This is a genomic window from Flavobacterium sp. (assembly GCF_004211145.1).
Lineage (GTDB): Bacteria > Bacteroidota > Bacteroidia > Flavobacteriales > Flavobacteriaceae > Flavobacterium.
Genome location: NZ_SEBS01000025.1, coordinates 1 through 52739, shown reverse-complemented (window position 1 = coordinate 52739; position 52739 = coordinate 1). Strand labels below are relative to the sequence as shown.

Here is a 52739-nt window from a genome sequence, read left to right as displayed (position 1 = left end):
AAAAAATGGCAAGCGACCTGCGTCGCACCGCTACAACCATATACCTTTGCTATGTTCCCATCCTGGAGGATTCTACAGGAGCTGGTCGCGCAGGACTTGCCGTTGCAAATATACAATCTTTTCGTATTTTCGCAAGGCGCAGGTCGAGAAATGACAGTGTTTGCGCACAAATCAAAAAATGTTTTCATTCATGAAATATAACTTGTTAGCCGCCACGTTTTTAGCGTTGGCGATAAATAGCTGCGGAGGCGATTCGGACGGCAAAAATCTTTTCACTTTCAACGATTCGAACTTCAAGACGCTGTATAAAAACGGCGATTCGGTAGCGCTTGAGGTGCTGAATCCTGAAAAAAAAGCAATCGACAGCATCGCGTATTTCGCAAACGACAAGCGCATAACGTCAGTAAAAGGCGGCGGCAAAACCGACTTCGTGATCAAAGATGCGAAATTCGGATACCAAAACTTAAAAGCAGTCGTGTATTTCGACGGAGAGACAAACGGCCAGGAAATCACGGGCCGCGTTGAAGTCGTTTCGAGTGTCGAGCCCAAAGTCTTCAGCTACAAATTACTCAACACGTTTCCTCACGACACGACAACGTTTACTGAAGGTTTGGAATTCTATCGCGACACCTTGCTCGAGAGTTCGGGCCAGAACGGGAATTCGTACATCCGAAAAATCGACTATAAGACCGGGAAAGTCTACAAACAAACCGATTTGGAACAACAGTATTTCGGAGAAGGAATCACCGTGTTGAACAACAAGATTTATTTCCTGACCTATCAATCCAACGTCGGCTTCATCTACAACGCCGATACGTTCAAACGCGAAAAGACGTTCAGCTACGACAAGAAGATCGAAGGTTGGGGCATGACGAACGACGGCACGAACATCTTTCAAAGCGACGGAACCGAAAAGATCTGGACGATGGACGCCGCGACCCAAAAAATGAAGGATTTCGTAAATGTCTATTCGAACACGAGCAAGATCAAGAGCGTGAACGAACTCGAATACATCGACGGAAAAATCTACGGCAACATCTGGCAAAAAGACGCGATCGCGATTGTCGACCCGAAAACCGGAGCCGTCGAAGGCATCGTGAACCTGGTCGAGTTGAGAAAAGAACTCAAGAATCCGGCGTCGGAAGTACTTAACGGAATCGCCTACAACCCAAAGACAAAAACGCTTTTCGTCACGGGAAAAAACTGGGACAAATTATTCGAGATCAGGATTTCCCAATAAAAAATAAGAATAGAAATAGTAATAAAAGCAGGTTAACGTCCTGCTTTTTTTATACGCAAAACCGTAACTTTTCGTTATAACCTGAACTATGAAAAACTACATCTCCATAATTTTGTTCGCGCTTTTGTTCGCGACGAGCTGCAATTCGACCGACGACAACCAAAACGATGTCGAAAACCTGCCCGCGTCCGATTTACTGAACGTTTCGTACGGCACCGACTCCCAACAAAAAATGGACGTCTATTTGCCCGCGAACCGAACGTCCCAAACCAAAGTATTCATCCTGATCCACGGCGGCGGCTGGAGCGGCGGATCGCGCGCCGACATGACGTCGACCGTTCCCGTACTCAAATCGCAATTCCCGAACCACGCGATCGTGAATATCGATTACAGGCTCGCAACGCAACAGAGTCCAGGATTTCCGAAACAAATCGAAGACATCGAGAAAGTCATCGATTACCTCAAGTCGGCCGACTACCAGATCGACAACAAATACGGCCTTATCGGAGCGAGCGCGGGCGCACATTTGTCCATGCTTTACGGTTATAAATACGATCCGGATCATGAAGTCGAGGCGATTTGCAGTCTCGTCGGTCCGACTGATTTCACCGATCCGTCGTACACGGAAAATCCAATTTTCATGAATATGCTGGGAAGTTTGGTCGGAAATGAGAATTACGAGGACAATCCCGAAATCTTTGCCGAAGTCAGCCCGCGAACCCATGTTTCAGCAACTTCTCCGGCGACAATCCAGTTCGCCGGCGGGCAAGATCCGTTGATTCCCGTTAGCCAGGGCACGCGACTCAAACAACGACTCGATGAAAACGGCGTTTACAACGAATATTACCTGTATCCGAACGGCGGCCACGGTGATTGGGATGCCGCAACGTGGATCGATTTCCAGATTAAGATGGTCGCGTTCTTCCAATCGAGATTTTAATTCGGACAGCTTCCAACCTTTTCACGTAGCCTCGCATCTTAATGAAAAAGGCTTGCATGAAAAGTTCACCTTATATTTCTATTCCGAAACCTTGTCATGAAGACTGGAACGCGATGACGGCGGTCGATAAAGGCCGTTTCTGCTCATCGTGCCAAAAGAAAGTCCATGACTTCACACAAGCGCCCGACACGGCAATTCTTGAGATAATCCGCAAGTCTCAGGATGTCTGCGGGCGCTTTCATATTTCACAGCTCGACCGAAAATTAGTCGAGCCATCCCAAAAATCGTCGGTTTGGACGGCGGCGGCTTCGGGCGTTTTGGGCTTGCTTTCGATGGCATCGGCAGAAGCGCAACATAGCGAAAAACAGGGCACCATTGTCGTTCTTGGCGAATACGTCAAATCGGATAATCCCGAAAAATTCATTCAGGGCGATACGATCGTCACCACAAAAAATAAATGGATTGAAGGAACGGTCTCAGACAATGCCGGACCGTTGCCGGGCGCAACCATTAGCACTACTTCCCGGCCGGACGTCATGACCGACATCGACGGAAAGTTTCGTATCAAAGCGACTGTCGGCGACACGCTCAAAGTCGAATTTCCGGGATTTCACACCTTGGCGATCCAAGTTACCGAAGATGTCAATTACAAGATTATAATGCCATTTCCGAATAATATAAGTGATGAAATTGTCGTCACTGGAAGGTTGGTGCGCCCAAATTTTTTTAAACGTCTGTATTATCGTGTAAAAAACTGGTTCCGATGAAAATGCAAATCAACATTCCGACGCCTTGCCACGAAGACTGGCAGCAAATGACGCACGTCGAAAAAGGCAGGTTTTGCGGCTCGTGCCAAAAGACGGTTTATGATTTCACGCATTCGTCCGATGCCGAAATCATCGCGAAGCTAAAGACTTCGACCGACGCTTGTGGACGTTTCCAACATAGCCAACTCCAACGCGAATTATACGTTCCTGAAAAGAAGTCGCCGTTGTGGCTCGCGGCGGCAAGCGGAGTTCTCGGTTTCATGATAATTGGCGGGAACGAATCATATTCGCAAGTAAAACAAGGAGAAGTCATCCAAACTGATATACAACCCCAAATAGACATAAGAGGTAAAATTGCGATAACACAAACTCCAGTCGTTTCGGGGAAGGTCGTCGACAGTTCCGGAGTTGCACTTCCGGGCGTGAATATCTATTTAAAGGACGACATCCAGCGGCAAACAACGTCTGACTTGAATGGAAATTTCATTATTGATGCACAATTTTCAGAATTACTGCGTTTTAGCTTCATCGGGTTTGATGAAAAGGAATTGTCGGCTTCGGACGTCATCAGCCAAAAAACGATCACGCTTACCGAGCGCTATTACACGGTTGGCATCATAGTAAGCGCAAAAAAACCGAATATTTTCAAACGCGCGTACTACAAAGTGCGCAATTGGTTTCGCTAAACACAACAGATATGAAATACTTTTTGACATTTTTAATTGCGACATTTGCGGGATATGAATCGATCGCCCAGCAGGATCTGAACATCGAATACAAATTACGCGGCCATGTTTACGCGGCGTCATCGGTTAAGGATACGACCGCACTCGGCGGATTTGGTGGATCCGACAATTTCCCGAAGCCGACGCTGCAGAAATTTTCAGACAACGGATTTTTCCTGAAGATCGACACGACGCAAACCGTGTCACTGTCCAAAAAGTTCAATGGGTACAAATTGTACATCGTCAATGCGTCGGATAAGATTGTTGAACTTGAAGCCTCGGACAGCCGACTTCCCGCAGTCGCGCAGGTTTTCCTGAACAACAAATGGCAGGACATCGAATATTTGCCGAGCAGCTGGTGCGGAAACAGCTACCACAAAGTCTTCATCGAGCCGAATCAATATTGGGAATTCGAAGTGCCGAAGTTCAGCGGCAAACTGCAAACGAAATTGCGGTACAAACTCGAAATAAGCGAAGGCAAATTCATCTATTCGAATGAGATCAAGGCGTCTGTGAACAAGAAACAACTCACGGCAAAAGAAGGACACGAACCTCAGGGTTTGATGGACCCGTACAACGATTAACTAGCTCGATTGCCGGAATTCACGGTCTTTATGGTCGTGAATTCCTTTTAAAAAATTAGCCGCAAATTATCCGAATTTCACTATTTGGTTTCATTAGTGATATTCAAATGACTCGCGGCTTTTCTTATTTAAATGCGCTTTGCACTTTGCACTTCACACTACTTCTTCGCCACAAACTTCTTCTTAGCCGCATCGTAAACCAACTTCGTCTGCGTCGATTTATTTTTTAGGACGACGCTTCCGTCGGCCGCGACTGAGCATTCCATGCCTTCTCTCCTCACCTTTTCCTGGGTTTCGGACACGTATTTGTCGGCGCTCAAATATACCTTCTCGGTAATATGGTTCGCACTTTCTATGTTTTCAAGCACTTTCGCTTTGGTCGCCACGTCGACGATCATCGTGTGTTTTTGCGTGATGTCTTCGAGTTTGGTCTTCGCATCGCCTGACTTTTTCTTCTCAGTCCACGTCACGTGATACAGCGTGTTGCCGCTGCACGTTATGGGTTTGATCGTGACTTCGGTCGGTTCGCTAAGCCCGTTCCTGCGCAGGCTGACCGTATCTTTTACGGCGCCGTTTATCGTGAGGAACAATTCGTTTTTTGCGTAGTCGACTGAGAGATTGTCGGATTTCGCGAGCGACTTCGGACCGGCGACGGCCGTGGTTTTTGCCTTTGTCGACTTTTTCTTTTTTGACGTTTGCGCGTGTCCGCCGATGCAGATTAACAACATGGACAGAAGTAGGAGCGATTTTTTCATAGATTTCGGATTGGATACAATTTATGGGAAACAAGATACAAAACGCGTTCCTTCCCAAAATAGTATTTTTTGCCAAAAGTCAAAGTTTAACGATTGTCCATAAAAAAACCGGACTGTTTCCAATCCGGTTTCCAGTATCAATTGTCAATTGTCAATTGTCCATTGTCAATTATCCATTGTCAATTATTTCACTTCTTCATAATCCACATCCTGAACATTATCGCCTTGGTTTTCACCTTGTGGCGCGTCCTGTTGTGGTTGGCCTTGAGCCGCTTCACCTTGCTTGTACATTTCCTCGGAAGCGTTTTTCCACACTTCGTTGATCTTGTCGAGAGCCGGTTGGATCACGTCTACGTCTTTAGTTTCGTAAGCCGCTTTCAATTCGGTCAAAGCGCTTTCGAGAGCGGTTTTGTTACCTTCTGAAAGTTTATCCCCGAGTTCCTTCAACTGAGATTCCGTTTGGAAGATCATGCTGTCAGCCTCGTTGACTTTCTCGGCTTTTTCACGAGCTTTCTTGTCAGCATCGGCGTTGGCTTCGGCGTCTTTACGCATTGCTTCGATTTCCTCGGCAGTCAAACCTGAAGACGCTTCGATACGGATATCGTGCGATTTCCCTGAACCTTTATCGGTTGCTGAAACCTTGATGATACCATTGGCATCGATGTCAAACGTAACTTCTACTTGAGGAACGCCACGCGGAGCCGGCGGAATGCCGTCAAGGTGGAAACGTCCGATCGTCTTGTTGTCAGCAGCCATCGCTCTTTCTCCTTGCAACACGTGGATTTCAACACTTGGTTGATTGTCGGCCGCGGTAGAGAAAACCTGCGATTTTTTAGTTGGGATCGTCGTGTTCGATTCGATAAGTTTCGTCAAGACGCCGCCCATTGTTTCGATACCCAAAGAAAGCGGGGTAACGTCCAAAAGCAACACGTCTTTCACGTCTCCGCTCAAAACTCCACCTTGGATCGCAGCACCGATCGCTACGACTTCGTCAGGATTCACACCTTTCGATGGTTTTTTCCCGAAGAATTTCTCAACTTCTTCCTGGATTTTCGGGATTCTTGTAGAACCTCCAACCAAGATCACTTCATCAATGTCCGATTTTGACAAACCTGCATCTTTCAACGCTTTTGCAACCGGTTCCATTGAACGACGTACCAAACTGTCGGCCAATTGCTCGAATTTCGCGCGAGTCAAGGTTTTCACCAAGTGCTTCGGTCCTGAAGCCGTTGCCGTAACGTATGGCAAGTTGATTTCGGTTTGGGCCGATGACGACAATTCGATTTTCGCTTTTTCAGCCGCTTCTTTCAAACGTTGCAATGACATCGGATCCTGGCGCAAGTCAACGCCTTCTTCTGATTTGAATTCGTCGGCCAACCAATCGATGATTACCTGGTCGAAATCGTCACCACCTAAGTGCGTATCTCCATTCGTAGACAATACTTCGAAAACGCCGTCGCCCAATTCAAGGATAGAGATATCGAAAGTACCACCACCCAAATCATAGACCGCGATTTTCTGGTCGATCGATTTTTTGTCAAGTCCGTATGCCAAAGCGGCTGCAGTCGGCTCGTTGATGATACGCATAACTTTCAAACCTGCGATCTCGCCCGCTTCTTTCGTAGCCTGGCGTTGCGCATCGTTGAAGTAAGCCGGAACGGTGATGACCGCCTCGGTGACCGTTTGCCCAAGATAATCTTCGGCTGTCTTTTTCATTTTTTGAAGCGTCATCGCGCTCAATTCCTGTGGCGTGTACATTCTGCCATCGATGTCGACACGAGCCGTGTCATTGTCACCTTTTACAACACTGTAAGGAACGCGTTCAGCCTCGTTTTTCGACTCTGAATATTTGTTCCCCATAAATCTTTTTACCGACGCAACCGTCTTTGTAGGATTGGTTACAGCCTGGCGTTTCGCAGGATCGCCGACTTTGATTTCGCCGCCTTCAACGAAAGCGATTACTGATGGTGTCGTGCGTTTTCCTTCTGAATTCGGGATTACCACTGGCTCGCTACCTTCCATTACGGCAACGCAGGAGTTAGTCGTACCCAAGTCAATTCCGATTATTTTTCCCATGATTTTGTGTATTATATTTTTTGTGTGAAATTAATTACTCGACGCCCATTAGTCAATTGTTGTGCCAGTAGCGCCAATGACGGGAAATGTCAGTATTTTTGAATTGACATGGTGACAATTTGACATCAAAAGAAAATTCGCAGTTTAGTTCTGTCTCGAAAATAATTGACTATCATTACATTATCGAAAAACAAAGTATATGAAGCGCAAAATAAAAATCCTGATTCTATCTGTTCTTAAATATGGATTTTTAAAAGGTTGCGGAATAAGTCTAAAATTTTGGCTCGGCACTACCAAATCGATTTCGATACCGGGTATAAAACATCCGTTCGAATTGCGCAATCATCTTTCAGACGTCCCTACGTTCGTCCAGGTATTTCTCGAAAATTCGTATGAAATGCCCATTCCAAAGGCAACGCGGACGATCATCGACGCAGGCGCAAACGTCGGTTTGTTCGCAATTCGGATGGCAAACCAATTTCCCGACGCGACGATAATCTGTATCGAACCCGATCCTGAAAATTTCGAACTGCTCAAGAAAAACCTGTCGCCGTATCCGAATGTCCATTTTGAAAACGCGGGTCTTTGGGATAAGGATACGAAACTGCGTGTCTATGACAAATACGATTCGGGGAAATGGGGAATGGTCGTCGAGGAATCGTTGGAGATCGGGACCATTGCGGCTATTTCGGTCCCGACACTCATCGAGAAATATAATCGTGCAACCATCGACCTGTTCAAGATTGACATCGAAACCAGCGAAAAGCAACTTTTTTCCGATAATTACCAATCGTGGATGCGAAAAATCAAAATGATTACCATCGAATTGCACGACTGGATGGAAGACGGCTGCGCCCAACCATTTTTCCATGCGGTTCATGAAAGCTACGCGAAATATAAGTTTTTGATTCAGATGGAAAACGTCGTAGTTTACAATCAAGTCACGCCGGATAATTGATTCGCCAGAAATCAGAAAATCCTGCCCTAGGAAGTTTATGACATCCGGTTGAAATCGAACGACAATCTATTTTCGTCTAAACATCGCCACAACGGCGCAATAATTTCCATGTCGACGACCTGACTTTTGCGCAATCCCCAAAATTGACTTTTTATTTACCGCCAATTCGCAAAAACGAAATCGTTTTAGTTTGTTTCGTTATTATATTTGCACAAATTACCTACTAATGGAAGAATGCATCTCTGTTTTCGACATGCTCAAGATCGGCGTCGGACCGTCGAGTTCGCACACACTCGGGCCTTGGCGCGCGGCTGAGCGTTTCCTTGCCGAACTTCGGTCTGAAAATCTACTCCACAAAACCGAACGCGTCAAAGTCGATCTCTACGGATCACTTTCCCTGACCGGCAAAGGCCACGCGACCGATCTCGCCGTCATGCTTGGACTGTCGGGCCAGGATCCTGAATATATTCCCGTCGAAAATATCTCGGGCATCATAAAAAAGATTGAAGAAACGCGCGAAATCAAGCTCGGAAACGAAATCGTAATTCCATTTTCATTTTTCGCCGACATCGTCTTCCACAAGGATTTCCTGCCATTCCACGCAAATGGATTGAAATTCACGGCGTATTTCGAGAACCACGAATATGAATCGACGTTCTATTCCATCGGCGGCGGATTCGTCGTCAAGGAAGACCGACCGAACGCCAAGATGAAAGAGCAGATAAAATGCGCTTTCCCCTATCCGATCCAAAAAGCCAACGAGCTTCTCGTTTATTGCACCGACCTCGATAAAAGCATTTCTGAAATCGTGTACGAAAACGAGAAATCGATGCGCGCCGAACAGGACATCCACGACGAATTGATGCGCATTTGGAACACCATGCTCGAATGCATGTACATCGGTTGTCACTCTGAAGGCATTCTTCCGGGCGGATTGAACGTGAGGCGTCGCGCGTTCGACATGCACCAAAACCTGATCGGACTCGCGAACTATAGCAATCCTCAGGAATGGCTCGAATCGATCCGAAAAACCGAAGTCAAGTTCCGACAGATATTGAAATGGGTAAGCTGTTTCGCGCTTGCCGTGAACGAAGTCAATGCGTCGCTAGGCCGCGTCGTCACTGCGCCGACAAATGGTAGTGCCGGCGTAATTCCCGCCGTTTTGATGTATTACATGGTCATCGAAAACCACACGGCTACCAATGAGCACGTCAAGAAATTCCTGATGGTCGCCGGTGAAATCGGGAGTATTTTCAAGAAAGGTTCGACGATATCAGCTGCAATGGGCGGATGTCAGGCTGAAATCGGAGTTTCGTCGGCGATGGCAGCCGCGGCGCTTACGGAACTGCTCGGTGGAACGCCCGACCAAGTCTTGATGGCGGCCGAAATCGCGATGGAACATCACCTTGGACTGACGTGTGACCCGATTGGCGGATTGGTTCAGATTCCGTGCATCGAACGCAATACGATGGGCGCGATCAAAGCCATAAACGCAGCCGAACTCGCACTCGAAACCGATGCCAAAAACGCGAAAGTGCCACTCGACAAAGTCGTCGACACGATGTGGAAAACGGCCCAGGACATGAATGCGAAATACAAGGAAACGTCTGAAGGCGGGCTCGCAATCGCAGTCAATATGGCCGACTGTTAATTGGCAATCCGACGAAGATAACCGACAACCTAATTTCGTAACTTAACGGTATGATTTTGCGCTCCTTTCGCAAAATCGTTTTTCTGAAATCAACCAAAAACCACCGTATCATGTTCAGTATAGTCGTTGTCATCCTGCTATTGCCTGTCGCAAGCCAACTCATTTTAGGAAGTTTCAGCATCGCCGGTCGCGTCAAAACACCATATGCCGCAATCACCAGAGTTAATGCGATTTTCGAGATTGCGTTGCTCGTCGCGGCGCCGAAAATGCTCGACGTCGAAGCCAAGATCGAACACGTGCGAAGCCTAATGCCGCACACCACTTTTTTCACGCTTGCCATTTTCCTGTTCCTCACGTTTTTGGGAATCGTCGCGTGCCAATTGGTTTGGAAAAAGGGTGAAAAACGCCGATTGAAAAAGCAGCGTCAATCAAATTAAAGATTTGGAATGCTCATATTCCAACCAGGATTTGATTCTCCCGGTATACATTTTCAAGTAGTTTTCAGAAAGGAAAATATTCGACCAATCGAATCGGCTCGCCTGCATTCCCAGGTAATAGATGAAAATCGCGGCGCCTGATTCGGGGATTTTCGACAATTCCTGTTGCGATAATCTCCGATGTTTTTCATAACCGACTAAAAAACTCTTCACCTTGCGTTCGTACACTTCTTTATCGGTTTCAATGTGAAACAACTGCTTGCAAAAGTACGCGACATCAAGCATCAATGCTCCGTTTCCGCAATTGTCGAAATCAAAAATCGTAATGTCATTTTGACTTTTGACATTCATGTTGTCGTACCAAATGTCGAGATGAACGATTCCATTGGGAAGATTTGAAAATTTGTCCGACACTAAAACATCGGAAATTTCCATCACCTTTTCTTTCACGTAATTCATCTCGGGCAATTCCCCAGGAAATATCGTTTTGATTTTTTCATAAGCCGAAAGCAAAAGCGCATTTTCGTCAAAATCGATTCGCTTCACTTTCTCGCCGATCGTAACATTGTGCATTTTCGCCATCGTTGAACCGATCGTCGTGCAAGTCGCATCATCCAAAAACCGGATCTTTTCGCCTTCTCCGAATGTAAAAAGCACCGCGAATCGAAGTCCTTCGGGCGCATTTATCGCTTGGATAAAATTTCCGAAAGTATCCGAAACAGGAATCGAAACGCCGATTCCATGCGCATCGAGCATCCGCAACAAATCCAGTTCCTCCGAAATCTCCAACTCTGATTTCCAATCCAGAAAATAAACGCGCAATACGTATTTTACCGAATCATTCGAAAGCATATACGTGTGGTTGATTCCCGTTCGGAACAATTTGCATTTCGTGTTTTTATCAAGGTTATATTTTCCGATGGCAAATGCTTCGAGTTCGGTTTCGGATAAAGTTGAAGTCGTTGCGGAAATCGTCGGGAATTGATTTTTCATGTGCGGGAATTGGCTGCGAAGATAAGTTTTTGTCAGAATCAAATGTTTGCGAAAAATGACAACCAAATTATCTGTTGCACATTTTGATAAAAAAATAAAATGCAACAGATTTGTGACAAAAAAATCGAAAAAATAAAAATGTTACGAAATCCGTTGCAAAAAAAAATAAGATGAAAAACTGAAACAATCTATTTGGACTGTCAACCAAACGCCGTTAACCATTTAATAACTTTCCCATCACGCCCAAAAAAACACATCGCCTTACCTTTCCAAAAAAAAGCGATGACACTTTTGCTTCGATTCTTACCGCCATTCCTGCGCAACTGGCTTGTCCGCAAAGCCATGCAATCTTCATTCATGCATTGATCGGTCGATGCGATTGAACCGATCAGACTTTGGTGAAAATTTCCATTGGGGAGTTTCCACGGCCGCATTCCAAATCGAGGGCGCCCACGACGCCGACGGCAAAGGCAGCTCCATTTGGGACGAATTCACGACCTCGAACAAAAACATAAAAGACGCCCATTTTTCAAGGACGGCCTGCGATTTCTATTCGAATCCGAACCGCGACATCGACCTGATAAACCAGATGAATATCCCGAACTATCGGTTTTCATTGAGTTGGCCGCGAATCTATCCGAGCGGCACGCGTCCCGTGAATCCAAAGGGAATCGCGTTCTACGACAGGCTTATCGATTCGCTGCTCGAGAAGAACATCGATCCGTGGGTTACGCTGTATCATTGGGATTTGCCTCTTGAACTCGAGATGAAAGGCGGCTGGACGAACCGCGACATCGTAAATTGGTTTTCCGATTACGCGGCTATTTGCGCACGGCATTTCGGCGACCGCGTGAAAAATTGGATGGTGATGAACGAACCGTCGGTGTTTACGGGCGGAGGCTATTTCCTGGGAATCCACGCTCCAGGAAAACGCGGCCTGACGAACTTTTTGAAAGCGATGCATCACGCGACGTTGGCAACGGCATCGGCGGGAACCGTATTTCGAAAAGAATTGCCCGGCGCCAACATAGGAACCACGTTTTCGTGTACGCATATCGAACCGAATTCTCAAATCCGGAGAGACATACTTGCCGCCGAACGCGTCGATACGTTACTCAATCGCGCCTTCATCGAACCGTTGTTGGGTCTGGGTTATCCGACGGATGACTTGCCGATCCTCAACAAGATCAACGCCTTCGCACATCCCGACGACGCAAAAAACATGGCGTTCGATTTCGACTTCATCGGACTACAATGTTACACGCGCGAAATCGTAAAACACTCGCTGTTCACGCCATATATGAAGGCAAAATTGATTCCCGCCGCCAAACGCAATGTGTCGTTTACCGAAATGGGCTGGGAAGTCTTTCCCGATTCGATGTATCGTCTGCTCAAGAAATTCTCATCGTACGAAAACATTCCGCGAATTATCGTTACTGAAAACGGCGCGGCATTCCAGGACGTGATCGTCAACGGAAAGATTTACGATTTCGACCGGGAGCGTTACATCAAGGATCACATCGAACAATTGCATCGCGCGAAAACCGAAGGCGTCGACGTGAACGGTTACTTCGTTTGGACATTGACCGACAATTTCGAATGGGCCGAAGGTTGCCGACCGAAGTTCGGGCTCGTCCATGTCGATTTCGAAACCCAGCGTCGCATCGTCAAGAATTCAGGCCATTGGTACGCCGACTTCCTGTCGCGATAACGCACAAAAAAACGGAACTCTTTTCAGAATCCCGTTTTTCCATCTATTTGCAATCAGGTTATTTCTTCTTTCTGTCGTCGATTACGGCTCCTGTCCCGGCACCGACCGCGGCACCACCAAGTGTCCCGACGATTATGCCCTCAGGCCCTTTCTTGTCGACTAGCGCTCCCGTAATCGCTCCGGCTCCCGCTCCGATCAAGGCTCCTTTTGCGGCTCCGCTCATCCCCTTTTTCTTTTGTTCGGCGGCTGCGGCAGGTGACGCGGCTGCGGCGTTGTTGTTTGCGGCCACACGTCTGGCTTCGGCTTCACGGGCTGCGGCGATCGCGTTCATCGAATCAATTGTCCGTTGTTGCTGCGCCTGCTGTTCCATCACCAATTTCAACGAATCGAGTTCTTGTTGCTGATCCATTCTCGCTTGCTCAGCGGCTGTGTCCTTACACGAAACGAATGATATGGCGGCTATCAAAATTATGGCTATCCTTTTCATCTTATATGCTTTTTATGGTTATGAAGCAAAGTTATGGGATGCGGAAAGCGCGGTTGTTATATAATTTCGGTTAAGTTTTGTAAACGAGTTTTTGCTTTATGCTTTAGGCTGTAAGCTTTAGGCTTGGTTTGAGGTCGGTTGGACGAATCGTTTTTTGATGACATTATGTGTGCTTGCTTGAGCGAAGGATTTTGTTGGCGACGTGACGTCCGCTTTGGAGTGCGGCTTCGACGGTCGCGTTATCGCCTTTCGGTTCGAGCGCCTCTCCCGCAAAATAGATCGTGGAGTCGATGCCGCGGTTGAGTTTGGCGACTGCCGATCTGCTCTTGGTCGTGAACCACGAATAGCCGCCTTTCGTTGGGGATTTCTTTGTGAACCGAAATACTTTCCCCACGCGAAAAGAATCCCGGGCGATGTTTCCGAACGTCTTTTCCAATTCCGAAACCGATCGTTCGATCATTTCCTCGTCGGCAATCGAGTCGTAACTTGAAGCGTCGGCGTTTCCGATCCATGCGATGAGCAACGGTTTATGCTGCGACAATTGCGTCCAGAACGTGAATCCCGCTTCGGTAAACAAAAATCCCAGATCGGCGTATTTCTCCTCCCAGAACATCGTGTCGAACTCGAGCGCGATCTTGATGACTTCCCCGAACCCGATGTCGTCGAAAAGTTTCAATTGCGGTATTTCCGGAGAGAATTCCATCTCGTTATTATGGTAGACTGAAATCGGAACGGTAACGACAATCGCGTCGGCAATGAAAACGTCTGTCGCCGTGATCGCTTTCACGAATCCTCGCTGCCATTCGATTCGCGACACCTTCTCGTTGAAGTGAAGTTGGCGTTTCCCGAGATCCGAATCGTTGCTGATGAATTCCAAAAGCGGCGCGTAACCTGAAACCGGACGATATTGCATTTCTTGGGACGTCCATTCTTCTCGCACATTGAAAAGCGACAACTTCCCGGGCTCGCCCAAATCGAGTCCTTGCGCCATGTCGATCGCCTCGTTGCGCAACGTCGCATATTTTTTCGCCGAAAATCTAAGGTCGAGCAATTCCTGAAGCGAACAATCTCTTTTCAAATCAAAAAGCGCTTCGTAAAATTCGCTCCACGCTTTCGAATTCCCGAAGTTCGAATCTATTTTATCGTTTTTCGATCGGTACATTTTTCCGGTTGCGGGAACGACTTCGAGTTTCGCCTTCTTCATCAGTTGCAACGTGAGCGGCAATTTCCCGTGGATGAATTCGGCGGCGGCCTCGACGTGGTTCGAAAATCCCGGAGGCGTCAACGTATGGATTCGTCCGCCGATACGATCGCCGGCCTCGAGCAAAACGACATCGCAGCCTTTTTTGGACAATATGTTTGCCGACATCAAACCTGCGGCTCCCGCGCCGACGACGATTACTCTCATGGAAATGCTTTCCCCGAAGTTACGATTTTGTGACAAATACGCACACCAATCAACGAATTCGAATCACTCAAAAACGTATCTTAGTGATTGTCAATTTCGTCCGATGAAACAAAGCGCAGGAATTCTATTGTACCAAAAATCACCGTTGCGGTTCTTCCTCGTACATCCCGGCGGACCGTTTTGGAAAAACAAGGATTTGGGCGCGTGGTCGATCCCGAAAGGAGAATTCACGAGCGACGAAGATCCGTTGCTCGCCGCTATCCGGGAATTCTTCGAGGAAACGGGACACAAACTCGACCCTGACGACGCGTTTTTCGAACTTCGAGCCGTGACCTTAAAATCGGGCAAGAAAGTTTGGGCTTGGGCGCTGGAAAAATTCGTCGACAGCGAAAACATAACGAGCAACGAATTCGAAATCGAATGGCCGCCAAGAACCGGCAGGAAACTCATGATTCCCGAAGTCGACAAGGCGGCGTGGCTCGAAACAGGACCGGCGCTCGAAAAAATAAACGAAGCCCAACGCGACTTCATCGAACAGATAAGACAATCGTTATGAAGCATCGTCGCCTTTCATTTTACACGCCGGGTTTGATCAGCCTTGTCCTGCTGCCTTTATTGGCAATTTTATTCATGTACCAGCGAAAGGCGTTCGTGAATTACAATTCGATGGATTTAAGTCTCATCGGCGACACCGAATTTGACAACCAGATACGCAAGGATTGGGAAACGCGTACGAAAAGCATAACCTTCACGCACATTTATCTCACGGGAAACGACGCCGCCGATTCGCTTGAATGCCGAAAAGCTCACATAACCGTGCGCAACTTCAAAGCGTCAAAAGATATGTCGAGCGGCTTGAAATTCCATTTTTCGGACAAGGCAAAATATTGGACGTTCATACGAGTGCTCGATATTTTCGCGATAGAGGACATTCCCATTTATCTCGTGGACGGCAGCGAGATCACCGTCGTCAACCCCAGGCCGCGCCCCCAAGTGAAACACGAATATGTCCGAACGCTTGGTTGTGGCGGTTTTTCATTCGGGAATGATGTGGTCGAAATACAACCTTCGCAGGATTGGGCGTCGGAGATCAAAAATTTCATTTCCATTTATTTTCCCGTGGTCATCGCGTATTTGCTGTTGCTTTTTTTTGCGATCCGACAGATCAGGAAGGATGCAATTCGAAACCGAGTTTTTTTTGTAGAGTGAACGCTTTTCGTCTAAGCATCAAATCGTTTCAAGCTAAAATAGAAACTGCTTCCCATGCCAAGCTGGCTTTCCACGCCTACCGATCCGCCTTGCGCCTCAATGAATTCCTTGCTTATCGCCAAACCCAATCCAGTACCCGTTTTATGGCTTCCCGGAACTTGGAAATATTTGTCAAAAATCTTCGGGACGTAGCGCTTATCGATGCCTTTGCCCGAATCGATGACCTCGAATCTTACGTCGTCGTCCACCTGATTTACCGAAATCTTTATTTCGCTTCCATCCAGTGAATAACGAATGGCGTTCGTAAGGAAATTGATCAAAACCCATGATGTTTTTTCAGCGTCGGCCTTGATTTTGGGAAGATTGTCTTGCGCTTCCGAAAAAAGCCGTATTTGCTTTTGGTCCGATTGGATTTTTACCGCATCGACCGCATATTCGATGATTCCATAAGGATCGCTTTCCCGTATATCGAGCTGTATCTTTCCGGTTTCAACCTGCGAAAGTTCCAAAAGTTCACTTGTAATCCTAAGCAATCGTTGGGCGTCGTCCTTAATGCTGTGGATGAGTTGTCGCTGATCTTCGTTTATTTCGCCAGTGTCGGGATTTTCAAGAAGATTCAGGCTGAGTTTTACCGAGGCTATCGGCGTTTTGAGCTCGTGTGAAACCGTCGCGATAAAATTCGTCTTCGCAAAATCGAGTTCCTTGAATATCGTCACGTTCCGAAGTATCAACACGTCGCCTATCTTAACCGGATTTTCTTCTCCCGTTGGAACGATCGTGATCCCGAAAGCTTCTTTTTCAAAATAACTTTCCTTTCCGTCGGCGAAAATCTTCATGAGTTTCGACTCCGATTGGGAGTTTTGAAAAATATCGCGCATTAGGTCGTTACTCGACGAAACGTCATGGGCCGATTTCCCGATAACGTCCTCTTTTCCCAATCCCGAAATCTTCAAAGCCTCGTTATTGGCGAACAAAATGCGGCCGTTATTGTCCAATCCGATCACGGGATCGTGCATGTTGTCGATCAACGTTTCCAAGCGTTTTTTCTCGAGCGAAAGTTTAAATAGATTGCTGTTGTTGTATTCTTCGAGTTTTTCGGCCATGGTGTTGAACGAGCGCGCCAGTTCGCCGAATTCATTCTGATTTTCAAAATGCACGCGTTCCGAATAGTTCTTATTGGCGATCGCCTTGATACTTTCAGTCAATTCGAGGATCGGATTCGCGATATTGTTCGGAAGGTTGACGAGCAGATTGAAAGCGATCAAAAAACACAGGCAACCCGTGATCGAAATCCAAAGATTCCCTGTTTCTGCAGTCGTATTCGCGATTTCGCTTTTACCCTTGATCGCATTCATGTTCAACTTCATGATCTCGAAAATATCCTGACGGATTTCGGCGCGTATCACGACATCCTGCGGTCTGGCCTTCAGGTCGATGAATTTTTTTTGGATGTCGTTCGTGACCAAATCCTCGCCCGCTTCGGTGATATTCTTCACTTGTTTGGACAGATTTTCCTCGAAATCATCAACAGCCGAATCGCCTCCATTTCCCATTTTATCGAGCGCCAACAGCATATTTCGTGAATATTCGAGCGTATTGTAGTTCGCCGTCAATATGTTTTGGGTGTCCTTTTTGATCGAAAAAACATAGAATGAACTCACGATGGTGAGCACCAATATCGATAAACACAAAAGCCCGACGCCTAAGTTCAGTTTGGTTTTGATTTTCATATCAAGAAAGGATTACGAGGTCGATGTTCGATGAGGACAAATTCGTCAACAGCGAATTGAAAACAGTCGTCGACCAAATTATCTTGAGCAAATTTAAGTGAGGTTTCCCGATGCACACCGTCGTGATGCCTTTTTCTTTGGTCGCCTCGAGGATGCCGTCGGTAATTCGATCTTTTTTGACGCGGATGACTTCGGCCCCGAGTTCGACGGCCAACTTGAAATTATTGATCAAATGGCGTTGTTTGTCGAGAGCGATCCTGTCAGAACTTTCCTTTGGCGTTTCCACATACAAAACGTACCATTTGCTGTTGTAATAACTCGACAAACGCGCAGTCTTGCGGATCACGATCTTGGCGGTCTTATCATTGCTCGAGATACAGGCGAGCAACTTTTCCTGCCGATGCGACGCCAATTGCGGCAACTCGTTTTCGACCTTTCGCACGACTTGGCTCGCAACTTCCTTGAGCGCCAATTCACGCAATTGCAGGATTTGTTCCGATTTGAAGAAATTATTGAGCGCCGATGGGATTTTGTCGGGCGTGTAAATTTTGCCTTCCTTCAAACGGTCGATGAGCTCGCTTGACGTCAGATCGATGTTCACGACTTCATCGGCCAACCGCAGCACGTTGTCAGGAATGCGTTCCTTGACTTCAATTCCCGTAATCTGTTTCACATCTTCGTTGAGGCTTTCCAAGTGCTGGATGTTCACGGCCGAAATCACATTGATTCCCGCATCCAGAATTTCCAAGACGTCCTGCCACCGCTTCTCATTCTTGCTGCCTTCGATGTTCGTGTGCGCGAGTTCATCAACAATCACGACTTCTGGCCGCAAATTGATGATCGCCTGCAAATCCAGTTCTTCGAGTTCCTTGCCCTTATAAAATAATTTCCGACGCGGAATTACCGGAAGCCCTGCTAGCAATTCGTGCGTTTCCTTTCGATGATGCGTCTCGATATACCCGATTTTCACATCGATACCATTCCGCAGCAACGTGTGCGCTTCCTGGAGCATGCGAAACGTCTTGCCTACGCCGGCGCTCATACCGATGTAGACCTTAAATTTCCCGCGTCGGGATTTTTGGATCAGGTCAAGGAAATGCTTGACGTTTTGCTCTTTATCACTCATTAAAACGAAATAGCCAAAGCTGTCGTGAGGAACACATTATTGTTTGTAGAATTGTCGTTTTGCAGGAAAATGTCGTCTTTGCCGTTCAACGTTCGAGCTTCAAATCGCAACATTACGTTACTTGCGGGCAGGTAATCGAAGTTGGCTGAAAATCCCCAGGTCTTGAAACCGTTCTCGGTTCCGGTCGCGATGATCACGCCTTGTTTGTCCTGGTAATATTCGGCGCGCGCGGCCAGTTGGATTTTTTCGGTCGGCTTGAATTGGGCGATGAAAACGGGCGAATACCAAATGTCGTAATCGCCGCTTCCGTATTCCGATTGCTGGGCACCGATGTCGAAACCTGCCGTCAGGTTCACCTTTTCGGAAACTTTGAACTGTCCGTAGAAATTGTTGAAATAACGCCATTTTCGGATCGTATCCGGTTGTTCATTCCCGATGTACGTGCTCCAGTTCAATACTGTTTTCGCATTCGGTTTGAATGTAATTTGAGTTCCGAACGCTGGCGTCTGGTTACCGTCGATTTTCCGGATTCTCTGCCAACCGTTCAAATACATCGCGGCCAGATACCATTTCTCGCTTTTCGAGGTATAACCGATTTTCACTCCGGCTTCATAATACGGCGAATTGTCGGCCAGAATACTGCGCGTCAACGTTTGGCAATCTTTGCCGATCGCGCTTTCAAAACCAATGTGGGACGGCATGATTCCAGCATCGACCCAAAGATTGTGGTTTCTGGAAAGTTTTACGCCGACATTGGCTTCGAAGACGTGTTGCAGCAAATCCTGTTCGGCGGCGAGATTGTATTCGGCGTACGTTCCTGCCATGATCGCAAGGTTCCCACGCACATTGTTTTTAGTGTAGTTGGCCTTCAGGAATCCGATATTCAGGTTCGCCTCGTTATGCCGGTTATGACTGTAAATGAAACCGGGACGCGTATGATTGTCGGGTTCTCCGAAATCATAGCTGTAATACGCTTCGAGATAACCTGAAAACGTGAAAGGGTTCGGTGCTGCTTTGGTTTCGGTTTCCTGGGCCGATGTCGAAAGGATTCCGGCAGTCAAAAACGTGCCGATGATCAATTTTTTCATGATGTAATGTATGAAGTATTTTTTGGATTATTTCAATTCGTCGAGCGCCAGATTCAGTTCGAGCACGTTTACTTTTACAGTTCCCAAAACGGGTTTGTAGATTTTCGATTCGACGAGGCGGCGCACTTTCGCTTCGTCTATTTTTCGGACATCAGCCACGCGTTTTACCTGGATTAACGCGCCTTGGGCCGAAATATCAGGATCGAGCCCGCTGCCCGAAGCCGTGACCATGTCCGATGGGATTTCGGACTTCTTCAAATACGGATGCACGACCAAAAACGTATCGATGCGCTTTTGAACGACGGCAAGATATTCCTCGTTGCCCGGGCCTTTGTTGCTTCCGGCGCTGCTGGCCGCGTTGTAATCGACAGCCGACGGTCGGCTCCAGAAATACTGCGATTGGTCAAATTTCTGGCCGATTAATTTATAACCGACGACTTTCCCGTTCCTGGAAACCGTTTCCCCTTTGCCGTTATTCGGCGCCATTTGCGCGATCCCGTAAATCGCAAGTGGATAGATCGCCGCGAAAAGCACAATGCACACGAGCGATAATTTGATGATGGATGCTATATTTTTCATTTTGTGATTTTAAAAGAATAAGGAAACCAGTAAATCAATGACCTTGATTCCAATGAACGGGATAATGATCCCGCCAAGCCCGTAGATCAACAGGTTGCGTTTCAGGATCGCGCTCGCCCCTATCGGTTTGTAATCGACGCCGCGCAACGCCAGCGGAATCAAGATCGGGATAATGATCGCGTTGAAGATCACCGCCGAAAGGATCGCGCTTTCGGGCGAATGCAACCGCATGATATTCAAACCTTGCAACGCCGGGATTGCCGTGATGAAAAGCGCGGGAACGATGGCAAAATATTTGGCGACATCGTTCGCTATCGAAAATGTGGTAAGCGTTCCTCGCGTCATCAATAACTGTTTCCCGATTTCGACGATCTCGATGAGCTTGGTCGGGTCGTTGTCGAGATCGACCATATTTCCGGCTTCTTTGGCGGCTTGGGTTCCCGAGTTCATCGCTACGCCGACATCGGCCTGGGCCAAAGCGGGCGCGTCGTTCGTTCCGTCGCCCATCATCGCGACGAGCTTGCCGCCTTGTTGCTCGGCTTTTATGTAGTTCATCTTGTCTTCGGGTTTTGCCTCGGCTATGAAATCGTCGACGCCTGCTTTCTCGGCGATGAATTTCGCAGTCAGCGGGTTGTCGCCCGTAACCATCACGGTTTTTACGCCCATTTTGCGAAGTCGGTCGAAGCGTTCCTTCATGCCCGGTTTGATGATATCCTGCAATTCGATCACACCCAAAACTTTTTTGTTTTTGAGCACGACCAAAGGCGTTCCACCGTTCGAAGAAATTTCGATGACTTTGGCCGATGTGTCTTCAGGAAAGTCATTTCCGGCCGAGGCAGCGATGTTACGCGCCGCATCCTGTGCGCCTTTCCGGATGTCGGTCTTATCCAATAAGATCACGCCGCTCGTCCTCGTTTCAGCCGTGAATTTGATAATTTCAGAAATGGTTTGCGTAAGTTTTGCCAAATCGATATTGACGTCGTCTTTCATGGTTTCCGACAATTCGAGGATCGATTTTCCTTCGGGCGTGTCGTCGGCCAACGAACTCAATACCGCGGCTTCGACGAAATCGTGGAACGAAACGCCATTCGTCGGATAAAAATTCGTGGCTTTCCTGTTCCCAATCGTGATCGTTCCCGTTTTATCGAGCAACAACACGTCGATGTCGCCCGCGGTTTCAACCGCTTTTCCCGATTTTGTGATTACGTTCGCCCGAAGTGCGCGATCCATTCCCGCGATTCCGATTGCCGAAAGCAAACCGCCGATCGTCGTCGGGATCAGGCATACGAAAAGCGAGATGAAGGCCGCGATCGTGATCGGTGTTCGGGCGTAATCGGCGAACGGTTTGAGCGTAATGCATACGATAACGAAAATGATCGTGAACGCGGCAAGTAAAATCGTCAAAGCGATCTCGTTCGGGGTTTTTTGACGGCTCGCACCTTCGACGAGTGCAATCATCTTATCGAGAAAACTTTCGCCCGGTTCCGATGTGACCATGACTTTTATCTTGTCCGACAATACTTTCGTCCCGCCCGTAACCGATGACTTGTCGCCTCCGGCCTCGCGGATAACGGGCGCGCTTTCGCCGGTGATCGCGCTTTCGTCGATCGTAGCCAGACCTTCTATGATTTCGCCGTCGGTCGCGATCAGATCACCCGATTCGCAAACGAAAACATCGCCTTTTTTGAGCGCCGATGAACTTACTGATTTAATTTCGCCGTTTTGCAAAACCTGTCTAGCAGGCGTTTCCTCACGCGTTTTGCGCAAACTGTCGGCTTGGGCTTTTCCGCGCGCTTCGGCGATGGCCTCGGCAAAATTCGCGAACAACAGCGTGGCGAAAAGAATCAGGAATATTAAAATGTTGTAGCCGAGACTGCCTTGATCCTGGGCGCCGAGTAAAATCGATACGCAAACTATGAGCATGATCACGGTTCCGATCTCGACGGTAAACATTACCGGGTTTTTATACATCTGTCTCGGGTTGAGCTTGACGAAAGATTGCACGAGTGCTTCCTTCACTTGCTTCGGTTCGAACAACGATGCTGATTTTGTAGTATTCATTTTTGGTTATTTAAGGGTGAAATATTCCGCCAAAGGGCCAAGTGCCAAAGCCGGGAAGAACGACAATGCCGCGATGATCGCGATGACGGCGAAGGTCATGATGCCGAAAATCGTCGTGTCAGTTTTTAATGTGCCTGCGCTTTCGGGAATGTACTTTTTGTTGGCTAGCAAACCGGCGATCGCGAGCGGCCCGATGATTGGGATAAACCGCGAAAGCAACAGAATTATGCCTGTTGAAACGTTCCAGAACGGATTGTTGTCGCCCAAACCTTCGAAACCCGAACCGTTATTGGCGGCGCTCGAGGTGTATTCGTACAGCATTTCGGAAAAGCCATGATGCCCCGGATTATTGAGCCAACCCGTCGCGTTTCCGCTGAACCAATAACCCATCGCGGTGTCGTTCGCGCAGAAGTACGCCGACAAGGCCGTTCCCGACAAAATCAACAGCGGATGTAAAATCGCAATAAACGCCGCGATCTTGACTTCGCGAGCTTCGATCTTCTTGCCTAAAAATTCAGGAGTTCGCCCGACCATCAAGCCTGAAATGAAAACCGCGAGAATGATGAAAATATAAAAGTTCAAAAACCCGACGCCGCAGCCGCCATAGAAACAATTGACCATCATCGCCAGGAGTTGCATCGCGCCTGAAAGCGGCATGGTCGAATCGTGCATTCCGTTTACCGAACCCGTGGAGATCACCGTCGTGGCGATGCTCCAGAAGCCCGTCATAGGCGTTCCGAAACGCACTTCCTTGCCTTCCATCGCTCCGTCGGCCTGGGCGATTCCCATGCGTTCGATGGCTGGATTTCCGTTTATTTCCGAAATCATAGTCGGAATTACCAAGAGCAGGAAACCGATCGTCATCACGCCGAAAATCACATACGACAAGCGTCTCTTTTTGAGATAATAGCCGAGTGCGAAAATCATCGCGAACGGAATGATGAGTTGCGCCCAAAGTTCGACGGCACTCGTCAAATACGTAGGATTTTCCAAAGGATGAGACGAATTGGCGCCGAAAAATCCGCCTCCGTTCGTACCTACGTGTTTGATTCCGATGAAAGCCGCTGCCGGCCCGCGCGACACTTCGACGCTTTCGCCTTGGACTGTCGTGATGTGGTCTTTGCCCTCGAACGTCATCGGAGTTCCTGAGAAGACAAGGATGATGGCTACAATTGCTGAAAGTGGCAACAAAATCCTCGTGCAACTTTTAAGCAGGTTGCTGAAGAAATTGCCGAGCGCATCGGTTGTTTTTTCCTTCATCGCGCGATATACCATGATGGCGACGGCGATTCCCGTGGCGGCCGACATGAATTGCAGGAACATGAGCATCAATTGCCCCAGATATGACAGTCCGGTCTCACCCGAATAGTGTTGCAGGTTGCAATTGACGACGAACGAAATCGCGGTGTTGAACGCCAGATCGGCTGTCATGTTCGGGTTTCCGTCGGGATTTAAAGGCAAAATGCCTTGAAAAAGCAACACGAAAAAGCACAGGAAAAACCACAGCGCATTGATGCCGAGCATGGCTTTTAGATATTGTTTCCAGTTCATTTCGGCGTTCGGATCTATACCCGAAATTTTGAACACGAGGTTTTCGATCGGATTGAAAATAGGGTCGAGAAGCGTTTTTTCGCCCCCGAAAACGTTGGCAATATATCGGCCAAGAGGAATCGCGAGCAGTATCGTCAGCACGAATATGCCGATGACACCAAGAATTTCTGAAGTCATTGATTTTTGTTGTTTTGGACGTTCATCCGATTAGAATTTTTCGGGTTTGATGAGTACGTAGACCAGATAGCCGAAAACCGCTATCGCCACAATGAAGAGTGCTGCCATATCAAATTTTTTCGAAGAATTCAACCGATTTGTAACAGATGGCAAAAAGCACGACGGCCAATGCCAGCAAAAGAATAGTGTCTATCATGAGATAAGGTTTAGTTCGTTAGATGCCCGAGGCGTTGACCTGACGGATGTAATCGGCTTTGAGCGCCGGTGGAAAGAGATTGGAAATGCTGCATTTTCGGACTTCCAAAAACAGGGAGACTGAAAATACATAGACGTTGCTGATCGCGTTTTGGGTTTCCTGGTTCCCGTCGACCAGAAGCTTTTCGGCGTACGCCAGAAGTTTTTTTGCCCTTGTTACGTTTCCGGTCATGATCGACCTTTTCGTGACGTCGGCGAAACGTTCGGCTTGCCTGTGGATGTCGGTGATTTGATTTCTCATTTTACTTTGATTTTCCGCGCTTATGCCAAACGGAATACCAAAATCCAAAATGAAACACAAAGACCTAAAAAACAGCAACCTACGTCGTTTACGGAATATAAGGCCATAAAAAAAGCCTATCAAAACGATAGGCTTTTCTCAAAATGATACGATTCGCTCATAAACCGAATTCCTCGACTTTGCGATATAAGGTTGCGATCCCGATCTCGAGAAGTCTTGCAGCTTCAGCTTTGTTGCCATTTGTGTAATTCAAGACTTTTTGAATATGAAGTTTTTCGATACTCGACATTGAAAACGCCGACATCGAGCCTGTGTTCGTTTGTACCGGATGCTGTAGTTCGATGGGTAGATCTTCAGGTTGCAAAATAGTCCCGTCGGCCAGGATCGCCGAACGTTCGACCACGTTCTTGAGCTCGCGTATGTTTCCCGGCCAGTTGTAATTTTCGAGTTTGCCGATGAATTCCGATGAAAGTTCCAAATTGGTTTTGTTCAACTTCAATCCGGCTTTCGCAACAAACAAATTTGCGAGCGCGCCGATATCTTTTTTTCGTTCGCGCAATGGCGGCAAATGGATTTCGAAGATGTTGAGTCGGAAATACAGATCGGCGCGGAAACGATGGTTGTCGCTTTCGGCTTTCAAATCGCGGTTCGTGGCGGCAATCAATCGGAAATCTGACTTTTTCGCGACGGTCGCGCCAACGGGAATATACTCGCTGGTTTCGAGCACGCGCAACATTTTGGCCTGGAGTTCTAGCGGCATCTCTCCGATCTCATCGAGGAAAAGCGTGCCGCCGTCAGCTTCTTCGAGAAATCCTTTCTTGTCTTTGTTCGCGCCCGTGAACGCGCCGGCCTTGTAGCCGAAAATTTCACTCTCCAATATATTTGGGCTGAACGCGCTACAGTTCAACGCGACGAACGATCTGTTTTTTCGGGTGCTGTTTTCGTGGATCGCCTGGGCAAAAACTTCTTTGCCGGTTCCGGTTTCGCCTGTCAATAAAACGGTCGAATCGGAAGGCGCGACTTTTTTGGCGAGTGTGATGGCCTGTTCAAACGCCTTTGATTTCCCGACGATCGTATCGAACGCGAATTTGTCGGAAATGCGCTTTTCGAGTTGGCCGATTTTTTTTTGGAGTTCGGCTTTTTCGATCGCCTTGTACAGCATCGGGATGATCTTGTCGTTGTCGTCGCCTTTGACGATGTAATCGAACGCGCCGTTCTTCATGGCTTGCACGCCGTCGGCAATTTTCCCGAAAGCGGTCAGCAATGCGATTTCAACCAACGGGAATGCGGTTTTTACCTTGGAAACGAAATCTACGCCGTTCCCGTCGGGAAGTTTTACGTCGCAGAGCACGACATCGATATCCAAAGATTCCAGTTTTTTGAAACCCGATTTTAAATCGCCGGCCTCAGAAATCTCAAAACCTTCTGACTTGATGATGCGTGCGAGCAGGCCGCGCAATTTTTCCTCGTCGTCTATTATCAGTATGTGTTTCAACTGCTGGATTTTAATGCAAAATTACGCAAGTATCGCTTTATTCGGCGCTTTTCGAACGGTCGTTCGGCTTGGTTTTAAGGTTGCGCAGTTTTCTGGACGGCTTTGGTTTTGCCGCGACGATTTCTCGCTTTACCATAGGATTCTGTTCGTTGTGCAAGACCGAATACGTCGGAAGGCTGCGGAACAATTGCGTGAGGCTTTTGAAACCGTAGGCGCGCGGGTCGAAACTCGGGTCGATTTTGCGAAGCGTAAGGCCGAGTTTTGAAATATAGACTTCTTCTTCGCCCTCGGTCGATGAAATGTCGAATGCCTTGTCGATGAACGCCAGATCGAGTTTTTCAGGTTTAAGGTCGCCTTCGATGACTTCAGGTTCGGCGGCGCCTTTAAGTTGTGGCACGTTGAGGATGTTTTCGCTGAACGTGAAGATTTCGCACGACTGCACGAATGCTTTCGGGGTTTTCTTTTGCCCGATTCCCATCATGAAAATGCCTTCCTCGCGGATGCGTTTGGCCAAACCCGTATAATCGCTGTCGCTTGAAACGATGCAGAAACCGTCGATGTTCTTGCCGTGAAGTATGTCCATGGCTTCGATGATGAGCGCGCTGTCAGTGGAATTCTTGCCCGACGTATATGCGAATTTCTGCACCGGATTGAACGAATATTCGTTTATGATTTCCTTCCAGCCGTTCATCTGCTGCATCGTCCAGTCGCCGTAGATGCGTCGGATCGTGGCTTTTCCGTATTTCGAGACTTCCTCGAGCATAGCGCCCAGAAGTTTGGGTTGGGCATTGTCGCCGTCGATGAGAACGGCTATATTGAAGTTGTTTTTTTCCATTGTGTTGTGCTTCATCCGAATCGCGTTTAGTCGCCGCGTGAAGGTACTCGTTTTTTTGAAAAGATCCGACTCAGGCACTCAGGCACTCCTTAAGGCAACCTGCGCGTATCGACACAATAAATGATCTTCCAGCCGTCAGCAGCCTTGAACAACGAAAACGAATTCACGCCTTTGTGGCTTAATTTTCCGTCGATGTAAAATTCGTAAGGCGTCCAGACATGCGCCATGCTTCCGTCCTGCTCTATCTTCCACGACAGCAATCGCTCTTCGAGTTTGACGTTGGCGGGCACCGATCCGATCGATTTCAAAAATCCCGAAACCGATTCGGTCGAAACTATCGCGCCTTCTTTCTTCTCTGCGATCGACTGCAGGACCAATTCTTTCGAGAACGTCTTTTTGAGTCCGATCGTGTCTTTCGCATGGAAGGCGACGAAGAAATCCTCTATCGTTTTCTTGATCGCGATATCTTGGGCGAATGTGGTTTGGGCAACGATGAGCGTGACTAGAATGAGTAGTTTTTTCATGTTTTTTTTGTTTGGCGTTTAGGGTTTCGAGTTAGCATGACAACGCTAGACCCGAAATCCGAAACTTTTTGAATATATAACTTAGTGCAAAAATACATCATTTGTTACACGTACGTACATTGGGAATCTGTCCGCGTTAGGGATTGAGGCAGTTGTTTGAGCTCGTTGCGCGCGAAGCATGAGCCGCAACAGCGAGTGCCGAAAGCCCGGCGCGGCGAGATAAATGCGATCAGCTTTTATCTCGCCGCGCAACGCCCAAATCAAATTCACAATTCATAATTCATAATTTATAATTCATAATTCCCTTACCTTTACATTCCTCTAAAAAAAACAAACCATGTCAGTTGCCAAAAAAGACTACAAACGCATTACAACCCAGTCGCTGATCGAGATGAAAGCGCACGGGGAAAAGATTTCAATGCTTACCGCTTATGATTTTACGATGGCCAAAATGGTCGATACGGCGGGCGTCGACGTGATTCTCGTAGGAGATTCGGCCTCGAACGTGATGGCCGGACACGAAACGACGTTGCCGATCACGCTTGACCAGATGATTTATCACGCGTCGTCAGTGGTTCGCGCCGTGGGTCGCGCTTTGGTCGTGGTCGATTTGCCGTTCGGGAGTTACCAATCAGACCCAAAGGAAGCGCTTCGTTCGGCTATCCGCGTCATGAAGGAAAGTGGCGCACACGCGTTGAAACTCGAAGGCGGCATCGAAATCAAGGAATCGATCAAGAAAATCCTGAACGCGGGAGTTCCCGTTATGGGACATTTGGGTTTGACGCCCCAGTCGATCTATAAATTCGGGACGTATACGGTTCGCGCCAAGGAAGAAGCCGAGGCCGAGCAACTCGTCGAGGATGCGAAAATGCTCGAAAAAATCGGTTGTTTCGCGGTCGTGCTCGAAAAGATTCCCGCGGCTCTCGCCAAAAAAGTGGCCGAGAGTATCTCAATTCCCGTGATCGGCATCGGGGCCGGCGGTGGCGTCGACGGACAGGTTTTGGTGATCCACGACATGCTTGGCATGAACAACGAATTCAGCCCGCGATTTTTGCGTCGTTATGCGAATTTGTGGGATATCATGACGGGTGCTTTGGCGCAATACCATGAGGACGTTAAGGCTGGGGATTTTCCGAATGAGAAGGAACAATATTAGATTTTTAGATTGACAGATTTCAGATTGACAGATTTCAGATTTTCAGATTTACAGATTGCAGATTTACAGATTTGAGATTATTGACGCCAGTTTAATACAAGCCATATACAATTTTAAACGCCTTTTACTATGCATAGATTTAGAGATTTACAGATTTGGAAACTCAGTCGAAAATTTTGTACTGATATTTATCGGACAACCCAATCATTTCCTGATGTCGAAAAATTCGGATTGATGAATCAGTTGCGAAGAGCGGCAGTTTCGATTCCGTCAAATATCGCCGAAGGTTCGTCCAGAAGTTCAAATAAGGACTTTTGTCGCTTTATCGAAATTTCGCTAGGTTCGGCTTATGAAGTCGAAACGCAGTTGCTGATTTGTCATGATTTGAATTACATTTCGGACTTAGAAATTCAATCTTTAACAACCAAACTTCGTGACATTATAAGAATGACTCACAAATTCAAAATGACACTCGTCAATTAATCGCCGATTCCAATCTGTCAATCTGAAATCTGTCAATCTGATATCCAAAAATGAAAACCCTCTCCACCGCCCAAAACCTCCAAATCCTCCACGAAGACAACCACATCATCGTCGTCAACAAGCGCGTAGGCGATATCGTACAAGGTGATAAAACCGGCGACAAACCGCTGTCGGAAGTGGTGAAGGAATATATCAAGGATAAATACGCAAAGCCCGGAGACGTTTTTTTGGGTGTCGTGCACCGATTGGATCGTCCGACGACGGGAATCGTGGTATTCGCGCGTACTTCAAAAGCGCTCGAAAGGCTTAACGAAATGTTCAAAAACCGTGAAACCGAGAAAACATATTGGGCGATCGTAAAGAACAAACCCGCTAAAAGTCAGGACAATCTCGTGCATTATTTGAAGCGCAATGAAAAATCAAATACCTCAAAAGCCTTTCCCAAAGAAGTTCCCGACAGCAAAATGGCGAGCCTCGACTATAAAGTAATAAAAGAACTCAACAATTATTATGCGTTGGAAATCAACTTGCACACGGGTCGACACCATCAGATCCGTTCGCAACTTTCGGCCATCGGTTCTCCGATAAAAGGCGATCTCAAATACGGTTTCGACCGAAGCAATCCTGACGGCGGAATTCATCTACACGCGCGGAAGTTGTCATTCATCCATCCCGTAAAAAAGGAGCCCATCGAAATTACCGCGCCCGTTCCTGAGGACGTTTTGTGGAAATCGGTTAGCGTCTGAGCGGAAATAGTGCGCTGATTCGATACTTCGTCCTATGCGATTCGCGTGGTCGGACAAGCGAAAAAGAAGTTTGTCCGGATTTTAGATTCGCCTGTTTTTCGGATTTCGATTTTGAAAGCCGTGTAATAAAAACGCGTAATTATGCAATCGCGCGCGGCAATACTGTAAAGCACATTTTCGTTTCATTTGGTAGCTTCAAACTAAAATCCGCCGCCTATGAAAACGATTGTCGCACTCTTTATCTTATCAAGTTGTTCCGTCGTTTTCGCGCAGCAACAATTCGCCGGGATGAACACGTCCCAACGCACGGGAATGATCCACGCAGGCATTAATCCGGCCGAATTCGCCAACTTCGACTCCAAATACGAAATCCAGGTTTTGGCCGTGAGTGCGAATGCTAACAACAACAAAATCGGATTCAATGATCTGTTCGGCAGCGAGAATTTCGAGGATTTGATTTTCAGGGGAACCGACGCCGTCAACCTGCGTTTCGACGGTGAAATCCTCGGCCCCGGATTCGCTTACAAAGTCGAGAAATGGACGTTCGCGTTGACGTCCCGTGCTTACGCGAAACTCGATCTGGTCGATGTCGATGTGAAAATCGGGGATGCGGTCTCCACGGCGACATTGAACGCCTTAATCAACGGTTCGACCACGATCGACAACAATTTCAACCAACGCGTCAATGGAACTACCTGGGGCGAGATCGGTCTTTCGGCCGCGAACAATTTCTATGACGACGGCACGCACAAATTCAGCGCGGGCGCGACGTTCAAATTGCTTTTCCCGGCATCGTATGCGAACATGGGCGCCGACCGATTCTCGGGTACGATCAACAACAATCTCGGCCAGGTCACGCTGACCGATGCGCAAGCGAATCTAAACATCGCATATTCAGGAAATTTAGGTGAGGATTTTACGAAATTCGGCGATTACACGAGTTCGCTTTTCGGACGGCTCGGCGGAGTCGCAGCCGATCTTGGCGTAAATTACCGTTGGGTCGATGAATCTGACCCAAGAAAATATAAAATCAACGCGGGGCTTTCGGTTCGAAACCTCGGCGCGATGAAATTCAAGTCGGCGAATAATTCCTCGACGAACTATGTCTTGTCGGTCCAAGGCGGACAGGCACTTGATTTGAACCAATTCCAAAACGTCGACAGCCTCGAGGAAATCGAGGATTTGTTGCTCGCGAGCGGTTACCTTGACCGAACTGAAAACTCCCAGACGGATTTCAAGGTCAAACTGCCAGCGGTTTTCTCAGCATACGCCGATGTCAAGATCGTGCCCAAATTCTTCGCGTCGATCTACATGCAACAGAAACTCAATGACGACGAGGCGAACGACCAGATCACATATCAAAACGTAATTTCGATCACGCCACGTTTCGCGCTGGAGAATTTCGAGGTCTGGTCATCGTGGGCGAGCAACGAGATTTCAGGAATCTCAGGCGGAATCGGCGTTCGCGCGTACGGATTCTATATCGGGTCGGGCTCGATCATCACGAATTTGGCGTCCGACAATAAACAGGCCGACGCATACATAGGCTATGGATTCCAACTCGATTAGTTCGCATTTTCTGACTATATTTGGGTATGAACCCAAAGACGACCGTCGGTCAACGCAAGGAAACACTTAAGAAATTACTGCACGTCCTGACCGTTCGCGAGGATGCGATCGTCAAGGCGCTTTACGATGATTTCAAAAAACCGGGATTCGAAGCCGTGCTCAGCGAGACGCATTTTGTGATGTCGGAATTGAAGCAAACGATCCGGAACATCAAATCCTGGTCGAGGACCGAAATGGTTTTTCCGTCGATCTTGAACTTTCCATCCATCGATCATCTGCTCAAGGAACCTTACGGAAACGTGCTCATCATTTCGCCTTGGAATTATCCGTTTCATTTGGCGATGTTGCCCACGATAGCTGCATACGCGGCCGGGAATTCCGTGATCTTGAAACCGTCGGAATTGACACCGAACACATCATCGCTCATTTCACAAATCGTCTCGGAAGTTTTCGATCCGACCGATGTCGAGGTTTTCCAGGGCGGTTCCGATGTAGCCGAAAAATTGCTTGAACGCCGTTGGGATTACATTTTCTTCACGGGAAGTGTTTCGGTCGGGAAAAAAGTCGCCCAAGCCGCGGCCAAAAACCTCACGCCCGTGACACTCGAACTCGGCGGCAAAAATCCATGCATCGTCGCGGCCTCGGCAAATCTGAAACTCGCCGCGAAACGCATCGTTTGGGGAAAATTCATAAACGCGGGGCAAACCTGCATCGCACCCGATTATGTTTTGGTCGAATCGTCGATTAAGACGAAATTCATCCAATTCTTAAAAGATGAAATCGTTCTGGCGTACGGCGAAAATCCGCAAGAATCGGCTGACCTGGCGCGCATCGTGAGTGAGAAACACTGGCAGCGTCTTGTCGATATGATCGAAAGCGAAAAAGTCGTCCACGGCGGACAATACGACAAGGAATCGCTTTACGTCTCGCCCACGATAATCGATGAAACCAACGGGAAAAGTGAGTTGATGAAAGACGAGATTTTCGGGCCGATACTTCCCGTTCTGGGTTACGATTCTGAAAGCGATCTGGACCGAATCATCACATTGTATGAAAAACCGCTGTCGCTTTACGTGTTTACCGACGATTCGGATTTCGCGAAACATATCGTCAAGAAATATCCGTTCGGCGGCGGTTGCATAAATGACGTCGTGATCCATTTCGCGAACAGCCGGTTGCCTTTTGGCGGCGTCGGACATTCGGGAATCGGCGCGTATCATGGAAGGCGCAGTTTCGACACTTTCACGCATAAAAAAGCGATTACGCGAAAAGCGACGTGGCTCGACATTCCGCTGCGATACGCGCCTTACGGAAACAAGGTCGAAATCCTTAGAAAATGGCTGAAATGGCTCTGAAACCGACGAAAAAAATCGTATAATTGCCGCCAAAACAACAGCACATGAAAACTACACTCGATCGCCTTGAGGAAATCAAATCGGAAGGCTACGAACTCGACTTCGGGAATACGTTCAACGACGCCTTTGAAGTGTATAAACGCACGGCTTTGATGTCGGGGCTTGCATTGATATTATTTTTTATCGTCGCATTCGCGCTTGCGTTTGGCGGCATGGGAATTTTCATGTCGGCAGGAAATGACATTTCGTATTTGGCGAATATCAGCGAAGGCGATTTTTCGATCGTCGGACGCATCATTTATGTTTTGGCAACATGCGTGATCGCCGGTTTGGGCAACCCGTTCTCGGCAAGCCTTATCCGAATGGCAGCGTTGGCCGACAAGGGCGAAGACGTTTCTGTCGGGGATGCGTTCGCGTGTTATAAAGCGCCTTATTTCGTTCCGCTTTTCGTGGAAGCGCTGATCGTTTCGTTCTTTTCGATTTTCATCACGACTGCGATCCAGATGGCATTTCCGCAGGATTTTGTGATGGGATTGGTCGGCATGGGAATCAATCTGCTCATCTCGTTCGTTACCGTGATGGCGGTGCCGTTGATCATCTTCGGAAACCTAAAACCTTTGGAAGCGATCCAAGGGAGCGTGATGCTTGTGTTCAAACGCCCGTTCGTTATTTTTGGATTGCTGCTTGTCGGGATCATTTTCGCGTTATTGGGTTTTATCGGCTTCTGCATCGGTGTCTGTTTTACGATCCCAATCATGATGGCGATCTACTACAGCATCTATAAAAACTCGGTCGGAATAGAGGAAACCGCCGAGATGGACGAGATCGGCACACTCGACTACTGATCGAAAATCCATACGATCAAAAGCAGGAAACCAAGTCGGTTCTCCTGCTTTTTTATTTTAGAACAGTCGATCTGCAGTCAGCGTTTCCCAAAAACAGCGTTTCCCTCCAGTCCAACTTCCTGTCGCTCACCATTTTTTCAACAACCACTTCACTTTTAACATATTTTACTACATTTATCCATTGAACCTAACTCAACTCAATGCGCATCGCGAAAATTGTTTCCACATTGACTTTGTTTTTCGCTGTCGGCGGGAAAGCCTTCGCCTCGCAAGGTAGCGCTTTAGTGCAAGGCGTTCCGGCCGACGAACGGTTCTACACCCAGATTTGGTTCCTGGCGTTGATGCTTGTGTTGACGGGCGTACTTTTATATCTGACTTTTAACCGGAAAGCGCGCTTCAATAAAGATTTCGTTTCGAATTATTCCGAGATCGACATCAACCTCGAACAGTTCCGGCTTTACTTGCTTTTTTTCGGGATCATCTTCTTTGTGACCGAGATCTTCCTCGAGTTCTTTTCGGTCCGGAACAAAAGCGAACTCGCCGAGAACATTACGTTCAGCCTGATTTTGCTCGGACTTTATTTTGCGACCGACCGATCGCGCTTTCTCGCCAAAAATATCCGTATGATTTTCCTGGGCGCGTTCGTCTTTTACCTGACCTACGTTACCTACAAACTCGTCGCGATGCCGTTCGAGATCATTACGCTTACCGAATTCATCCTGATTTATTTCTTCTCGTATAACGTGTTCAAGAACATACGCGAATATTTGATTTTCGTCGTGGTCCTGTTCATCACGCTTTTCGCTTTGCTGATCACCTCGCTGCTCGACGACCAGATCGTGGCGATCCTATTCAACGCCTGTTTGATCACGACGGTTTTCCATTACACGAAGCACATCGGAATCCTCAATACCAAAGACAAATTCCTGTTTGCGAACGAAATCGTGAACAAGGGAAATTCGCTTACGATTGCGACGAATAAGCGGGGCGAAGTGCTGTTCTGCAGTGAAAGCGTTATTCGAATTTTGGGTTACACGCCGAACGAAGTCATGGACCTGAACTTTTGGAAACTCACTGAGGATGCGGAATTCATCGGACTGGATTACCACGAAAATTACGTAGACGAACGCCTTTACATCCGGAAATTACGATGCAGCAACGGCGAGTACAAATACATCCAATGGAAAGACAAGCAGTATTCCGAGAATCTTTTCATCGGCATCGGACAGGATATCACGCATCAGGTCCACATCCAAAACCAATATAAGAACCTGATCGAATCGGCTTCGGACATCATCTACGAAACCGACCGACACGGGAATTACACCTACGTCAACCCATTTACCCAACAAATTTTAGGTTATTCGGCCGACGAGTTCTACCAAAAACATTACAGCGTTTTGATACGCGAGGATTACCGTGAAAAAGTCCGCGCCATCTATCTCAAAGCGCCGAAAAACCGAAGCTTCTACCCTGTCCAAATTTTCCCGTTCGTCAAGAACGACGGCGAAAGTCTGTGGGTTTCGCAAAGCGTGACGATCAAGCGCAACGATTTCGGGAAGATCATCGGATTTTCAGTCATCGCGCGCGACATCACGCACGTAAAAAGTCTTGAAGACGAAAAGAGCCGCAAGGAACGAAAGGTCAACCGCTACAACGAAACGCTCCAATCATTCGCGACGAAGAGTTTTTCAGGACAGGAAACCCTCGATGACATCCTCAAACACATCTTGACGGTTTCGGCCGAGAGCCTACATGTCGATCGCGCGGGTTATTGGGATTACGAACCTCAAAAAATCCATTGCCTTTCGTTGTATCGAAAAGGAAACGCCGACTTTCACGGCGGCCAGATCCTGAACCGAAAAAATTACCCCGTTTACTTTTCGGCGCTTGAAAAAGAAAGACAGGTCGTCGCATCGAAAGTGTATGAAGATGAAAAGACGGTGGAACTTTGCGCCGACTACATTCCGGCGAACAACATCCGTTCGTTGCTCGACACGCCGATTTTCATAAACGGTGAGATTACGGGCATCATTTGTTTCGAGTCGGTTGAAAATCATTGCAAATGGGACAGCGAGGACATTGGTTTCGCGCGCTCGGTGAGTGATTTGACCGCGATCGCCATAGAATCACACATGAGGCTCGAAGCCGAGAAAAACCTCGCCTACAAGACCGAACTGCTCTCGGCGATCACGCGCAATACGGGGAAATTCCTCATGAGCCGCAACACCGATGAACTTTTCGCGGGCATTTTGAATTCGGTCGGCAAAGTGACGAACGTGGACCGAATCTCGTTTTTCGTCGCCAACGAACGCAACCAGACCATTCAGCAGAAACACCGTTGGATGGGACCGACCGAAGGCATCACGCAACCGAATCCCGTGTTGCAGGAATTGCCGTATGAAATGGTCCACGACATCATCGAATCCATGAAAGCGGGCCGACCGTATCATTCCGTCGTGAGCAGGATCGAAAACCGGACGACGCGCGAACTGCTCCAAAAACTCAATTCGACCTCATTGCTTTCGCTTCCGCTTTTCATCAAACAGAAATTATATGGAATGGTCGTTTTCGACGTGACGACGGAACGCGAATGGACCGACGATGAAATCACGATCCTGGAATCGCTCGCGGGAAACATTTCGCTCGCCATCGAACGCAACATCAACGAGACTATCAGCAACGAAAGCGAGGAAAAGTTCAGGTTGCTCGCCAACAACATTCCGGGAACCGTGTATTTGCTCAACGCCGACGACTCGGTCGAATACTTGAACGACGACATCGAAAAACTCACGGGCCATTCGCGCGAAGAGTTCATGCAGCATGGATTCAAATTTTCATCGTTGGTCTACGAAGACGACAGGGACGAAGTGTTCCGAATCAGGAAACAAGGCTTGATCGACCGCGAATCTTTCCATTTGGAATATCGCATCACGCACAAAAGCGGCAAAATTGTCTGGGTAGAGGAATTCGGCGATGTGATCGTCCGGAACGAAAACGTCGAATTCGTCGAAGGAATTTTACTCGATATCACCGAACGCAAGCGCAACGAATCGGCTATCAAGGAAAAAGAACTCGCCGAGGCCGCAAACCGCGCCAAGTCAGAATTCCTTGCCAACATGAGTCACGAGATCCGAACGCCTTTGAATGGCATCATCGGGTTTACCGACCTGCTCATGAAGACAAACCTCGAAAACATACAGCGACAGTACATGAATACGGTGAACCAGTCGGCGACCGCGCTCATGGAAATCATAAACGACATCTTGGATTTCTCGAAGATCGAAGCCGGAAAACTGGAACTGTCGGCCGAAGACACCGACCTTTTGCGCCTGTGCAACCAAATCACGAAACTCATCGAATACGAATCGCGCATCAAGAACCTCGAGGTGAAACTTTCCATCCACGAAAATGTGCCGCGTTGCATCCTCGTCGATGAAATCCGGCTCAAGCAAATCCTGATCAATCTGATGAGCAATGCCGTGAAGTTCACTGAAAAAGGCAGCATCGAGCTTACGGTCAGGGTTTTGGAAATGCAAAGTGAGAACGTGAAATTGCATTTTTCGGTGAAAGACACGGGCATCGGCATCAGGAAATCGAACCAGGAAAAGATATTCGACGCGTTCTCGCAGGAAGACAGTTCGACGACGAAAAAATTCGGAGGAACGGGACTCGGACTCGCGATTTCGAACAAACTGCTCGGACTCATGGACAGCGAACTCCAGCTAAAAAGCACGTATGGACAAGGAAGTACGTTCTTTTTTGAAGTGACTTTGGGCTTGGCCGACAATTGTGATTTCGATCCGATGTCGCAAAATCCAAATGCACAAAGCCTCAAGAACGGGAATTTCGCCGACGAACAAATGCGAATACTTATCGTCGAAGACAATAAAATCAACATGTTGCTCGCCAAAACGCTGATCCGCAAAATCATGCCCCAGGCGATAATCTTCGAATGTTTCGACGGCCAGCAAGCGGTTGACGAATTCATGAACGTAAAACCCGACCTCGTTTTCATGGACGTGCAAATGCCCGTGATGAACGGTTACGAAGCTGCGAAAGAAATTCGTAAATTCAATGTCTCGGGAATTCCTGTGATCGCGCTCACTGCGGGAACGATAAAAGGCGAAAAAGAGAAATGCCTACAGGCCGGAATGGACGATTATATCACCAAACCGATCGTCGAGGAAGACATTCGAGAAGTGTTGCAGACCTGGTCCCGAAAGAAAGAAGCATAACCTAAAACAACTATGATATGAAATGGCTAGGACGCCGCGAAAGCGGAAATCTTGAAGACCGACGCGGCATGAGCGGCGGAAAAGTTGCAGCCGGTGGCGGCGTGATCGCACTGATCGTATTGGTGGCGCAGATGTTTTTGGGCGGAGATGGCGATACGGGAACAATCATAAATGAAATCCAGCGACAGTCAGTACAAACTTCCACGGAACAACGCGAGTTGACGCCCGAAGAAAAAGAACTCGGGCAAATGGTCGACGCCATTCTTGTCGATACCGAAGACGTATGGAAAAAAATATTCGCCGAAAACGACATGACGTACCAAGAGCCGAACCTTGTTCTGTTTACCGACGGTGTCGAGACAGGATGCGGAAGCGCGACCTCGGCAGCCGGACCGTTCTATTGTCCGACCGACCAAAAAGTCTACATGGATCTCGAATTTTTCAAGGAGCTGCAATCGCGTTTCGGCGCGAAAGGCGGCGACTTTGCGATCGCGTATGTGATCGCGCACGAAATCGGGCACCATGTCCAGACGTTGCTCGGAACTTCCAAAAAGGTACGTGAAATGCAGCAAGGAATGAGCGAGGCCGAAGCCAACAAACTATCGGTCGCACTCGAACTCCAAGCCGATTTTTACGCCGGGCTTTGGGCGCATTACAACGAAAAAGAAAAACATTTCCTTGAAGATGGCGATATCGAGGAAGCGCTCAGTGCCGCCCAGGCAGTCGGTGACGACGCGATCCAAAAACGCATGCAAGGCCACGTCGTTCCCGATTCGTTTACGCACGGAACATCGGCCCAACGTATGAAATGGTTCATGAAAGGCTTTGAAGGCGGCAATATTAAAGACGGCGACACATTTTCAGGTATCTGATTTTCACCGATGACCGATCTGCAGAAAGTCGTCGTTTTCAGGGAAATGATCCGGCGAGACTTGCCCCCGATCTTAATTGAATGCGGCTACCATAAGATTTACGATAATCTCGATGATTCGGACGAGAACGCACAACACATTTTCAAACTCGTTTTTTCGGGTAAAAATATCATTGAGATCAGCAATTCGGATTGGCGGGATTTTGTTGAGTTTTTTGATGTTTATTTGGACGGCGTTGAAGTCGCTTCGGTAAACATTTTGGAATATCCGAATTTGGAAATGGCATTCGGTAGCCTGAAGAAAATTCTCGATGAAGTAATAGCTTACCCGAAACACTCTTAAAGTTGCAAACAAGACAACGTATTTCGAGAATCAAAAACTCAACTATGAGATTGGATTAGGTTTTTCAAAAAAGCTTTAGTTAACAATGCTATACAAGCGACATGTTCCAGTCGGTTGATTTTGAAATTATAGGATGAAAAAAGCATCTTGACATTATTCGTTTTGGTTGCCACGATTTTTTGTGTGGCTCAAACGTATAGTCTTGAGGATCGCAATCAAATCAATTGCGATTGGTCATGCAATGACCGACATCCCGATTTTCCAGGAGGAATTCAGAAAGTAACTAAAAACATCAAATCTTAAATCGGATACTGAAAAATCCGCGGTAAAACACCACGGTTCGAATTTGCGCTCAATCGACACGGAAACACCAAGTCGATAACGATACGCGAGGTCAAAAAATATTTCAGTCATCGCCAATTGGAAATGGTTAACCCAACCAACCTTCCCTATCCAAACTCCGATACTGGATCGCCTCGGCAATGTGTTCCGATGAAATATTTACCGAATTCCCCAAATCGGCGATGGTTCGCGACACTTTCAATATCCGATCGTAAGCGCGCGCCGACAAATTCAGACGTTCCATTGCGGTCTTTAAAAGTTGGAGCGACGTCTCGTCTAGCGCGCAGAATTCGCGGATTTGCTTCACCGTCATCTGCGCATTGTAATTGATGTTCTCGAATTCGGTAAAACGAACCGACTGGATTTCCCTGGCTTTTGTGACGCGCGTGCGGATTTCCTCGCTTGTTTCGGACTTTCGCGTGTCCGACAATTTCTCGAACGGCACGGGCGTAACTTCAATATGAATGTCGATTCGGTCGAGCAGCGGTCCCGAAATCTTGTTCAAGTATCGTTGCATCTCATTGGCCGACGAACTCACGACCGCCGAACCGTCGTTGAAATAACCGCCCGGACTCGGATTCATACTCGCGACCAACATGAACGACGACGGATACGTAACCGTAAACTTCGCGCGCGAAATCGTGACCTCGCGATCTTCGAGCGGCTGGCGCATGACTTCGAGCACGTCGCGTTTGAATTCGGGCAATTCGTCGAGGAAAAGCACGCCGTTGTGAGCCATGGAAATTTCCCCGGGCTGTGGAAAGCTCCCGCCTCCGACCAACGCGACATTCGAGATCGTGTGATGCGGACTTCGAAACGGGCGTTGCCGCATCAACCCGACTTCCTTCAACTTTCCGGCGACGCTGTGTATTTTCGTAGTTTCGAGTGCTTCGCGAATCGTCATCGGAGGTAAAATACTCGGCAAACGCTTGGCCAGCATCGTCTTTCCAGCTCCGGGCGGCCCGATCAAAACCACATTGTGTCCGCCGGCCGCGGCGATTTCCATGCAGCGTTTGATCGACTCCTGCCCTTTCACGTCGCTGAAATCGAATTCGGGAAAAAGCGGCAGATTGAATTCTTCGCGTGTATTGATGATTGTGGGTTCAAGCGTTCCTTTGCCGCAGAAAAAATCAATCACCTGTTGCAGGTTTTCGACGCCATATACATCGAGATCGTTCACGATTGCAGCTTCTTTGGCATTTTGCATCGGCAGGAAAAAACCTTTGAAACCGTCTTCCCTGGCTTTGATCGCGATCGGCAACGCGCCTCGGATCGGTTGCAGGCTTCCGTCGAGCGAGAGTTCGCCCATGATGAGATAGTTTTCGATGTCGTCGGCTTTGATCTGGCCCGACGCGACGAGAATGCCCAGCGCGATCGTCAAATCGTAGGCCGAACCTTCCTTGCGTAGATCGGCCGGAGCCATGTTGATCGTGATTTTTTTCCCGGGCAGCGAGAGCCCGTTGTTCTTTAACGCCGCGGCAATTCGATAACTGCTTTCCTTTATCGCGTTGTCAGGCAATCCTACCAAGTGGTAGCCGATTCCTTTGTCCATGTGGACTTCGATTGTGATGGTCGTGGCTTCGACGCCAAAGACGGCGCTTCCGAATACTTTTACTAGCATGGCGTGTAATTTTTTAGATGGCTTGTATGGTGTAAATGTAGGGAAATTGTTGATTCGTTGATTCGTTGATTTGTTGATTTGTTCATTTGTTCATTTGTTGATTTGTTGATTTGTTGATTTGAGTACTTGTCTTCCGAAAAGTGTGAAAGTGTGTTGACCCTGAACTCTAAACTCTGAACTCTAAACTCTGAACTCTAAACTCTGAACTCTAAACTCTAAACTCTGCCCTTGAACCCTAAACCCTGAACCAAAAAAATAAAATCCCCACATCCAAAATTCAAATTTCCCCGTATATGTTTGCACCAATAATTTAACCATGATACCCGCCCCAATACCACAAAACGACAGGCAGCGCCTTGACGCGCTCTTGTCATATAAAATACTTGACAGCGAACCGGAAAAGGATTTCGACGATATCACACGACTCGCAGCCGACATTTGCGGCACTCCCGTTTCCATTATCACATTGCTTGACGAAGACCGACAATGGTTCAAATCCAAAATCGGGCTCGATGTCGATCATACCTCGCGCGACATTTCGTTTTGCGGACACGCGATCGGAAATCCCAATGAGAATTTCATCGTCGAAAATGCGATTGAGGATGAACGTTTCCACGACAATCCGTTGGTTACCGACGGCATCAAGATCCGCACCTACGCAGGCGTTCCGCTCATCAATCCCGACGGTTTCGCATTGGGAACTTTATGCGTGATCGACGACCGCGCCAAAACACTCGAAGCTCATCAGATAAAGGCGCTCGAAACGCTCGCGAACCAGGTTACGAAACTGCTCGAACTCCGCAAGAACAATCACAAACTCGTCGAAAGCCACAACTCGCTGGCGCAGCGTTACAAAGACCTCGAGACGTTTTCGCAGGTCGTTTCCCACGATTTGAAGTCGCCTTTGAACAACATCACGCAACTCGTAGAATTCTTTGGCGAAATGTATAGCGACAAGCTTGACGACCAAGGGAAACAAATGGTCGGTTACATCGGAACATCGGCAGGCGAACTCAAAAAACTGATCGACGGCATTCTCGAATACTACCGATTTGACACGCTCGACGTAAGCCAATTCGAAAAGATCAGGTTGCGCGAATTCAGCGAGTACATAAAAGGATTGCTGCATGCGAAGCCGGATTTCGAGTTCATATTTCCCGATGAAGAAGCGCGTTTCCGTACCAACAAAATGGCGTTCGGACAAATCCTGCACAACCTGATCGCCAACGCCATCAAGTACAACGACAAGGAAAAAGGCGTAATCGAGATCGGTTTTGAAAAATTCGAGGACGAGATCGCAATCTCAGTCAAGGACAACGGAATGGGAATTCCTGAAAAGCATTTCGGCAAGATTTTCGAGATTTTCGGCACGCTTGGCAAAACCGATCGTTCGGGAAACAAAGGCACGGGAATCGGGCTTTCGACGGTGAGCAAACTCGTAAATAGGCTCGGCGGACGCATCGAACTCGAATCGGAACTCGGCGTCGGAACCACATTCAAGGTGTATCTGAAAAAATAAACCATCAGGTTTAACGCGACTTTTGCACTTTGCTCTTTGCACTCTGCACTTCTTCGCGTACCTTTAAATAAAAAACCATGGGACTATTCAACGCCATTTTAGGAAACGCTTCTGAAGTTTCCATCGCCGACATTTCAAAGGAATTCCAACCGATGCTTATCGAAGGTGAAAACATCGAAAAAGCCTTCAAACTCATACGCGACATGTTCATCTTCACGAACAAGCGCTTGATTCTGGTCGAGAAACAACTCGTCGGGACAAAGACCGATTACCTGTCGATCCCGTATTCGAACGTGATAAAATTCTCAAAGGAATCGGCCGGAATCCTCGATCTCGACGCCGAACTCAAGATCTGGATCAAGGACGAAGCCGAACCGATCAAGAAACAATTCGGGAAAGGAAGTGATAATATTAATGAGGTGTATCGGATTTTGGGACAGCATATTTTAGCATAAGTGCAGGGTGCAAAGAACAAAGTTCAAAGTTTAGAGTCGGTCAGAAATGATCGACTTTTTTTATACATTTTTCAATTCTCTGCACTTTGCACCTTGCACCTTGCACCTTGCACTTTGCACTTTGCACTTTGCACTTTGCACTAAAAAAAGTAAAAAAATCTTGTCATAATGTAAAATAAACTTTACATTTACCCCGAGTTCAATCATCAATCACTAAAATCAAATGAAGACACAATTTCTATTTCCGAATCGATGCAAGACAATCGGTTGGATATTTCTCGCAATCGGAATTATCGGACTATTGCTTATGAACCGAACCGTGGGCGGAATCAAGCTTGACGACTCCGTCCGAATCACGACATTTGCGATTGCCGACGGCGGACTAATGGGCAGCGCGTCCTATTTCAGTTTCGTAAAAAATTCAATGTACGACGAGTTCGTGCTCGCGCTGATGATCCTCGGCGGCTTGTTCGTGGGTTTTTCACGCTGCAAAAATGAAGATGAATTCATCTCGCAGATTCGTTACGAAAGCCTGGTTTGGGCCGTGTATTTCAATTTCGGATTGTTGCTGTTGTCGACACTTTTCATTTACGGAACATATTACATGAGCGTGGTTTTGCACAACATTTTCTCGCTGCTTATTTTCTTTATCATCCGATTCCACATCAAACTCTACCAACTCCAAAAGTCGATGCGCGATGACGAATAACCTAAAAGTGTTGCGCGCGATAAAGAACATCTCGCAGGAAGAACTCGCCAAAATTATCGGTGTGAGCAGGCAAACGATCAACGCGATGGAAAAGGCGAAATACGTTCCGTCGACAGTCTTGGCGTTGAAGTTGTCGCGTTATTTTGAAAAGTCGGTTGGGGAAATTTTTACGCTCGAGGAAACGGATTGACGCAAAAGTTCAAAGTGCAAGGCGCAAGTTCAAAAAATTGCAAGAATTGGAACTTTATACCTGATTTTTGGCTCATCTTAGCACAAATTGCCTTTGCTCGTTGCACCTTGCACTTTGAACTCTGAACTTTTTATTTAAATTTCCCAATCCCGTCCTTCAACCAAGCCAGATATTCCTCCTTCTTCGTCACGCTCACCGGTTCATTCAAATTCTTTTCATCCAATCCGATGAGCACATAAAGTGGCTGCGTATTGGTTTTGTATCGGATAATCGAAAACTCGGTCCACTTATCGCCGATCGTTTCAATATCATCGCCCGTTTCCTTCGACACGTATTGCTCGTTTTTAGGAAGATCGCGCTTGTCGTCCATGTACAATGAGATAAGTACGATATCGTTCTTGAGGATTTTCAGCACGTCGGTATCGCTCCAAACGTATTGTTCCATCTGTCGGCAATTCGCGCACGCATGTCCCGTAAAATCGATCATCACGGGTTTTCCGACTGATTTCGCGTACTTCAACCCGGTTTCATAATCGTCGAACGCAATAATATCATGCGGTCCGAGTTTTGCGCCTTCAGGCAGTTTTTCAGCCGATGCCGATCCGCCTTTCCCGATGCCGCGCGGGCTTTCGCTGTATTCCATCGGTGGCGGGAATGCGCTGATGATCTTGAGCGGCGCACCCCAAAGTCCCGGGATCAAGTACACCGTGAATGTCAACACGAGCAATCCCAACAATAATCGCCCGACCGAAATAAACGGCAACGGACCGTCGTGTGGCGTCGTGATTTTTCCGAAAAGATACAACGTCAACGTCCCGAAAATCGCAATCCAGATCGCAAGGAAAACTTCGCGTTCGAGCAAATGCATCTGCAAGACCAAGTCAGCATTCGAAAGGAATTTGAACGCCAAGGCAAGTTCCAGAAACCCGAGGAAAACCTTGACCGTGTTGAGCCATCCGCCCGATCTCGGCAATGAGTTGAGCCAACCCGGGAACATCGCGAACAACATGAACGGCAAGGCCAACGCCAACGAGAATCCGAACATGCCGACGACAGGGCCGATTCCGCCTTGTGACGCCGCTTCGAATAATAATGTTCCGACGATCGGACCTGTACATGAAAACGAAACGATCGCGAGCGCCAATGCCATGAACAAAATCCCGACGAAACCGCCGCGATCCGCCTGACGATCTACTTTGTTCGCCCAACTGTTCGGAAGCACGATTTCAAATGCGCCCAAAAACGAGGTCGCGAACACGACCAAAAGCACGAAAAATATCACGTTGAAATATACGTTGGTTGCCAATGCGTTGAGTGCGTCGGCCCCGAATATACCGGTTACGATCGACCCTAAAGCGACATAGATTATGATGATCGAAATACCGTACGTGATCGCATTCCTGATTCCGGCCGCCTTGTTCTTACTTTGTTTGGTGAAAAAACTCACGGTCATCGGGATCAACGGGAACACACAAGGCGTGAGCAGAGCCGCGAATCCTGATAGGAACGCGATAAAGAAGATCGACCACAAACTGCGCGATTCCGTGTCTTTTGGAGCCGCATCCGCTTCCGTTTTTTTGGTCGTGACCTCGTTCGTTTTTACGGTATCTATTGCGGTTTGACTCGAATCTACAGTCGGCGTTTCAATCGTTTCAGGAGCCGCTACCGCCGCTGTTACAGCCGTTTTATCGATGGCCGCAACGGGAATTTTTGGAAGTGCGAACCTGAATTTCTCGTCCCCGTTCTTACACGCTTCCTTGCACACCTGATAATCGACCTTGGCATCTATGAAGGTCAATTTCGGATTGATGATTTTTACGCGTTGCGTCAACACCGCTTTCTTCTCGAAGAACACTTCATCGACTCCGAATATGTCACTGAACTCACGTTTGGTCGCACTTTCGCTGGCTTTCCCGACCAAAACGTAATTCCCTTTCGATTCCTTGAAATCGATCGTGAGTGCGATCGGACCGTCGTCGGGCGTGAATTGGGAATAGATATGCCAACCGTCTTCGATCGCGGCTTCAAACACCAATTTGAATTCGGTGTCCGTGATTTTTTCAATGCGCGACGACCATTTCACGGGTTCTACGAGTTGGGCCGAAATGTTTGTGAATGCCAGCGTGGCCAGCAATAAAAAGAGGAACTTTTTCATTCGAGTACTGCTATCTGCAAAATGTTTGTTGTGTTGTTTGTTACCTTGAACCGCTCGTCCTGGCGCAATCCGACGATCCAAACGATGTCGTCGTTCGAGCACAGCAGCCACGCGCCAGCTTTTTGCGGAAGCGATAATTTTTCGTCCTTGAACAGTTTGGAAACCTTTTTCGATTTGCCTTCCATTCCAAGCGGATAAATCACATCGCCTTCGCGCCAACGCCTGAGCTGCAAAGGAAACTGCAGTTTTTTGGCGTCGACAAAGATAGCCGTATTTGGTTTGGCGTCCATCTTTTCGACGTTGGTAATTTCGAGTTTTAAGGGAAAATTAACTTGCGACATTCCTTTGTAAATCGAGTACGATCGGTCGGCTTGTTCATCGCGTTTCGGATAGAGCAATAAAAAACCGCGATCCTTGAGCAAAACGAAATCATCAGTTTCGATGCGTTTCCCCGATTGGGCCGACGTCAGATCGTAAATATCGCTCCACGTCGAAAAGCCGTAACCGTTGAGCCAATGATACAGATACGCGTGAAAATTCGGCAATTTCAATAATTCCGACAAATCAAAGCGAATCTGGTTTCCATCTTGACGAGCTACTTTTTGATACACCAGAATCGCGGCGTCGTTGGCCATGCTTTGCGTCTGCTGCAGATATTTCTGCGTTTTCGAAAAACCGTTGAGCAATTCCGGATTGATTTCCTTCAACTGCGGAAGTACGTAATGTCGGATCTTGTTCCGAAGATATTTATCGGACGAATTGCTGCTGTCTTCGCGCCATTCAAGATTTTCATTTTGTGCGAATGCGAGAATTTCCTCTCTCGAAAACGGTAACATCGGACGAACGATCTTTTCATTCGATTGCGGAATGCCCGTCAAACCGTCGATTCCGGTTCCGCGTGACAGGTTTATCAAAAACGTCTCGAGGTTGTCGTCGGCGTGATGAGCCGTCAACACAAAGTCGAAATTCTGCGATTCAAGCAATTCGTAAAACCATTTGTACCGAAGCTCACGAGCCGCGACCTGAATCGACAATTTGAAATCGTCGGCGAATTTTTGAGTATCGAATTTCGTCGAGAAAAAACGTACTTTATTTTGAGCCGCGAATTCCCGAATGAAGATTTCATCGAGTTCACTTTCGTCACCGCGAAGATTGAAGTTGCAATGCGCGATCGCGATGTCATAACCCGATTTCTTGAAAAGCGTCGCCATCGCAATGCTGTCGAGACCTCCGCTCACGGCGAGCAACAATCGCGTGCCGCTAAGAAACGCGAGGTTTTTGGAAAGATGGCTTTGGAACTTTTCGAACATTTGACGAAGTTATATTTTTTTGGTTAATCGGTTGGTGGCGATATTTGGTTAATCGATTAAACAGTTAACCAATTAAACATTTCCTCATTCCCGTTCCAAGACCCGACGCATTGCCACCGCCTTCACCAGACATTCCTCATATTCCAACAACGGGTTCGAAAGTGCAGTGATCGCGCTTCCGACCGAAAACGAAACGTATTTCGATTCGCTGTTGTACAAGATGCTTCGGATCACGACGTTGAAATCAAAATCGCCTTCGGGCGTGAAATAACCGAGTGCGCCGCTGTACAAACCGCGTTTGGTTTCCTCGAGTTCTTCGATGATTTTCATGGCCGAAATCTTGGGCGCGCCCGTCATGCTGCCCATCGGAAATGTCGTTTTCAGCACTTTGACCGCGGTTTGGTTTTGGCCGAGTTCCGACACGACGGTCGAAATCAGGTGATGCACTTGCCTGAACGTATATTCGCCGCACAATTCCTCGACGTGCACCGAACCTTTGGCGGCGGTTTTCGACAAGTCGTTTCGGACCAAATCGACGATCATTATGTTTTCGGACCGTTCCTTTTGATTCGCGGCCAAACGTGCCTTGATGCGACCGTCCTCGACTTTGTCGTCGCTGCGTTTGGCGGTTCCCTTGATAGGTTGCGAAATGATTTTATGGTGTTGCTTTTTGAGGTAACGTTCGGGCGACGCACACATCAAATAATCGTTTCCGTTTCGGAAATAAGCTGAAAACGGCGGTTCCGAAATCGCATTTAGACGGCAATACGTTTCGAGCGGATTGATCTGGGCGTCCTCGGCGTAAAATTCCATACAGAAATTCGCCTCGTAAATATCGCCGCGATGGATGTATTGCTGCATGCGCTCGACTTTCTTCAAGTAGTCTTTCTGTGAAATCCGTTGTCGGATCCGTAATCGGGATTCCTCGTGCGAAAGGTTTGTTCGCGTATTCAGGATGGCTTTGAAATCGTCTTCCATCTCGTCGTCGCACAAATGCAGGTACGCGATTTCGAGCTCGTTTCCCTTGAGCAAAAACAACTTTTTAGGTTGAAAGAAATACATATCGGAAAAATGCAGTCCGTCGAAATTTTGGGATGTCAGTTTCTCGGTATCGTTTTTCAAATCGTACGAAAGATATCCGAAAAGCCAATCGCGCGTCGTCTCATGCAGTTGCCTCAAATCGTCGAAAGCTTCGTGGTAATCGGTTTTGAGCGAGATGAACGCCTCGGCCGCAAGCACGCAATCGTATGTGTGGTACTTCGTGCCGTAATTATTGCTGTCAAGAAACGCCTTCTCGCGAAACGATTGCGACCAATGCACCAATTGCTGCTTGAATGCCTGCGGATCGTGGATTTTCTTGTGAAGTACGGTTCTCAACGTGTGGGTTTTTGCAAAACCAAAATTACAATAAAACTCCCGTTACCGAAACCCGATTTTTTTTGGCACGGTTGTTAGTGGAGCGAAAAACAGAAACTTTAAAAAATACGCGTGTTGACACAACTCTACTTAACCTTTTAACATCTTTTAGTAATTTAACACGTTATTTTTATGAAAACAAACTCGCTTTTGGGATTGGCGATCGCCTGCGCCCTACTCGCTTCCTGCAAACAATCAGAAATGAAAACCGAAGAATCGGTCGCGACTTCAACGACCGAAGAAAGCCTCTCTCCTGCCGAAGAAATTTCGGGCAACGCAAAACAAGACAAAAAAACATCCAACAATCTTTCGTCCTCGGCCGCGGTCGAAAAAAACGACGGGAAACACAAGTTCGTTCGAACGGCCGACATTCGATTTAAGGTTAAAGATGTCGCGAAATCAACGAACTCGGTCGAAGATGTCGTTTCCCAGGCCGGAGGCTTCGTCGTCAGCACCGAACTTAAAAGCGACGTCAACAAGACCGAGGAAAGCAAAATGAGCGAAGACAGCATCGTGAAAACCACTCAGTTCACCGTTTACAACGACATGATCATTCGCGTGCCGAACACGAATCTGGATGCCGCGCTCAAAACGATCTCGAAGGAAGTCGGTTACCTGGATTATCGGATAATAAAAGCCGAAGACGTCGCGCTCCAACTCAAATCGAACCAACTCGCGCAAAAACGTCTTGCGCGCCATCAACAACGCGTAGAGGATGCCGTCGATTCAAAAGGAAAGAAACTCAACCAAATCAACGACACTGAAAACGATTTGCTCGATAAACAAGCGACCTCCGATTCGGCGTTGCTCGACAATTTGGCGCTCGAGGACAAAGTGGCGTACAGCACTGTCGCCCTGAAATTGTATCAGGATGAAACGGTGCGTCGTGAAGTGCTCGCGAATTTTGAGAATGCGGCTTTTCGGACTCCTTTCGGCACAAGATTGCTCGACAGCTTGAAAACGGGTTGGTACATTTTGGAGGGAATCATCACTTTCGCTTTGAATTTTTGGCCGTTTTTGATTGCGGGTTTGGGTGTTTATTTGGGGTTGAAGAAATATGGTAAGAGGCGACAAACTGCGGTATAGGGAGAAACGCGGTGTTGCGGATTCGGATCGTTTAAAATGGAAAATTCGCTTTTGGATAACGGGATATTTTTGAATAGGATTCGCCGCGTAAAATTCCGATGTCGGCTTAAGACCTAACAGGCTTTCAAAACCTGTTAGGTCTGCCGAAGTTCGCAAATTCAAATTATAGTTTCAAGCATTTTTTCTACCGCAAATCATAAAAAAATCCCGCCTTCATACGAGAGCGGGATTTTTCGATGAAATTCGTCGCGTAAAAATCCGATTTCGGCAGACCTAACAGGTTTTCAAAACCTGTTAGGTCTGCCGAAGTTCCCAAATTCAAATTACAGTTTCAAGCATTTTTTCTACCGCAAATCATAAAAAAATCCCGCTTTCAAACAAAAGCAGGATTTTCGATGTAATTCGCCGCGTAAAATTCCGATGTCGGCTTAAGACCTAACAGGCTTTCAAAACCTGTTAGGTCTGCCGAAGTTCGCAAATTCAAATTATAGTGTCAAGCATTTTTTCTACCGCAAATCATAAAAAATCCCGCTTTCAAACGAGAGCGGGATTCTTAATTTTTGAAATAAGATGCGCGGATTACTTCTGCTGCGATTTCTTATAGTTGCTGTAAAATTTAATGTAAACACCAATGTTGGCAACGATCAAAAACCACATCATAAAATATTTTCCTTGAAAGATCGATTCAGTGAAAAAATTCGACATCGCCAAAAGGCAAAGGAAAATTCCTGTGAATGATAGAAGCGTCAGAATGATCAACTTCTTTTTATCGGGGTTTTGAAACCAGTTATCTTTTGTACTCAAAATATATTTTTTTTGGGATTACATGTGGATCGGACGCTTCTCGGTCGCATCCAAAGCCGCTTCTTTTATGGCTTCGGCGTAAGTCGGGTGCGCGTGCGACATTCTCGAGATATCTTCGGCCGAAGCGCGGAATTCCATTGCCGTAACCGCTTCCGCGATCAGATCAGCTGTTCGGGCTCCGATCATGTGGACGCCCAGAACTTCGTCGGTCTTCGCATCGGCGAGGATTTTCACGAAACCGTCGGTGTCGCCGCTCGCGCGTGAACGTCCGAGGGCTTTCATCGGGAAACTTCCCACTTTATACTCGACGCCGGCTTCCTTGAGTTGCTCCTCGGTTTTGCCGACAGCAGCGACTTCAGGCCATGTATACACGACTCCGGGAATCAGGTTGTAGTTCACGTGCGGTTTTTGCCCGGCCAATGTTTCGGCTACGAAAACGCCTTCTTCTTCAGCTTTATGTGCGAGCATCGCGCCTTTCACGACATCGCCGATCGCGTAGATGTTGGCGACGTTGGTTTGCAGATGGTCGTTTGTTTCAACGACGCCACGGTCAGAAACTTTCACGCCTGCCTTGTCAAGCGCCAATCCGTCGGTGAATGGGCGTCGACCTACAGATACCAACGCATAATCGCCTTGCAACGTGATTGTTTGTGCTTTCGCGTCGTCGGCCTGGATCGTTACGCCCGAACCGTTGTTCTCGACCGATTTTACCTTGTGCGACGTATAGAATTTCATGCCTTGTTTCTTCAAGACTTTCGTCAGTTCTTTCGACAATCCCGCGTCCATCCCGGGAATGATCCGGTCCATGAATTCGACGACCGAAACCTGCGCGCCCAGACGGAGATAAACCTGTCCGAGTTCCAATCCGATGACGCCGCCGCCAATTACGATCAGGTGTTTCGGGATTTCCTTGAGTTTCAATGCTTCGGTCGACGTGATCACGCGTTCCTTGTCCAATTTGATGAACGGCAACGTCGATGGTTTTGAACCCGTCGCGATGATCGTGTATTTCGCTTCGATAGTCTCCGATGACTCGTCCGACTTCGTGACTTTGATGTGCGTCGCGTCCTCAAACGATCCCAAACCTTCAAAAACGGTAATCTTGTTCTTGTCCATGAGGTATTTGATGCCGCTGACGTTTTGGTCGACGACGTTTCCTTTGCGCGCGATCATCTGCTCGAAATTGATCTTGATCTCGCCCGGAATCTCGATACCGTGCTCCTTAAAATGTGAAATCGCGTCGTGGTAATGGTGAGAAGAATCGAGTAACGCCTTACTCGGAATGCAGCCTACATTGAGGCAGGTTCCGCCAAGCGTCGGATATTTTTCTATGATTGCAGTCTTGAAACCTAATTGTGCACAACGGATGGCGGCCACGTAACCTCCTGGGCCGGAGCCGATCACGGCAACGTCAAATGAACTCATGGTGATTGGTTATTGATTTAGTGTCACAAAAGTAGGGAAAAAAGGTTCAGGGTGCAAGGCGCAAGGTTTTGGGTTCAGGGTTCAAGGTTTAGGGTTGAGGGTTCAGGGTTCAGGGTTCAGGGTTTAGGGTTTAGTGCGCATGTGCAAAAATCATGATCCGACGATAAAAGGTAGATTTAGTTATTCTGCCGAGCTCTGAACCGAATCTTAGGCTACGTTGCAGAATAATCATAATCTGTGTCAATTGATTCGCGCCTTCGTGTCTTCGTTGCGAAAAAACTTGCAAAAAAAAATAAAAAACTTCGTGCCTTCGCGCCTTCGTGCCTTCGTGTCAAAAAAAAAGCAACAAAAAAAACTTCGCGACTTCCCACCTTCTCGCCTTCGTGCCTTCGTGCCTTCGTGTCATAAAAAAGCAACAAAAAAAACTTCGTGACTTCGCGCCTTCGTGCCTTCGTGTCAAAAAAAAATGCAACAAAAAAAACTTCTTGCCTTCGCGCC

The 52739-nt window shown here is 47.6% G+C and carries 46 protein-coding genes and 1 other RNA gene; 25 read left to right on the top strand and 22 right to left on the bottom strand.

What is annotated here, in order from left to right; translation table 11 throughout:
- Window positions 1–3 precede the first annotated feature (3 nt).
- An RNA gene (ffs, locus tag EOO50_RS12320) (signal recognition particle sRNA small type) lies at window positions 4–102 on the bottom strand.
- 88 nt (window positions 103–190) lie between these two features.
- Between ffs and EOO50_RS12315 the strand changes: the two genes are divergently transcribed.
- The 5 genes from EOO50_RS12315 to EOO50_RS12295 all read left to right on the top strand — a co-directional run bounded on the left by EOO50_RS12315 (window position 191) and on the right by EOO50_RS12295 (window position 4256).
- Window positions 191–1240: a glutaminyl-peptide cyclotransferase gene (locus EOO50_RS12315; protein ID WP_290840562.1), complete on the top strand. Its 1050-nt coding sequence runs from the start codon at window positions 191–193 to the stop codon at window positions 1238–1240.
- Between the two features lie 88 nt (window positions 1241–1328).
- Window positions 1329–2180 carry an alpha/beta hydrolase gene (locus EOO50_RS12310; protein ID WP_290840560.1) on the top strand — a complete coding sequence of 284 codons (852 nt, stop codon included), beginning with the start codon at window positions 1329–1331 and terminating at the stop codon, window positions 2178–2180.
- Between the two features lie 56 nt (window positions 2181–2236).
- On the top strand, window positions 2237–2947 hold the full coding sequence (locus tag EOO50_RS12305) for a carboxypeptidase-like regulatory domain-containing protein (RefSeq protein WP_290840557.1): 711 nt from the start codon (window positions 2237–2239) through the stop codon (window positions 2945–2947).
- Entirely contained in the window at window positions 2944–3633 is a 690-nt protein-coding gene (locus tag EOO50_RS12300; protein WP_290840555.1) for a carboxypeptidase-like regulatory domain-containing protein, read from the top strand. The genes EOO50_RS12305 and EOO50_RS12300 overlap by 4 nt, the downstream gene beginning before the upstream one ends.
- 11 nt (window positions 3634–3644) lie before the next feature.
- The gene (locus EOO50_RS12295; protein WP_290840553.1) at window positions 3645–4256 is read left to right on the top strand and encodes a hypothetical protein; all 612 of its coding nucleotides are present in this window, start codon (window positions 3645–3647) and stop codon (window positions 4254–4256) included.
- 158 nt (window positions 4257–4414) lie between these two features.
- Here EOO50_RS12295 and EOO50_RS12290 read toward each other — a convergent pair whose 3' ends face one another.
- Both EOO50_RS12290 and dnaK read right to left on the bottom strand, forming a co-directional pair.
- Entirely contained in the window at window positions 4415–5011 is a 597-nt protein-coding gene (locus EOO50_RS12290; RefSeq protein ID WP_290840551.1) for a hypothetical protein, read from the bottom strand.
- A 183-nt stretch (window positions 5012–5194) separates the two neighbouring features.
- Window positions 5195–7087, bottom strand: coding sequence for a molecular chaperone DnaK (gene dnaK, locus EOO50_RS12285; protein ID WP_290840549.1), 1893 nt, complete (start codon window positions 7085–7087; stop codon window positions 5195–5197).
- Window positions 7088–7286: 199 nt separating this feature from the next.
- Here dnaK and EOO50_RS12280 point away from each other — a divergent pair, with 199 nt between their 5' ends.
- The 3 genes from EOO50_RS12280 to EOO50_RS12270 all read left to right on the top strand — a co-directional run bounded on the left by EOO50_RS12280 (window position 7287) and on the right by EOO50_RS12270 (window position 10133).
- Window positions 7287–8045, top strand: a complete 759-nt coding sequence (locus EOO50_RS12280; RefSeq protein WP_290840547.1) for an FkbM family methyltransferase — start codon at window positions 7287–7289, stop codon at window positions 8043–8045.
- A gap of 226 nt (window positions 8046–8271) precedes the next feature.
- On the top strand, window positions 8272–9696 hold the full coding sequence (locus tag EOO50_RS12275) for an L-serine ammonia-lyase (RefSeq protein WP_290840545.1): 1425 nt from the start codon (window positions 8272–8274) through the stop codon (window positions 9694–9696).
- Window positions 9697–9806: 110 nt separating this feature from the next.
- Window positions 9807–10133: a hypothetical protein gene (locus tag EOO50_RS12270; protein ID WP_290840543.1), complete on the top strand. Its 327-nt coding sequence runs from the start codon at window positions 9807–9809 to the stop codon at window positions 10131–10133.
- On the opposite strand, the gene EOO50_RS12265 is transcribed toward EOO50_RS12270, so the two are convergent.
- Window positions 10125–11126 (bottom strand): phosphotransferase, encoded by a 1002-nt coding sequence (locus EOO50_RS12265; RefSeq protein WP_290840541.1) that lies wholly within the window; start codon window positions 11124–11126, stop codon window positions 10125–10127. The two genes, EOO50_RS12270 and EOO50_RS12265, sit on opposite strands and share 9 nt — an antisense overlap.
- Before the next feature lie 373 nt (window positions 11127–11499).
- Here EOO50_RS12265 and EOO50_RS12260 point away from each other — a divergent pair, with 373 nt between their 5' ends.
- Entirely contained in the window at window positions 11500–12837 is a 1338-nt protein-coding gene (locus EOO50_RS12260) for a GH1 family beta-glucosidase (protein ID WP_290840539.1), read from the top strand.
- A 58-nt stretch (window positions 12838–12895) separates the two neighbouring features.
- Here the strand turns inward: EOO50_RS12260 and EOO50_RS12255 are convergent, their stop codons facing one another.
- Together EOO50_RS12255 and EOO50_RS12250 are read right to left on the bottom strand one after the other, a co-directional pair.
- Window positions 12896–13324, bottom strand: a complete 429-nt coding sequence (locus tag EOO50_RS12255) for a glycine zipper 2TM domain-containing protein (RefSeq protein WP_290840537.1) — start codon at window positions 13322–13324, stop codon at window positions 12896–12898.
- A gap of 163 nt (window positions 13325–13487) precedes the next feature.
- A complete protein-coding gene (locus EOO50_RS12250) occupies window positions 13488–14732 on the bottom strand; it encodes an NAD(P)/FAD-dependent oxidoreductase (RefSeq protein ID WP_290840535.1) in 1245 nt (414 codons plus the stop codon).
- A 103-nt stretch (window positions 14733–14835) separates the two neighbouring features.
- Between EOO50_RS12250 and EOO50_RS12245 the strand changes: the two genes are divergently transcribed.
- Together EOO50_RS12245 and EOO50_RS12240 are read left to right on the top strand one after the other, a co-directional pair.
- Window positions 14836–15288 (top strand): NUDIX domain-containing protein, encoded by a 453-nt coding sequence (locus tag EOO50_RS12245; protein ID WP_290840533.1) that lies wholly within the window; start codon window positions 14836–14838, stop codon window positions 15286–15288.
- Window positions 15285–15941 (top strand): hypothetical protein, encoded by a 657-nt coding sequence (locus EOO50_RS12240; protein ID WP_290840531.1) that lies wholly within the window; start codon window positions 15285–15287, stop codon window positions 15939–15941. Before EOO50_RS12245 ends, EOO50_RS12240 begins: the two co-directional genes overlap by 4 nt.
- Window positions 15942–15952: 11 nt before the next feature.
- Here the strand turns inward: EOO50_RS12240 and EOO50_RS12235 are convergent, their stop codons facing one another.
- The 11 genes from EOO50_RS12235 to EOO50_RS12185 all read right to left on the bottom strand — a co-directional run bounded on the left by EOO50_RS12235 (window position 15953) and on the right by EOO50_RS12185 (window position 27603).
- The gene (locus EOO50_RS12235) at window positions 15953–17671 is read right to left on the bottom strand and encodes an ATP-binding protein (protein WP_290840529.1); all 1719 of its coding nucleotides are present in this window, start codon (window positions 17669–17671) and stop codon (window positions 15953–15955) included.
- A gap of 1 nt (window position 17672) precedes the next feature.
- On the bottom strand, window positions 17673–18797 hold the full coding sequence (locus tag EOO50_RS12230; protein ID WP_290840527.1) for a sensor protein KdpD: 1125 nt from the start codon (window positions 18795–18797) through the stop codon (window positions 17673–17675).
- Entirely contained in the window at window positions 18797–19885 is a 1089-nt protein-coding gene (locus tag EOO50_RS12225; RefSeq protein WP_290840525.1) for a porin, read from the bottom strand. Before EOO50_RS12225 ends, EOO50_RS12230 begins: the two co-directional genes overlap by 1 nt.
- A 27-nt stretch (window positions 19886–19912) precedes the next feature.
- A complete protein-coding gene (locus EOO50_RS12220; RefSeq protein ID WP_290840523.1) occupies window positions 19913–20464 on the bottom strand; it encodes a K(+)-transporting ATPase subunit C in 552 nt (183 codons plus the stop codon).
- A gap of 9 nt (window positions 20465–20473) precedes the next feature.
- Entirely contained in the window at window positions 20474–22525 is a 2052-nt protein-coding gene (gene kdpB / locus EOO50_RS12215; RefSeq protein ID WP_290840521.1) for a potassium-transporting ATPase subunit KdpB, read from the bottom strand.
- Window positions 22526–22531: 6 nt separating this feature from the next.
- Window positions 22532–24253 carry a potassium-transporting ATPase subunit KdpA gene (gene kdpA, locus EOO50_RS12210; protein ID WP_290840519.1) on the bottom strand — a complete coding sequence of 574 codons (1722 nt, stop codon included), beginning with the start codon at window positions 24251–24253 and terminating at the stop codon, window positions 22532–22534.
- 30 nt (window positions 24254–24283) lie between these two features.
- Window positions 24284–24361: a K(+)-transporting ATPase subunit F gene (gene kdpF, locus EOO50_RS12205; protein WP_290840564.1), complete on the bottom strand. Its 78-nt coding sequence runs from the start codon at window positions 24359–24361 to the stop codon at window positions 24284–24286.
- Between the two features lie 106 nt (window positions 24362–24467).
- A complete protein-coding gene (locus EOO50_RS12200; protein ID WP_290840517.1) occupies window positions 24468–24749 on the bottom strand; it encodes a hypothetical protein in 282 nt (93 codons plus the stop codon).
- A gap of 157 nt (window positions 24750–24906) precedes the next feature.
- Entirely contained in the window at window positions 24907–26244 is a 1338-nt protein-coding gene (locus EOO50_RS12195) for a sigma-54 dependent transcriptional regulator (RefSeq protein WP_290840515.1), read from the bottom strand.
- Window positions 26245–26281: 37 nt separating this feature from the next.
- The gene (locus EOO50_RS12190) at window positions 26282–27094 is read right to left on the bottom strand and encodes an NYN domain-containing protein (RefSeq protein WP_290840513.1); all 813 of its coding nucleotides are present in this window, start codon (window positions 27092–27094) and stop codon (window positions 26282–26284) included.
- A gap of 74 nt (window positions 27095–27168) precedes the next feature.
- Window positions 27169–27603 carry a nuclear transport factor 2 family protein gene (locus EOO50_RS12185; RefSeq protein ID WP_290840511.1) on the bottom strand — a complete coding sequence of 145 codons (435 nt, stop codon included), beginning with the start codon at window positions 27601–27603 and terminating at the stop codon, window positions 27169–27171.
- A 337-nt stretch (window positions 27604–27940) separates the two neighbouring features.
- On the opposite strand from EOO50_RS12185, the gene panB reads away from it, so the two are divergent.
- The 9 genes from panB (at window position 27941) to EOO50_RS12140 (ending at window position 39209) form a co-directional block, all read left to right on the top strand.
- Entirely contained in the window at window positions 27941–28759 is an 819-nt protein-coding gene (gene panB, locus EOO50_RS12180) for a 3-methyl-2-oxobutanoate hydroxymethyltransferase (protein WP_290840509.1), read from the top strand.
- A 129-nt stretch (window positions 28760–28888) separates the two neighbouring features.
- Window positions 28889–29242 (top strand): four helix bundle protein, encoded by a 354-nt coding sequence (locus tag EOO50_RS12175; RefSeq protein WP_290840507.1) that lies wholly within the window; start codon window positions 28889–28891, stop codon window positions 29240–29242.
- 50 nt (window positions 29243–29292) lie between these two features.
- A complete protein-coding gene (locus EOO50_RS12170; RefSeq protein ID WP_290840506.1) occupies window positions 29293–29988 on the top strand; it encodes an RNA pseudouridine synthase in 696 nt (231 codons plus the stop codon).
- 216 nt (window positions 29989–30204) lie between these two features.
- Window positions 30205–31557, top strand: coding sequence for a hypothetical protein (locus EOO50_RS12165; protein ID WP_290840505.1), 1353 nt, complete (start codon window positions 30205–30207; stop codon window positions 31555–31557).
- Between the two features lie 26 nt (window positions 31558–31583).
- Window positions 31584–32912, top strand: a complete 1329-nt coding sequence (locus EOO50_RS12160) for an aldehyde dehydrogenase (protein WP_290840502.1) — start codon at window positions 31584–31586, stop codon at window positions 32910–32912.
- Window positions 32913–32956: 44 nt separating this feature from the next.
- On the top strand, window positions 32957–33757 hold the full coding sequence (locus EOO50_RS12155) for a hypothetical protein (RefSeq protein ID WP_290840500.1): 801 nt from the start codon (window positions 32957–32959) through the stop codon (window positions 33755–33757).
- Window positions 33758–33957: 200 nt separating this feature from the next.
- Window positions 33958–37995, top strand: coding sequence for a PAS domain S-box protein (locus tag EOO50_RS12150; protein ID WP_290840498.1), 4038 nt, complete (start codon window positions 33958–33960; stop codon window positions 37993–37995).
- 17 nt (window positions 37996–38012) lie between these two features.
- Window positions 38013–38867: a neutral zinc metallopeptidase gene (locus EOO50_RS12145; protein ID WP_290840496.1), complete on the top strand. Its 855-nt coding sequence runs from the start codon at window positions 38013–38015 to the stop codon at window positions 38865–38867.
- Between the two features lie 9 nt (window positions 38868–38876).
- Window positions 38877–39209: a hypothetical protein gene (locus EOO50_RS12140; protein ID WP_290840495.1), complete on the top strand. Its 333-nt coding sequence runs from the start codon at window positions 38877–38879 to the stop codon at window positions 39207–39209.
- Window positions 39210–39639: 430 nt separating this feature from the next.
- Here the strand turns inward: EOO50_RS12140 and EOO50_RS12135 are convergent, their stop codons facing one another.
- Window positions 39640–41172 carry a YifB family Mg chelatase-like AAA ATPase gene (locus EOO50_RS12135; protein ID WP_290840493.1) on the bottom strand — a complete coding sequence of 511 codons (1533 nt, stop codon included), beginning with the start codon at window positions 41170–41172 and terminating at the stop codon, window positions 39640–39642.
- A 316-nt stretch (window positions 41173–41488) separates the two neighbouring features.
- Between EOO50_RS12135 and EOO50_RS12130 the strand changes: the two genes are divergently transcribed.
- The 4 genes from EOO50_RS12130 to EOO50_RS12115 all read left to right on the top strand — a co-directional run bounded on the left by EOO50_RS12130 (window position 41489) and on the right by EOO50_RS12115 (window position 44045).
- Complete coding sequence (locus EOO50_RS12130; protein ID WP_290840491.1) at window positions 41489–42691, top strand: ATP-binding protein; 1203 nt, start codon at window positions 41489–41491, stop codon at window positions 42689–42691.
- A 77-nt stretch (window positions 42692–42768) separates the two neighbouring features.
- The gene (locus EOO50_RS12125) at window positions 42769–43146 is read left to right on the top strand and encodes a PH domain-containing protein (protein ID WP_290840489.1); all 378 of its coding nucleotides are present in this window, start codon (window positions 42769–42771) and stop codon (window positions 43144–43146) included.
- Between the two features lie 223 nt (window positions 43147–43369).
- Window positions 43370–43855 (top strand): hypothetical protein, encoded by a 486-nt coding sequence (locus EOO50_RS12120; protein WP_290840487.1) that lies wholly within the window; start codon window positions 43370–43372, stop codon window positions 43853–43855.
- On the top strand, window positions 43845–44045 hold the full coding sequence (locus tag EOO50_RS12115) for a helix-turn-helix transcriptional regulator (protein WP_290840485.1): 201 nt from the start codon (window positions 43845–43847) through the stop codon (window positions 44043–44045). Before EOO50_RS12120 ends, EOO50_RS12115 begins: the two co-directional genes overlap by 11 nt.
- 130 nt (window positions 44046–44175) lie before the next feature.
- On the opposite strand, the gene EOO50_RS12110 is transcribed toward EOO50_RS12115, so the two are convergent.
- The 3 genes from EOO50_RS12110 to EOO50_RS12100 form a co-directional block, all read right to left on the bottom strand.
- The gene (locus EOO50_RS12110; RefSeq protein ID WP_290840483.1) at window positions 44176–46200 is read right to left on the bottom strand and encodes a cytochrome c biogenesis protein CcdA; all 2025 of its coding nucleotides are present in this window, start codon (window positions 46198–46200) and stop codon (window positions 44176–44178) included.
- Window positions 46197–47510 (bottom strand): tRNA lysidine(34) synthetase TilS, encoded by a 1314-nt coding sequence (tilS, locus tag EOO50_RS12105; protein WP_290840481.1) that lies wholly within the window; start codon window positions 47508–47510, stop codon window positions 46197–46199. The genes EOO50_RS12110 and tilS overlap by 4 nt, the downstream gene beginning before the upstream one ends.
- Before the next feature lie 84 nt (window positions 47511–47594).
- The gene (locus EOO50_RS12100; protein WP_290840479.1) at window positions 47595–48887 is read right to left on the bottom strand and encodes an anthranilate synthase component I family protein; all 1293 of its coding nucleotides are present in this window, start codon (window positions 48885–48887) and stop codon (window positions 47595–47597) included.
- Between the two features lie 171 nt (window positions 48888–49058).
- On the opposite strand from EOO50_RS12100, the gene EOO50_RS12095 reads away from it, so the two are divergent.
- The gene (locus EOO50_RS12095) at window positions 49059–50012 is read left to right on the top strand and encodes a DUF4349 domain-containing protein (RefSeq protein WP_290840477.1); all 954 of its coding nucleotides are present in this window, start codon (window positions 49059–49061) and stop codon (window positions 50010–50012) included.
- A gap of 822 nt (window positions 50013–50834) precedes the next feature.
- Here the strand turns inward: EOO50_RS12095 and lpdA are convergent.
- The gene (gene lpdA, locus EOO50_RS12090) at window positions 50835–52241 is read right to left on the bottom strand and encodes a dihydrolipoyl dehydrogenase (RefSeq protein WP_290840475.1); all 1407 of its coding nucleotides are present in this window, start codon (window positions 52239–52241) and stop codon (window positions 50835–50837) included.
- Window positions 52242–52739: the final 498 nt, after the last annotated feature.

What these genes read in the sequence shown, in the direction of transcription:
- EOO50_RS12200 (WP_290840517.1), bottom strand. Translation starts at nt 24,749, where the DNA reads ATGAGAAATCAAATCACCGACATCCACAGGCAAGCCGAACGTTTCGCC.
- EOO50_RS12230 (WP_290840527.1), bottom strand. Translation starts at nt 18,797, where the DNA reads ATGAGTGATAAAGAGCAAAACGTCAAGCATTTCCTTGACCTGATCCAA.
- EOO50_RS12255 (WP_290840537.1), bottom strand. Translation starts at nt 13,324, where the DNA reads ATGAAAAGGATAGCCATAATTTTGATAGCCGCCATATCATTCGTTTCG.
- EOO50_RS12145 (WP_290840496.1), top strand. Translation starts at nt 38,013, where the DNA reads ATGAAATGGCTAGGACGCCGCGAAAGCGGAAATCTTGAAGACCGACGC.
- EOO50_RS12155 (WP_290840500.1), top strand. Translation starts at nt 32,957, where the DNA reads ATGAAAACTACACTCGATCGCCTTGAGGAAATCAAATCGGAAGGCTAC.
- kdpA (WP_290840519.1), bottom strand. Translation starts at nt 24,253, where the DNA reads ATGACTTCAGAAATTCTTGGTGTCATCGGCATATTCGTGCTGACGATA.
- tilS (WP_290840481.1), bottom strand. Translation starts at nt 47,510, where the DNA reads ATGTTCGAAAAGTTCCAAAGCCATCTTTCCAAAAACCTCGCGTTTCTT.
- EOO50_RS12110 (WP_290840483.1), bottom strand. Translation starts at nt 46,200, where the DNA reads ATGAAAAAGTTCCTCTTTTTATTGCTGGCCACGCTGGCATTCACAAAC.
- panB (WP_290840509.1), top strand. Translation starts at nt 27,941, where the DNA reads ATGTCAGTTGCCAAAAAAGACTACAAACGCATTACAACCCAGTCGCTG.
- EOO50_RS12260 (WP_290840539.1), top strand. Translation starts at nt 11,500, where the DNA reads ATGCGATTGAACCGATCAGACTTTGGTGAAAATTTCCATTGGGGAGTT.
- kdpF (WP_290840564.1), bottom strand. Translation starts at nt 24,361, where the DNA reads ATGGCAGCACTCTTCATTGTGGCGATAGCGGTTTTCGGCTATCTGGTC.
- EOO50_RS12125 (WP_290840489.1), top strand. Translation starts at nt 42,769, where the DNA reads ATGGGACTATTCAACGCCATTTTAGGAAACGCTTCTGAAGTTTCCATC.
- EOO50_RS12225 (WP_290840525.1), bottom strand. Translation starts at nt 19,885, where the DNA reads ATGAAAAAATTGATCATCGGCACGTTTTTGACTGCCGGAATCCTTTCG.
- kdpB (WP_290840521.1), bottom strand. Translation starts at nt 22,525, where the DNA reads ATGAATACTACAAAATCAGCATCGTTGTTCGAACCGAAGCAAGTGAAG.
- EOO50_RS12120 (WP_290840487.1), top strand. Translation starts at nt 43,370, where the DNA reads ATGAAGACACAATTTCTATTTCCGAATCGATGCAAGACAATCGGTTGG.
- EOO50_RS12185 (WP_290840511.1), bottom strand. Translation starts at nt 27,603, where the DNA reads ATGAAAAAACTACTCATTCTAGTCACGCTCATCGTTGCCCAAACCACA.
- EOO50_RS12190 (WP_290840513.1), bottom strand. Translation starts at nt 27,094, where the DNA reads ATGAAGCACAACACAATGGAAAAAAACAACTTCAATATAGCCGTTCTC.
- EOO50_RS12130 (WP_290840491.1), top strand. Translation starts at nt 41,489, where the DNA reads ATGATACCCGCCCCAATACCACAAAACGACAGGCAGCGCCTTGACGCG.
- EOO50_RS12250 (WP_290840535.1), bottom strand. Translation starts at nt 14,732, where the DNA reads ATGAGAGTAATCGTCGTCGGCGCGGGAGCCGCAGGTTTGATGTCGGCA.
- EOO50_RS12245 (WP_290840533.1), top strand. Translation starts at nt 14,836, where the DNA reads ATGAAACAAAGCGCAGGAATTCTATTGTACCAAAAATCACCGTTGCGG.
- EOO50_RS12165 (WP_290840505.1), top strand. Translation starts at nt 30,205, where the DNA reads ATGAAAACGATTGTCGCACTCTTTATCTTATCAAGTTGTTCCGTCGTT.
- EOO50_RS12095 (WP_290840477.1), top strand. Translation starts at nt 49,059, where the DNA reads ATGAAAACAAACTCGCTTTTGGGATTGGCGATCGCCTGCGCCCTACTC.
- EOO50_RS12135 (WP_290840493.1), bottom strand. Translation starts at nt 41,172, where the DNA reads ATGCTAGTAAAAGTATTCGGAAGCGCCGTCTTTGGCGTCGAAGCCACG.
- EOO50_RS12160 (WP_290840502.1), top strand. Translation starts at nt 31,584, where the DNA reads ATGAACCCAAAGACGACCGTCGGTCAACGCAAGGAAACACTTAAGAAA.
- EOO50_RS12265 (WP_290840541.1), bottom strand. Translation starts at nt 11,126, where the DNA reads ATGAAAAATCAATTCCCGACGATTTCCGCAACGACTTCAACTTTATCC.
- EOO50_RS12220 (WP_290840523.1), bottom strand. Translation starts at nt 20,464, where the DNA reads ATGAAAAATATAGCATCCATCATCAAATTATCGCTCGTGTGCATTGTG.
- EOO50_RS12315 (WP_290840562.1), top strand. Translation starts at nt 191, where the DNA reads ATGAAATATAACTTGTTAGCCGCCACGTTTTTAGCGTTGGCGATAAAT.
- EOO50_RS12280 (WP_290840547.1), top strand. Translation starts at nt 7,287, where the DNA reads ATGAAGCGCAAAATAAAAATCCTGATTCTATCTGTTCTTAAATATGGA.
- EOO50_RS12300 (WP_290840555.1), top strand. Translation starts at nt 2,944, where the DNA reads ATGAAAATGCAAATCAACATTCCGACGCCTTGCCACGAAGACTGGCAG.
- EOO50_RS12295 (WP_290840553.1), top strand. Translation starts at nt 3,645, where the DNA reads ATGAAATACTTTTTGACATTTTTAATTGCGACATTTGCGGGATATGAA.
- EOO50_RS12305 (WP_290840557.1), top strand. Translation starts at nt 2,237, where the DNA reads ATGAAAAGTTCACCTTATATTTCTATTCCGAAACCTTGTCATGAAGAC.
- EOO50_RS12310 (WP_290840560.1), top strand. Translation starts at nt 1,329, where the DNA reads ATGAAAAACTACATCTCCATAATTTTGTTCGCGCTTTTGTTCGCGACG.
- EOO50_RS12140 (WP_290840495.1), top strand. Translation starts at nt 38,877, where the DNA reads ATGACCGATCTGCAGAAAGTCGTCGTTTTCAGGGAAATGATCCGGCGA.
- EOO50_RS12235 (WP_290840529.1), bottom strand. Translation starts at nt 17,671, where the DNA reads ATGAAAATCAAAACCAAACTGAACTTAGGCGTCGGGCTTTTGTGTTTA.
- EOO50_RS12275 (WP_290840545.1), top strand. Translation starts at nt 8,272, where the DNA reads ATGGAAGAATGCATCTCTGTTTTCGACATGCTCAAGATCGGCGTCGGA.
- EOO50_RS12290 (WP_290840551.1), bottom strand. Translation starts at nt 5,011, where the DNA reads ATGAAAAAATCGCTCCTACTTCTGTCCATGTTGTTAATCTGCATCGGC.
- EOO50_RS12115 (WP_290840485.1), top strand. Translation starts at nt 43,845, where the DNA reads ATGACGAATAACCTAAAAGTGTTGCGCGCGATAAAGAACATCTCGCAG.
- EOO50_RS12240 (WP_290840531.1), top strand. Translation starts at nt 15,285, where the DNA reads ATGAAGCATCGTCGCCTTTCATTTTACACGCCGGGTTTGATCAGCCTT.
- EOO50_RS12150 (WP_290840498.1), top strand. Translation starts at nt 33,958, where the DNA reads ATGCGCATCGCGAAAATTGTTTCCACATTGACTTTGTTTTTCGCTGTC.
- lpdA (WP_290840475.1), bottom strand. Translation starts at nt 52,241, where the DNA reads ATGAGTTCATTTGACGTTGCCGTGATCGGCTCCGGCCCAGGAGGTTAC.
- EOO50_RS12170 (WP_290840506.1), top strand. Translation starts at nt 29,293, where the DNA reads ATGAAAACCCTCTCCACCGCCCAAAACCTCCAAATCCTCCACGAAGAC.
- EOO50_RS12270 (WP_290840543.1), top strand. Translation starts at nt 9,807, where the DNA reads ATGTTCAGTATAGTCGTTGTCATCCTGCTATTGCCTGTCGCAAGCCAA.
- EOO50_RS12175 (WP_290840507.1), top strand. Translation starts at nt 28,889, where the DNA reads ATGCATAGATTTAGAGATTTACAGATTTGGAAACTCAGTCGAAAATTT.
- dnaK (WP_290840549.1), bottom strand. Translation starts at nt 7,087, where the DNA reads ATGGGAAAAATAATCGGAATTGACTTGGGTACGACTAACTCCTGCGTT.